Here is a 50,086-nt window from a genome sequence, read left to right as displayed (position 1 = left end):
ACCCGCTCCCAGCGCACCCACCCCACTGCTGAAGGAGACTTGCTCTTGGTGGGTGGCTACGGGCACGCCGGTGGCCGGGCGGCGTCACCGAAACACCATCTGGACGAACTGCTGGGTTGGGCCAAACAGCACTATCCCGGAGCAGAGGTCACCCACACCTGGTCTGCCCAGGACTACCAGGCCACCAACTTGATGCCCTTCTTTGGCAAGTTGCCCAGGGGACATGGCAGGATCCTGTTCGGCACAGGCTATAACAAGTGGGGGATGAGCAACGGAGTCGCGGTCGCGCTGTCCATTACGTCGGACATCCTGGGCGGCCAGTCAGACTGGGCAACCACCATCCATCACAGGGTTACCTCACCACAGGGTGCCCTCCAAGCCATTCGGCTCAACGCGGGCACTGCCAAGCGGATGATTGAGGACAGGGCAAAAGTCAGGAGCAACCCTGAAATCACGGACGAAACCCATCCCGCGGAAGGGACCGGCGTCGTCGGGCTCTATAAAGGTGAACCGGCGGCAGTGTCCACAGTGGACGGCAAAGTCTGTATGGTTTCCGCAAGCTGCGCCCATCTGGGCGGCCTGCTGAGCTGGAACGATGCCGAGAAATCCTGGGACTGCCCGTTGCACGGTTCGCGTTTCACTCCGGAGGGTAACTATCTTGAAGGGCCGGCGACGCATCACTTGAAGACATCGGTGGGTAAGAAGAAGGACTAACTCAACCGATCCACACGCCGCTGGGCCTGATCCGCGGCGCGTCGTTGCTGCGCGGCGGCCCGTACTGCGAGCTTCTTCCCGGATTCGGCAGCATCGGCATCCCGGGTGAGGCCAATCAGCTCTGCCTCCAGCTTTGCCAACCGGTTCCTGGCCTCATCAATGGCGGACTTCAGGGTTGTTCGACGATCGGCCAACTCGTTGACGAGTTCCCATGCCTTGGACGCTGCATCCTCGGCGCTTTGAGCTAGTTTGTTGGCTGCCTCAAAGTCACTGCGGGCTTCTTTCAGTGCTGCCTGTTGCTTTGCGGCCCGGCGCTCAGCCAGGGATGTTGCCTCCTCCTTTGCTTCCTTTTTCTTGGTTCCGGTTGGTTCCTTGGCAGGCGGCGATGCCTTCCTGGGCGGTTTGATCCCACTCTTCCCGGTGGCCTTCTCTTCATTTTCGGGAATGTCGTCCGGCCCGGCCGCGGCTACGGCATCCGTGAGGTCGACGGACTCAAACCCACTGCCACTCAACCCCCGCACCAGTCGGCCGGTCGCCACTGCTGCTGCGGCTCCAGTGTCGGCCATCGCCGCCCTCAGGGTCTGCTCGACATCTGCTGCGGCGGCCGCGCTCAACGGCGCTCCCAACCCGCCTGCCAAGTCCTTGGCAGCGTGTACGGCCGATGTCAGTTGCCCCTGGCGTTGCTGCCCAAGCTCGCGAAAGGCCGCGGCATCGGCTTCCTCCTGGGCAGCCCGCAGGGAATGCCCAAAACGCACGACGCCGTCAATCACCTCAGGCTTGTGGACGGCCAGCATGTTGATGGCCCAGGCGCCGGCTGCCGGCTTAGGGAGGCTGCCGATCTGCTGTGCCAGGTCCTTATCGCCGCGGTCCTTGGCCTGACGTGCCAACGCGGTGCGCGCAGCCGTGAAGTCCCGGGGCATCACGGCGTAGAGCTCTTGGGTGGCATCACGGAGATCCATGGACTCATCCTAGGGTTTCACCGGGCCGGCTACGGGGACCAAGTCCTCATTCTCCGAATCCTTAGGGTAGCCTAAGTCGAGTGGATCAGATCATGAGTTTGCCCTTCGGTGTCGCTCTTGCCGCGCTCTTCGCCATTGTCATGATCCGCGTCAACGCCACCTACTGGATCGGGCGGGGAGCCGTAGCCGGTTTTTCGCACACCCGCTTCGGCAATTCCCTCCAGGGACCCAAAGCAGCCCGTGCCCAAGCCTTGATTCAGCGCTGGGGCCCTTACGCCGTCGTACTTTCTTTTCTAACCATTGGCCTCCAAACGGCCGTCAACCTCGCAGCCGGCGCTGCCCGCATGCCGCTCCGACGCTACCTTCCCGCCGCCGTAGCAGGTTCTGTCATCTGGGCACTGCTGTACGCGACTATCGGTCTTGCTGCTTTGGAGGCCTGGTTGGCATTAGCGGCGGCGTCACCCGTTGGAGCTGCGGTGGGTGTCGCTGCCTTGGCAGCAATCGTTGTCTGGGTTGTCGTGTTCCGTCGGCGTCGGGCGAGGGCCAAATCAGCGGATACAGTGGTCTGAGTTCTACAGCTGGATCGGCGAAAGGCCTGGGTTGACTACTGCATTACCGGAACTGGCGGACGGCGACTTCTACTACGAATCACTGGGCGAGGGCCGCTACCGGTCCACCATTCACGCCCAGGGCGCGTGGAATCCCCACGAACAACACATGGCTCCCGCCTCGGGCATCATCGCCGATGCCTTGGTTCGCCATGAGCCACGGGATGACGTGCGCCTGGCGCGGATCAGCTACGAGATCCTCGGGCTTATTCCAGGGGGTGAATTCCAGGTCACTACTTCCACCCTGAGGCCCGGAAGAACCATTGAACTCCTTCAGGCGGAGCTTTCGGCAGGGGGGCGGGTGGCCATCCGTGCCACCGCCTGGCGAATGGTCACCAGTGACACCAGCGCCGTGGCCGCGGTTGAAGACGAGTCCATGCCGGCCCCCGACGAATGTAAGCCGTGGGATGGCGCCAGCGTGTGGCCCGGGGGTTACATCCGGTCCTTGGAGATGCGCATTGCCGAGGGGCACCGTCCAGGATCAGGCAAGGTGTGGATCCGTACGTCACATCCGCTCACGGATCAACACGACAGTTCTGAGCTGGCCCGTTTGATGGGCTTGGTTGACACCGCCAATGGGATCGCAGCCCGTGTTCCGCCCGGAGAAAACAGCTATATCTTCCCGAACGTGGACTTGCAGATCCATATGTACAGAGCGCCGGCTGGCGAATGGTTGGGCTTGGACAACAAAGTGTCCTTTGGTGCTGATGGCATTGGTCTGACCTCCACCGTGCTCCATGACCTCAACGGACCCTTCGGGCGGGCCGAGCAGATCCTGACCTTGAGGAAAAGCTGATGGGTGATCCGGGCGCGGGTTCCCGCCAGCTGACGGCCTACCGACAGAACGAATCCATGGGTGCGGCGGCAGACCTCGATTTTGCTTTGGAGCTGCTTCAGCGTGCCCGTAACGGCAAACTTGGCCCGTCTCTTCGCTTGTATCGTCCGCAGCCTACTGTTGCTTTCGGCCAGCGCGATGCGAACTTGCCTGGTTTTCAGGCAGCGGAGGAGGCCTGCCGGAAGCTCGGGTTCGAGCCTCTTATACGGAAAGCCGGGGGCCGCGCTGCCGCGTATCACCAAGGGACTTTGGTGATAGACCACATCGAGCCGCACCCGGACGCGATCGTTCGTGCCAAGGCCCGCTTTTCGGAGTTTGGTGAGCTGCTGGCCGGTGCGCTCCGAAGTGTGGGGGTTCATGCTGCTGTCGGTGAAATTCCGGGGGAGTATTGCCCTGGCGAGTTCAGTGTGCACGGCGAGGATCCCGATTTTCCTGCACACCGCATCAAGCTCATCGGTACCGCCCAGCGCGTCGTTTCCGGAGGCTGGCTTTTCAGTTCCGTGATTGTGGTGGAAGACTCTCAACCCATCCGCGAGGTCCTGGCAGCGAGTTATTCGGCGCTGGGCCTCGAATGGGATCCTGCCACGGCCGGGGCAGCTAACGATCTGCTCCCGCATCTGGATGTCCAGACTGTGGAGGACGCCGTTATTGAGGCCTACCGCGGGTACGCGGACGTCGTCGACGGCGACTTCCGCAGCCTGGTGGGGTAAGGCGGCTAGCTCTTACCCCACCAAGCCGGAGGGTGCCTTGCTCAGCAAGGTACCCCGGGTGCGTCAGTGTCCGCGGGCGATCCACTCATCCAAGTGCGGCTTTTCAGCGCCGATGGTGGTGGAATCACCGTGCCCTGTGCGGACCACGGTTTCCTCAGGCAAGGGGAGGAGCTTGGTCCGGATGGAGTCGATGATGGTGGGGAAGTCGCTATAGGAGCGTCCCGTCGCGCCAGGTCCGCCTTGAAAGAGCGTGTCTCCGCTGAAGAGCGTTTCTTCGCTGGCCAAGTGGAATGACACGGATCCGGGTGAGTGTCCGGGAGTGTGGATGGCTTTCAGCGTTGCACCGGCAACGGAGAACTCGTCGCCGTCCACGATCGCCACGTCCGGATCAATCTCCGGGAACACGGCCCGCCACAGCATCCAGTCATCCTGGTGCAGGTGGATGGGTGCTTTGACGAGCTCCCAAAACGCGCCGGCAGAGCTGATGTGGTCATCGTGGCCGTGCGTCAGGAGGATGGCCTTGACCGTTCGGCCACCCACGGCCTCGCGAATTGCTTCGGGGTTGTGGGCGGGGTCGATGACGATGCATTCAGAGTCATCGCCGATGATCCAGACGTTGTTGTCCACATCCCAGGTTCCTCCGTCGAGGGAGAACGTCCCGGAGGTGACAACGTGATCGATCGTGACGTTGCCGGCGCTCACAGCTCGACCACCGATCGGAGGACTGCACCGTCATGCATCTTGTCGAACGCTTCTTCGACCTGGTTGATGGTGATGCGTTCGGTGACGAATGCGTCCAGGTCCAGCTTGCCCTGCTTGTACAGGTCCACCAGCATGGGGAAATCGCGGGAGGGCAGGCAATCGCCGTACCAGGATGATTTGAGTGATCCGCCGCGGCCGAACACATCCAACAGCGGCAGTTCCAGGGTCATCTCCGGCGTGGGGACACCAACCAGGACAACGGTGCCGGCGAGGTCGCGGGCGTAGAACGCCTGCTTATAGGTTTCGGGACGTCCGACGGCGTCAATCACCACGTCTGCGCCGAAGCCGCCTGTCAGAGCCCGGATTTCTTCAATGGGGTCGCTTGCGGATGAATCCACCGTGTGTGTTGCACCGAGTTCCTTGGCACGCTCAAGCTTTTTAGCGTCGATGTCCACCGCGACGATGGTGGTGGCTCCTGCGAGCGCTGCGCCGGCGATTGCTGCCACGCCCACTCCGCCGCAGCCGATCACGGCAACGGAGTCGCCTCGCTTGACGTTGCCTGTGTTGAGCGCTGCGCCCAGACCGGCCATGACGCCGCAGCCGAGCAGTCCCACCGCGGCGGCGTCGGCGTCGGGGTCTACCTTGGTGCATTGCCCGGCGGCGACCAGGGTCTTTTCGATGAATGCGCCGATGCCGAGGGCCGGTGAGAGTTCCGTGCCGTCTTCGAGTGTCATCTTTTGGGTGGCGTTGTGGGTGTTGAAGCAGTACTGGGCCTGGCCGCGGTTACATGCCCGGCAGTTGCCGCAGACTGCACGCCAGTTGAGGACCACGCGGTCGCCCGGGGCTACGTCTGTGACATCGGGGCCGACTGCGCTGACGACGCCGGTGGCTTCATGGCCAAGGAGGAAGGGGAAATCGTCGCTGATGCCGCCGAGTTTGTAGTGGAGGTCGGTGTGGCAGACGCCGCTGGTGAGGATGTCCACCAAGGCCTCGCCGGGGCCGGGTTCGGGAACCAGTATGGTTTCTAATGTTGCGGGTGCGCCTTTGGAGCGGACGACGACACCTTTGACTGCGTGGACCATGGAGATGTTCCCTTCGGGCTAACGGGGAGCGGGTCCTGCTTTCAAGACGAAAAAGGGCCCGCTACGGATTCCCATTCTGTCTATCACAGGTGGCAGACAGAGTGGGATTGTTCCGTGCGGGCCCGGCAGCATGACCGCGGCAGTTTACGCGGCGACCAGGCGCTTCTCAACCTCGGAAGCGGACGGGTTGGTGGCCGCGGTTCCGTCAGGGAAAAGCACTGTGGGGACGGTGCGGTTTCCTCCGTTGAGCTGCTCGACGAGTTCGGCAGTGCCATCTACTTCTTCGATGTTGATCTCGGTGTAGCCGATGCCCTTGGCGTCCAGCTGCTTCTTCAGGCGGTTGCAGTAACCGCACCAGGTGGTCGAGAACATGGTGATGGTGCCGGAGTCGGGAGTGAAGTCCACAGAGCTCTCCTCGGTTGTGGTTCGTTGTGCACTGGATGTTTCGTTGTTATCAACGGTAACCCGCTCCCGAATAATTCCCGTTCAGCCGCGAAGCAGGGTTACGTCACATGCCTGTGCTGGTGCGTTCGGCGGGGAAAGGGCAGACTGTTGCCATGTGTGGACGTTATGTGATGGCCCGTGCGGTGGGGGATCTGCTCGCCGATTTTGACGCCGAACTTGAGAAGGAAATCGCCCTGGAGAAATCGTGGAACGTGGCTCCGACTGATGCTGTTCCCATCGTCTTGGAAAGGCTGATTGACCACGATGTGAAACGGCAGCTCCACGTGGCGAAGTGGGGGCTGGTGCCCTCGTGGGCGAAGGATCCCAAGGGCGGTGCCCGGCTTATCAACGCTCGAAGCGAGACGCTGTTGGAGAAGCCGTCCTTCAAGAAGGCCGCGGTGGCCAGGCGTTGCGCGGTTCCTGCTGACGGTTATTACGAATGGAAGAAGGGCGAGGGCAAGAACAAGCAGCCGTATTACGTGCACCCGGGAGACGGCCAGGGCTTGGTCTTTGCAGGCTTGTACGAGTGGTGGCGTGACCAGTCGGCCTCTGATGATGACCCTGCCCGTTGGTTGCTGTCCATGTCCATCCTGACCGCGGACACCCCTACGGCTGAGTCGGCCAGGTCCCGGCGCAGCGCTTCGGTCTTTGATGAGCTGACCGCCTTGCATGACCGTGTTCCATTGCCGATGAGCACAGAGACGATGGAAGCCTGGCTGGATCCGCGGGAAAAGGACGCCGAAGGGCTGGTGGAGTTGGTCCGCTCCAGGGCACACGATGCCGCAGCTGCGTGGACACTGGACCCGGTGGGTGCCGCGGTGGGAAATGTCCGCAACAATTCACCGGAACTCATTGAACCGGTGGAAGGCCTCTTCTAGAACTTAGAGAGCCTCGGTGACCGGTACGCCGGATTGAAACTCCCGGCCGTCCGCTTCGCTGAAGCCCGTCATGACGTGGCCTTTGCTCAGCCCATGGATGGCCGACATGGGGAAGTTCCCCGTGATGACGTTGCCCGAGTGCTCCACGCCCTTGATGTCGTAATTTTCCTCAGCACTGAGGGAATGGTTGAAGGAGTAGAACGAGATCGCCTCGCCGTTCATGAATTCGATGCCGAGCCTGCGCTGCGAGGAATAATCCTCGCTGGCAGCAACAAGGCCCACGACGTAAGCGCCGGAGCCTGGGATGTTGCCGTCGATTTCGAACCTTGCCACAAGGTTGTCTTCTTCGGCGGAGATGTTGACCTGCTTCAGGAGTGCGTCATTGGTGCTCATTCCACAATCCTGCTCTGTGGACCGGCTGCCGTCCACCCCTTGACTTTCAGCCCTCCAAGAGGCGCAGGATGCTGCGTGCCACTGCGGCTGTGTCAATGTCCTGCCCCTTCCTCGCGGTCAGGAGGTGGAGGGCAAGGCCGTCGCTGTAGTCGGAGATTGCTTCTGCCCGGCTGCGTGCTTCGGCTATTCCCATCGACTCGAGCAGTTGCGCCAAGGCATGTACAAGGCGCTCGTGTCCGGCAGCGACCACTTCGGGTTGGTCGAGGGCGAAAACGAACCTGGCCCGGGTGAGTTCGGCGTTTTCCCGCGCGAGTCCCATGACTGCACCGGCGATGTTCTCTGCCAAGGATGCTGCCGACGTCGGGATCTCCGATGGTCCCTGCTGCAGCAGGAGGCGGTCACGTTCTTCAACGCGGTCGACGGCGGCGCTCGTTAGCGCTGCACGGTTGCGGAAATAGTTGGAGGTAGTTCCGACGGCGACGCCGGCCTGGGCGTCGACGGCCCGGTGGGTGAGTCCCTTGAGTCCCTTGGCGGAGACGACGGCGAGCGCGGCATCGGCAAGTTGAGTTCGTCGGTCTGGCATGGCGAAAGTCTAGCTTCAACCCCTTTCACCACTACAAATGTAGTAGTACAGTGTGCTCATGGAAAGAGTGGACATCATCGGTGGAGGAATAGCCGGACTGGCGCTCGCCGGGCGGCTGGACCCGGGCAGGTTTGACGTCACCGTGTATGAGCAGCGGCCCGAACTCCCTGCAGTTGGGACAACTCTGGCCATGTGGCCGGGGGCTCAAAGGGCCTTGGCCGAGCTGGGGATCCTTGGGGCTGTTCGGAGCCGGGGGTCCATCATCAAGACCGGCGCCCTCCGCAGCCCCTCCGGGGATCCCATGCTCTCCATGGAGGGAGAGGGCCTGGTGGGAGTGTCCCGGCCAGAATTGCTGAGGCTGCTGGATTCCGCAGTTCCGGACACGGTGTCCAGGGTGGCTGGGCGCGTGGATCGTCTGCCGTCCAACGCCTGGCTGACTGTGGGGGCGGATGGAGTCAAGAGCATCGTCCGACGCGACTACTGGGGCGAGCGGAGTGCTGCCAGGCCTACTCCATTCCTTGCTGTCCGCGGAGTCATTCCCGGAACCCCGTCCGCTGAAGACGTTGGCGAGTACTGGGGGAGGGGTGAGATTTTTGGCTTGGCACCTGCTGGTGATGGAACCAACTGGTATGCCTCCTACAGGTCCGCCCTTGGTCCGGACAAGGTTGATGTTGCAGAAGCACTTGAGATGACAAGGACCCGGTATGCGCAGTACTCACCTGCTGTTCGGAGTGTTCTTTCCACTGCTGCTCCGGGTAATTCGCTGGCCCAGCGGATCTGGACGACGCCTCCGCTCAGGCGTTATGCGCAGGGCAACGTGGTGTTGCTGGGGGACGCCGCACACGCCATGACCCCCAACCTTGGCCGTGGTGCCTGCGAAGCGCTGATCGATGCTGTGAACCTGGGCAAGCTGCTGAACGAGCGGCCCTTGAAGGAAGCGCTCGCCGCCTATAGCCGGGAGCGGGTGGTGCGCACTCAATTACTTCGGCTGGCCTCTTCGCTCATGGGTGGCGTTGCCCTCGCCCAGGGTGCGCAGCCGTGGCGCGACGCTCTGGTGAAACAGATCGGCAAGCGTTCCAAGCGGACCGCCTCGCGGAGTGGTATCTAGGAGCCTGCGCCGGTTCTACAGCCTGTGCCGGTTCTAGAGCAGGAGGAGTACGACGACGACCGTGGTGGCCACCAGGCACCCGGCTACGGTTCCAAGTATGCGCCGGGCCGGGGATGAGCTGGCCGTGATCCACGGCAGGCCTGCGCTGCGGTACATCATCCCCGCAAGGGCGGTAGCCGCAAGTGCGACTACTACGAACCAAAGGGTTGCTGTTGCCGGTGTCCATGTCCCGAGTTGCCGGACAAAGACCAGCACTGCGATTACCTCGAACGCCGAAGTGATGAGTCGGAGTCTGTCTGCCTTGCCCGCGGTGCGCTCCGATGCCCGTTTTCGTGGCAGTACCGCCACAAGATGCGGTGTCAGCAGCAGTGCGCAAATGACCGGCAACAGCCACATCATCGGAAATCCCCTCGTGTTGCCTCAGCAAGAAGCGCATGGGCGATCCCCTCCACCGGGCCGTTAGCTGTGTCCCCGGCGATGTACACAGCTGTTCCCGCCGCGCGATCAAGGACAAGTATTGACCGATATCCGCCGGTTGCTCCGTTATGCCAGGTGATGGTGCGGCCATCCCTCTCGTCGATGAACCATGCCAGGCCGATTGAGCCGCCGTCATCATCGTTATAGCGGGGATCAAGTGAAGCTGCCGGATCGACGCGCAATGCAGGGTCGGCTGTGAGGAGCGCCGAGGCGTATCGCGCCATATCTGCGGCGGTGGAGCGGACCCCGCCGGCCGGGGCATGGGCATTCCCTGTCCACGGATCGGCTGACCTGCCAGAGGATGTGAAACCCCGGGGAGCATCGTCCGTGAGGCCGGAAGAACTGACCGGCGCGAAACTATCTGACATGCCAAGGGGTTCGAATATTCCTTGGCTCAGCACCTGCTCGTAGGGGAGGCCCCGGGCGGAAGCGACTGCCTGGCCCAGCACCGCAACACCCATGTTCGAGTATGAGACGCTTCCTGCGCCCGACAACCCGGACCCACGCGCCGCGCTGACCAGTTGTTCAACGCCGCCCGTGTAGGGATCGCTGCCCCTGAGCTGAGAGACATAACCCTGCAGGAAGGCGCCTATTCCGGACTCAATTCGGGGAAGACCCGAGCGGTGTGAGGCCAACTCCTCCAACGTGAACGGTTGAGTTCCGAGTTCAAGGTACATCGACGCCGGATCCGTAATGTCCAGCACATCATCACCCTCCGCCTGAATCAGAAGGAGTGACGTCATGGTCTTGGTGATGGAGCCGATCTCCATGGAAGTGCGTTCGTCTGCGCCGAGGCCAGCGAACTTGGTGACCTCTGGTGTCACCACAGCGACGCTGAGGTGGTGGTAGTCCCCGTCAGAGGCGAGTTCAGCCAGTCGGCCCGCGACGAGAGGGTCCCCGGTGCGGTCAGCAAAGGGGCGGGGAATATGAGGGCCCAAGAGGGTGCCCATGACCATGGTGACCGCGGCAACCACCGCTGAAAGAGCAAGAAGCCGCCGACTCCTCATGCTGTGGCTCCTCATGATGTGCCTCCTGACGCAAGGATGATCACCAGCAAGGGGATGACCTTTTCCCCCGGGACGCCATACCGTCCACGTGACATGGGACGAACCCAACCAGCAGCCTGCAGTTGGCTGAGGTGGTGATAAACCTGTCCTGGCGTCCCCACACCCTCAAGTTCGCTCAGTGAGGCGACACTGTCATTGCCACGAAGGATTTCCTGGAGGAAGCGGATCCTTGCGGGGCTCCCCAGGGCGACGAGGGCGTGTGAAGCACCAGTGGTTTCCCAGTCGCGGGCAAGAATGTCCGTGACGGGGAGACCGTACTGCCAATCAATGGGCGTGGCCCCCTTGTAGCCCTGATGGTCCCCCGCCGGAATACTGCCCGCATAGGTAACGACGGCGGTATCGGCGTAGCGCTGCTTCAAGGCAGAGAGAACCCAGAAGGGGTCGGTGGTTTCGGGGGCAGGCGGTGCGGCACTTGGCTGTGCGGCACTTCGGGCCGAAGCCGCTTCCAACGCCGCCACCCGCTCTTCCAATGCTGCAAGCTCCAGCTGGAGGTCTGTATCAGTCACACCTCAAAACTATGGTTTCTACGGAATTTAAACAACTACGTACTTTATCCAAGGGTAGGTTTCTGCTCAAAACGCGGCGTAAACTGAATTATTCGAACATACTTTCGAATAAGGTTTCTCCGGCGTAAAGAGGTGAAGATATGGGGCTGTTCAGTGAATCAGTAAGTGTGAGCTGCACGGACGCAGGCCAGCCGCAGGAAGTCCAATGGAAAGGCACGCAGTACACAGTCACCAACGAACCTGTGCGCTGGTACGAACGACGCCAATGGTGGCTTGAAGAAAGCCGCGCACCCCTGGGAAGCGGAGCCGGCTTGGTAGACCACGAGATCTGGCGGGTACAACTGCTGCCCTCAACCGCGGAGCCGGAAGCCAGCCACTCCATAACCCTCGATCTCGTCCGACACCTGGGTAGCGGACGGTGGAGACTCCTGCGCATCCACGACGCCGCACCAGCAAGTGCAGTAGAACCCGACGAAGCAGCGTGAACCCTTGAGCTTCACCCATCTGCACGTCTCCACGGCCTTCAGCGCACACTACGGCGTCTCCTGGCCCGATGAACTCGCCCGAGCCGCCGCAGCAGACGGCGCCACGGCGCTCGCCTGCACGGACCGTGACGGCCTGTACGGCACCATCAAACACCTCAAAGCCTGCATGGAAGCAAACATCGATCCCATCGTGGGTGTTGACCTGGCAGTCTTCGACGACGACGGCGACCAGCGCACCCAAGTCGCGGGCCGCGTCGTCGTCCTCGCCCACGGCAACAACAACGGCGCCGGCTACAAGGCACTCTGCCGCCTCGTCTCCGACGCCCACGCAAGAACCTCAGGAAAAGCCGGGGGAGTAGTCCCCGTGGCAGTAACCAGAGGAGAACTGGCATCAAGAACCCTTGATCCCATAACCCTCAAGCCAGTCCTCACCGTTCTGATCGGACCCGACTCTGATGTTGGCCAAGCCATGGGGGGCCGCAAATACCTCAGGCCCAGAACCCTTTTCAAGCAATGGATCGACGCCATGCCACCGGGAACCATCGTGGCCGAAGCAGTTTCCCACCTCAGTGCACCCGGAGAACCACTGAGCACTGCCCACGCAGTACGAATGCTCAAGCTCGCCCTGGAACACAACATCCCCGCCATCCTCAGCAACGCCGTCCGCTACTGCGCCCAGGACGGAGCTGCAACCGCCGACGTCCTCGACTCCGCCCGTACCCTCAAGTCCCTTCCCGAACTCTCCGCCGCACCCCTGCTGCAACCAACAGGGCAGGGCTGGCTGAAAAACGCCCAGCACATGCTCCAACTCGGCAAAGAAATCATGAACGCGGCAGGCCAAGGGAAAGCCGACCTCAACAAACTACTTGCCAACACAGAGGCGCTCGCCGACAAATGCCGCATCGATCCCATCCTGGACATGGGATGGAAGAAACCAGTGGTCCCCGAAGCCTCCATCATCGGCATCGACCGCGACCCCATGGTGGAACTCACCCAACGCTGCGAAGCCGGAATCACCAAACGGTTCCCTGGCCTCAACGGGGAAATGGAGAAACGGGTGCGCTCGCGGTTGGTGCATGAGTTAGGGATCATTGCCAGGCTGGGGTTTGCTTCGTATTTCCTCACGGTGGCTGAGGTGTCCCGGATGATCCTTGATATGGGTGTCAGGGTTGCTGCCAGGGGGTCCGGCGCTTCCAGCCTGGTCAACTACCTGATCGACATCAGCCAGGTTGATCCGATCCGCCACGACCTCATCTTTGAACGGTTCCTTTCGGGACGCCGGTCAACCCTTCCTGACATTGACATCGACGTCGAAAGTGCGGAAAGGCACAACGTCTACCGCCGGATTTTTGATCGATTCGGCGCCGAGCGGGTCACCCTCATGAGCATGCAAAACGGTTACCGGGCGCGAGGCGCAGTCCGTGACGCAGGTATGGCCCTGGGCATGCCGGATGAAGAAGTCGGTGAGATTGCCAAGCAACTGTGGAGATTCTCTGCCCGCAAGTTCCGGGAAGCACTGGTGGAAAAGCCCGAGTTGCGGAATTTTGCCGGGCGGGTGGAGCAGGGTGCCTTGGAGGAGAACCAGCAGCTGGACATGTTGGTGGACCTTACCGAAAGGCTGGATCGCCTGCCCAGGCATATCTCCATGCACCCCTGCGGCGTGATTCTGGGAGATGCCACGCTCCTGGATAGAACTCCCGTCCAGCCCAGCGGATTGGGTCTGCCCATGAGCCAATTCGATAAACATGACATGGATCCCATGGGAATGCTCAAACTCGACGTCCTGGGAGTGCGGATGCAAAGCGCCATGGCCTTTGCCGTGCGTGAGGTCATTCGCTTGCATCCCTCGAAGGCAGAAGTTGTGGAGGCTGGCAGGCATCCAGTTGAGCCGGGTGGCTCCGGGCCGGACTTCATTGCCGCCGACGGAAGGATCGATCTCAACGCCGTACCGTTCGACGACGAACCCACCTATGAGTTGATCCGCAGCACCCACACACTTGGCTGTTTCCAGATCGAATCACCCGGTCAACGGGAGCTCATTGGAAAGATGGCACCCAGGGAATTCAACGACCTCATCATCGACATCTCACTGTTCCGTCCAGGGCCCATGAAATCGGACATGGTCCGTCCTTTCCTGGAACACAGGCATGGGTTCGCGCCGGAGGTCTACCCTCATCCGGACTTGAAGCCTGTGCTGCAGGAGACTCATGGAGTCACGGTCTTCCATGAGCAGATCCTGAAGACCTTTGACGTCATGACCCGCTGTGGGTTGGATAGGGCGGATGAGTTCCGCCGTGCCTTGGGTGATGAAGTGCACGAGCCTGAAGTGGAGAGGCAATTCCGCCGGGACGCGATCAAGAAATACTCTCCAGAGGTTGTGGACAAGGTCTGGGGCACCTTGAAAGCTTTTGGCAGCTTTGGGTTTTGCAAAGCCCACGGAGCCGCTTTTGCCGTGCCCACCTATCAATCGGCCTGGCTGAAAACCCACCATCCGGAAGCCTTTCTTGCCGGGCTCTGGGAGCACGATCCCGGAATGTATCCCAAACGGCTGCTGGTGGCAGAAGCCCGTCGGCTCGGAATCCCCATCCTGCCCCTGGACATCAACCGGAGCCATGCCGAATACCGGGTGGAAAAGATCCAGGACGGGCCCGATCGAGGCAAGCTTGGCATCCGGCTGAGCCTCACGGGGATCTATGGGCTTTCGGGGGCAGAACTCAAGAGAATTGTGGCAGGGCAGCCCTTCGATTCCTTAGCTGACCTCCGGGCCCGGGCGAGGGTCAGTAAACCGAACATCAAAAGGCTTGCTCAACTGGGCGCTTTTGATTCCCTGCACAAAGATTCCGGGGGGAAAGCAAACCGGGCAGACCTCGTGCAACACCTGCAGGCGCTCCAAAGCAGCTCCGGAAGGAAGCCTGCGGATGTCATCGAAGGGCAGTTGGCGTTCGCCCTGGGCGATGTGGAGCTAAGGAATCTGGCTCCGGAACTGCCCGAGCCTTCCATGGTGGAGAACGTCAGGGCCGAGCTTGACCTCATGGCCGTGGATGTCAGCCAGCACCTCATGGACAGCCACCGGCCACTACTGGACAAACTGGGGGTCACCACGGCTGACAAACTCCTGGGCTTACGCAACGGGACCGAAGTCCTGGTGGCTGGAGTTCGGATCGCGACCCAAACCCCGCCCATGCGTGGGGGAAGACGTGTGGTCTTCATCAGCATCGACGACGGCACCGGCTGTGTGGATTCTGTGTTTTTCCATGAGGCCCAGGAAGAATCCGGACCCTTGCTGTTTGGTACCCGGATGCTGCTGATTCGTGGAACCACCAGGAGGACTGGCCCCAAGGGAATCAGCCTCAGTGCCAACAAAGCATGGGACCTCAGCCAGCCGGAAACGCTGCCTTATGCAGAACTCCTCCCGGCCGGAGGTGTCCTTCCTGATGAATTCACTCACCGAGGCCCTCTTCACGGCATCTCCAGAAACCTTGCCATCACCGGTTTGGGCAGCTGAATCCAGCGTCGGCGCGCTGCTTTGGCCGCCTTCGCTGAAGCAGATACGATTGACGGTGGCTGGCTGTGGTCCCCGTATGCCACAAGCTATGAAGCCTTTAACTATGAATAGGAGACACCCGTGTCAGATGCCCAACAGATCACCCTCATCGTCGATGGCGAAGAGACCAAGGTGACGGAAGGGACTACCGGCGCGGAACTCTTCTTCGAGCGCCGCGACGTCGTTGTAGCCCGTGTCAATGGTGTGCTGAAGGACCTTGACCAGGTCTTGCCGGCCGACGCTGAAATCGAAGGCGTCACCATCGAATCTCCTGATGGCCTCAACGTGCTCCGTCACTCCACCGCCCACGTCATGGCTCAGGCCGTGCAGCAGTTGCGCCCCGATGCCAAGCTCGGCATCGGCCCGTACATCACGGACGGTTTCTACTTCGACTTTGATGTTGCTGAGCCGTTCACCCCGGAAGACCTGCGCCAGCTGGAAAAGATGATGCAAAAGATCATCAATCAGAACCAGAAGTTCGTTCGCCGCGTGGTCACCGAAGAAGAAGCCCGCGAAGCCATGGCCAACGAGCCTTACAAGCTGGAACTGCTGGGCAAGAAGAATGATGCAAGCGACGCCGCAGAGGGTGTCAACGTTGAGGTCGGTGCCGGCGACATCACCATCTACGACAACGTGGACAGGAAAAGCGGCGAGAGTGTGTGGTGCGATCTCTGCCGTGGCCCGCACTTGCCCAACACCAAGATCATCTCCAACGCTTTCGCGTTGACCCGCTCTTCAGCCGCGTACTGGCTTGGCAACCAGAACAACCAGCAGCTGCAGCGCATTTACGGTACAGCCTGGCCCACCAAGGAAGCCCTCAAGGCCTACCAGGAACGCATCGCTGAGGCCGAGCGCCGCGACCACCGCAAACTTGGCGTCGAGCTGGACCTGTTCTCGTTCCCGGACGAGCTCGGCTCCGGCTTGCCCGTGTTCCATCCCAAGGGCGGCATCATCCGCAAGGCGATGGAGGACTACTCCCGCCAGCGCCACGTGGACGCCGGTTACGAGTTCGTCTACACGCCCCACATCACCAAGGGACACCTCTACGAGGTTTCCGGACACCTTGACTGGTACAAGGACGGCATGTTCCCGGCGATGCAGGTGGACGTCGAATTCAACGAAGACGGCACGGTTCGCAAGCCGGCACAGGACTACTACCTGAAGCCGATGAACTGCCCTATGCACAACCTCATCTTCCGCTCGCGTGGCCGTTCCTACCGCGAACTGCCGCTGCGCCTTTTCGAATTCGGCGCGGTATACCGCTACGAGAAGTCCGGCGTTGTTCATGGCCTGACCCGCGTACGTGGCATGACACAAGACGACGCCCACATCTACTGCACCCGTGAGCAGATGAAGGACGAACTCACCACCACGTTGAACTTCGTCCTGGGCCTCCTCAAGGACTATGGCCTGGATGACTTCTATCTGGAACTCTCCACAAAGAACGAAGAAAAGTTTGTGGGCGACGACGCCGCATGGGAAGAAGCCACGCGCACACTTTCCGAGGTTGCGGCAGCCTCGGGCCTGGAACTGGTTCCGGATCCGGGTGGAGCAGCTTTCTACGGCCCCAAGATCTCTGTTCAGGCGAAGGACGCACTGGGGCGGACCTGGCAGATGTCCACCATCCAGCTGGACTTCAACCTGCCCGAACGCTTCGAACTGGAGTACCAGGCTGCGGACGGCACCCGCCAGCGGCCCGTTATGATCCACCGCGCACTCTTCGGTTCCGTGGAACGCTTCATGGGTGTTCTCACCGAGCACTACGCAGGCGCCTTCCCGGCATGGCTTTCGCCCGTCCAGGTTGTTGGCATTCCAGTGGCCGAGACATTCAACGACTACATGTTCGACGTCGTGGACCAGCTGAAGGCCGCAGGAATCCGGGCCGAAGTTGATGTCTCTTCAGATCGCTTCCCCAAGAAGATCCGTACGGCCAGCAAGGACAAGATCCCCTTCGTCCTGATTGCTGGAGGTGAGGACGCCGAGGCCGGTGCCGTGTCGTTCCGCTTCCGGGATGGCAGCCAGGATAACGGCGTGCCCGTGGCAGAGGCGGTCCGCAGGATCGTGGATGCCGTCAAGAACCGCGAGAGCTGACGGAACGGACACATAGACGGTGCAGGAGAACACAGGCGCGGCAACCGGCATTCCCGGTGACGCTGACGTAACCGATGACTTCGGACTCGCGGGCGTTCCGGACGCTTTTCAGCGCCTGTGGACTCCGCACCGCATGGCCTACATCAAGGGCGGGCAGGATCAATTCAAGAACAAAGATGACTGCCCGTTCTGTGTAGGGCCAACACGTACTGACGAGGAATCCCTCATCGTCTACCGGGGACGGACCTGCTATGTGGTCCTCAACCTGTTCCCGTACAACCCAGGGCATCTATTGATCTGCCCTTACCGCCATGTGCCCGACTACACGGACATCACCGTGGAGGAGACGGCGGAGTTTGCCGAACTCACGCAAACAGCAATGCGGGTGTTGCGGAAGGTTTCGAACCCCAGCGGCTTCAACCTTGGCATGAACCAAGGCGTGACCGGCGGCGCGGGAATCGCCGCTCATCTCCATCAGCATGTTGTTCCGCGCTGGGGTGGGGACGGAAACTTCTTCCCCATCATCGCCCAGACCAAGGCCATTACGCAGACGCTCGATGAGGTCCGCAAACTGGTGGCCGAAGCCTGGCCGGGGGAGTCGAATGCTCAATAGGCATGCGCGCGGCTTTTTCACTTCACTTTTTACCCCTTTAGCGCGTTGGCTCCTCAGGATCGGTGTGTCTCCGGACGCCGTGACCATCGCAGGGACCGCAGGGGTGATATTGGGCGGACTCGTCCTCTACCCCTTGGGCTTCTTATGGTGGGGCTCGGTGGTGATCGCGTTCTTCGCATTCTCGGATGTGGTGGATGGAATCATGGCGAGGCTGCAGGGCCGCAGCGGTGGCTGGGGCAACTTCCTGGATTCCACCCTGGACAGGCTCGCGGACGGTGCAATTTTCGCGGGCCTCACCATCTGGTTTTTCACCGGAGGTGAAGATCCTGCGATTGCTGCCGCTGCCGTCGTCTGTCTGGTTCTTGGAATGGTTGTTTCCTACGCCCGGGCCAAGGCGGAGTCCTTGGGCTACCAAGCGAGCGTAGGAATAGCTGAACGGGCAGAACGCCTGGCATCCGTGCTGCTCATCACTGGGCTCACGGGATTGGGCCTCCCGCCGGTGGCGTTGTTCGTAACCCTCATCCTGCTTGCGCTGGCGAGTGTCATCACCATCGTCCAGCGGATGTCCACCGTAAGGCGGCAGGCCATGGCCGAAGCTGACGGGACTGCTGCAGCGTAACGCCTAGGAAATATCGCTATCCAAGGGAACTGGCAACCGACCAAAGTCCCTCCGCCGCAGTTGTGCAGCTGACCTACCACAGCCCGCTTTGTTGCCCTCTACAGGGGTAATGAATGTACTGCCGGCATGCAAGGTGGGACTACTATTACTAGTACTTGGTCACCTTGACCTGAAACCCGGTGTGCGCTGATTGCGGTCGTGTGGCTGCGCGCGCCTCCGGCAAGAAGGTCGTTTATCTACCCATAGGGGTTTTTGTGTCTACACCAGATGTAAGCAACGAAGCCGGTTCGTCCGCGAACAGCGTCACGGGCAGCAGCCGCGTCAAGCGGGGCATGGCGGAGATGCTCAAGGGCGGCGTCATCATGGACGTCGTTAACGTCGAGCAGGCCCGCATCGCTGAGGATGCCGGTGCCGTGGCTGTCATGGCGCTCGAGCGTGTCCCTGCCGATATCCGCGCCCAGGGCGGCGTGTCCCGCATGTCGGACCCGGACATGATCGATGCGATCATCGCCGCGGTGTCCATCCCTGTGATGGCGAAGGCCCGCATCGGCCACTTCGTTGAAGCACAGGTCCTGCAGTCCCTCGGTGTTGATTACATCGACGAGTCCGAGGTCCTGACCCCGGCCGACTACATCAACCACATCGACAAGTGGAACTTCACCGTTCCCTTCGTCTGTGGTGCCACCAACCTCGGTGAGGCCCTGCGCCGCATCAACGAGGGCGCGGCCATGATCCGTTCCAAGGGCGAGGCCGGCACCGGGGATGTTTCCAACGCCACCGGCCACATGCGCAAGATCCGTTCCGAGATCGCCAAGCTCGCAGCCCTCCCCGAGGACGAGCTGTACGTAGCGGCCAAGGAACTGCAGGCCCCGTACGAGCTGGTCAAGGAAGTTGCCGCCACCGGCAAGCTCCCCGTTGTCCTGTTCACCGCCGGTGGCATCGCCACTCCGGCTGATGCTGCGATGATGATGCAGCTCGGTGCCGATGGTGTGTTCGTTGGTTCGGGTATCTTCAAGTCCGGCAACCCGGCCGAGCGCGCCGCCGCCGTCGTCAAGGCCACCACCTTCCACGACGATCCTGACGTGATCGCCAAGGTCTCCCGCGGCCTGGGCGAAGCCATGGTGGGCATCAACGTGGACGAGATCCCGCAGCCGCACCGCCTCGCAGAGCGCGGCTGGTAAAGGCAAAAAGAAGTACGACGTCGGGCCGGTCACCTTTCAAGGGTGGCCGGCCCGACGTCGTTCTAGTCCAGTCCCCGCCGCTTGAGGAGGGGCTCAAGCTCTGCGTCGCGGCCTCGGAAGGCGTGGAAGGATTCCAGTGGATCGCGGCTGTTACCCCGTGAGAGCAGCTCAGACCTGAACCGGTCTCCGTTGGAGCGTGTCAGGCCACCGTTTTCCTTGAACCACTCCACGGTGTCGGCATCAAGCACCTCGCTCCAGATATAGGAGTAGTATCCCGCTGCGTAGCCTGCGCCGGCGAAGATGTGCTGGAAGTAGCCCGTCCGGTACCTCGGGGGGATCAGGGGGTGGGCGATGGCCGCGTCCGCCAGGGCTTTGGCTTCGAAGGAGAGAACGTCGTCCGGCACCTCCGACTCGGGAATCACGTGCCATGCGAGGTCAAGGAGCGCAGCCCCCAGATATTCCGTGGTTGCGAATCCTTCTCCCCACAGCAAGGACTCGTTGAGCTTGTTCACGGTGTCCTGCGGGAGGACTTCCCCGGTGGAGTAGTGGCGTGCGTAGTTGGCCAATACCTCTGGCCACATGATCCACATCTCGTTGACCTGGGACGGGTATTCCACAAAGTCCCGCGGCACGGACGTTCCGGAGAACCGCGGGTAGGTGACATTGGAAAACAGGCCGTGCAGGGCATGGCCAAACTCATGGAAGACAGTGCGGACCTCGTCCAGCGACAACAGTGTTGGCTCGCCGGGAGCCGGCTTGGTGATGTTGAGGTTATTGATCACCACGGACCGGGTTCCCAGCAGGCTGGATTGTTCCATGAGGGAATTCATCCAGGCACCACCGCGCTTTGACTCCCGGGTGTAGTAATCGCCCAGGAAAAGGCCGAGACCGCTGCCGTCTTCATTCAGGACTTCCCAGACGCGGACGTCCGGGTGATAGCCTTCAAGGTCTTCGCGCTCGTGGAAAGTCACCCCGTACAGCTGAGTTGCCGCATGGAAAACTCCATGGTTGAGTACATTTTCAAGGCTGAAATAGGGCCGGATTGCCTGCTCATCCACCTGGAATCTATCCTTGCGAACCCGGGCAGAGTAGTACGCCCAATCCCACGGCTCAAGTTCGTGGCCGGCGGCTTCCGTCAAAGCCTCTGCCTCCGATTGGGCATTCCGCACGGCAGCGGGGGCCAGCCGACCCAGCATCGCTTGCACCTCACTGAACCCGGGCGCTGTCTGCTGGTCAACCACCAGCTCAGCGAAATTGGCAAAACCCAAGAGAGCTGCCTTCTTTGCCCTCAACCGGACAGTAGCCTTCACCAGGTCACGGACGTCCAAAGGGCCATCAGTACCACGCGCCAAGGACGCCTCGTAAAGGCGACGGCGGATGGCCCGGTTCTCCAAGAACGCCAGGGCGGGCTGGTTGCTGGGTTGGATTAAGGTCAGTAAGTACTTGCCTTCATGGCCGGCAGACTTTGCTGCTTCCGCGGCCCCGGTGATGGCTTCAGCCGGCAGCCCCGCCAGATCCGAGGCGTCGTCCAGGAGAAGGGCGGCGGACTTCATGGCCTCTTTGACGCGTTGGCCAAATTCCGTGCCCAAACGTGAGAGCTCCGCGTTGACGTCGCGCAGCCTTGTCTGCCCGGCATCATCAAGCTGAATTCCGGATTGCCGGAACTCTTTTAGGTACTCCTGTACCAACCGGGACGACTCCGCATCCAGAACCGTGGAGTCGAGCGCTGCGAACCGCTCGTAGAGCGCGCGGTTCATGTACACGGCGTCCTGATGCGCTGAGAGCTTGGGTGAGATCTCGATTTCCAGCGCTTTGATGGCGTACGAAGCATCAGCGGAAACCAAGGTGAAGAACGCTGCCGCCGCCCTGTTGAGGAGTAGTCCCGAGCGCTCCATGGCCACCGCAGTGTTCTCCAAGGTAGCGGGCTCCGGGTTGTCCGTGATCCTGGCAATTTCACTCAGATGTGTGGTCAAGCCTGCCTCTATGGCCTCGGCGTAGTGCTCCGTTGAAATGCCGGTGAAGGGCGGGAGCCCGTAGGGCAAAGGGCTGGGGCTCAAGAGTGGATTGGTCATGAAGTGACTCTTTCACGTAAGAATCGTGTCCTCAAGGGCGGCACGCCCGGTTCCGGAGGGCTTCCGCCATAGGATGAAAGTCATGGGCAAAATCACATTCTCCGTGGGACGGTTCCGTACTCGCAAGGCGGCACTCGTGCTGAGCGGCATGGCTTTGGCTGTGTCATTGGCTTCCTGCGGTGTGATCGCAGAAAACGATGACGCGAACCGCAGCAGCGCTACGTCTGCGCCTACGGCCGAGACACCCAGCCCAACGCGGACTCCAGCGCCGAACCCCACCCCAGGCGCGGGGCCCGCTTGCCCGGAGCTACGCTGCACCTCCATCACGGTGACAGGCGACATGTTGGTTCATACCCAGCTCTGGCAACAAGCAAGAGCAGACGCTGCGGCGGCGGGTCAGCCTGGCTACACCTTCGTGCCGCTCCTCGAGGGGCAGCGCCGTTACATCCGCAACAGCGACCTCGCCATCTGCCACCAGGAAACGCCGGTTGCTGCTCCGGAAGGGCCGTTCTCCGCCTACCCGTCGTTCAACGTGCCTCCGCAAATCATCACAGCCTCCAAGGACGTCGGTTACAAGGCCTGCACGACGGCCAGCAACCACACCATTGACCGTGGGACCGACGGCTTGCTGAGGACACTGGATGCCTTGGACGCGGCGGGCCTGAAGCACACGGGTTCCTACCGGACGGAGGCGGCGTCCAAGGAGATACTCATGCTCCAGACGGACGCTGCCAAGGTGGCCGTCATCATTGGAACGTATGGCCACAATGGTCAGATTCCGGAATACCCTTGGCTGGTCGACGAACTTGACCCAGCGGCCATGATCGCGAAGGCAAAACAGGCTAAAGCGCTTGGGGCTGACATCATCCTGGGTGTCATGCACGCCGGTGACGAATACGCCAGCGAAGCCAACGCCCAGCAGCAGGAAGTTGCGCACGCGTTGGTGGACAGTGGGCAGTTCACCATGATCTATGGCCACCACACACACTCGGTGTTGCCCATCGAGAACTATAAGGGCACATGGATTGTGTATGGGCTCGGCAACGGTGTCACTGAATTGTCGCCGTGGTATGTCCTGAATAACGAGGGACTGCTGGTGAGGGCGCAGTTCAGCCAAAACACGTCCGGTGTGTGGACTGCATCGGACCTCGCCTGGGCTCCGTCAGTGATCGTTCGGGATCCCTACCGGTGGTGCTCTGTGGCCAGCGACGCACCACAGGGAGTCTGCGCCACCCCGGCGGCCGATGCTGAGACCCATCAGCGAACCAAGGCAGTGGTTGAGTCCATGGGCGCCGCAGCTGCAGGTGCTCATGAACTCTTGATTACCAAGGAAAAGTAGCGCCTAGCGCGGCCGGCGTGCGGCGTGTTCGCGCGCAAGGCTGGCATAACCGTCGTCGGGCGTTCCCGGCACGAAACTGCCGAACTTGCGTTCGGCAGCCGTGCGGATCAGGAAATCCGCAATGGCAGGGTTCTTCGGCAGCAAGGAACCGTGCAGGTAGCTCGCTACAACGTTGTTGTAGCGGGCGCCCTCGTGCCCGTCTTTACTGTTGTTGCCCGCGCCTTTGGTCACCGTGCCCAGTGGCTCGACGCCGGGACCCAACGTGGTCTGACCACTGTGGTTCTCGTAGCCAAGGATGTCGCCAAACTCGGCAGACTTCATGGTCACGTTGCCGATGAGTCGCTCGTCAGTTCCGTGGGTTTCGACGTCAAGGATGCCGATGCCGGGAATGACGGGGCCTGTGCTGGTCTTGAAGAACTTCCCGAAAAGCTGGTAGAGCCCACAAATCACCAGCATGGGGGCGCCGCCGTCCGCCAGCTGCTTTAACGTGGCAGCGCGCGCTTGGAGGTCGTTCTGTATGACCAGCTGGCCGCTGTCCTGCCCGCCTCCACCCACAATGATGTCCACGTCGTCCGGGAATTCGTCACCCACGTTGTACTCGAGCAACTCCGGGGTGTAGCCATGCCACTTGATCCGTTGCTTGAGGACCAGGGCGTTGCCCCAGTCGCCGTAGATGTTCATTTCGCGCGGGTAGAGCTGGAGAACGCGGAGTGTTCCCTTGCTGGGCTGTGCGTCCGGCAGGGTTTGGGTGTCCGGCGTGGGCTGTGCTTCCGAGGTCATGAGACCACCTCAACTATGGTGATTTTGGCCAGCTCGCGGCGAATGGCAAGCATGGATGTGTAGGTGCAGAAGACCCGCTTGGGCTTGCCTCGCGAGCCGTCAATGAAAGCACGCAGTGCTGCGGTGATGTCCGGTTCGACCACTCCGAAGTGCACGTCGTCGTATTGAAGTCGGAGCGCCATGTCGTAGGCGCGCACGCCGGTAAGAACCTCCACGCCGCCTTCGCGCAGGGAATCGAACTCGACGTCCCACAGCCAGGACATGTCCCTGCCGTCGGCGTAGTTGTCGTTGATGGCGATCATGGTGGCGTACCCGCCGGCGGGGAAGGACTTCAGCCCGAGTCGGAAGCCGCTGGGGTTCTTCACGAGCACCAGTTCCAGGGGCTGTCCGTCCACAGTGAGGCTTTCACCGCGGCCGAAGGCGGGTGCAACTTCTCCCAAAGCCTTCACGAGTTTGGGCGTGTCAACGGGCCCGGTTCCCAGTACGGACCGCGCCAGGGACAAAGCCGCCGCCGCGTTGAAGATGTTGTAGACGCCGCGCAATTTCATCGATGTGGTGACGGTTTCGCCGTCGAACTCAAAGTCAGCGTCCTGGGCACCTACCCGGCGGAGCACGACGTCGGCAGGTGCCAGGTCCACATCGTCACCGGTCTCAGCGGCAACAGAGGTGCCGGACGGGGATGGGCCGATGCCCGTAGTGCGCATTTCGTCATCGTTGGGGAACGTGCTGCGCAAAGATTCGTCGAGGCCGAAGTACCTGACTTCGGGGTGGTGAACGGCGTCGAGGGTGTTGAGCGCGTTGGCGATCCGGGCGACGCGGGGGTCTTCCCGGTTGAGGACAACGGTATCGGTCGTCTTGGACGCGATGTGCTCCAGCAGCCGCGCGGTCTTGTCGATTTCACCGAACCGGTCCAATTGGTCGCGCAGGACATTCAACAGGAGGCTGAAGCGGGGCTCCACTTTGTTGACGAAGTGCACGGCGTGGGCTTCGTCCAGTTCCAGAATGGCAATGTCTGCGTCGAGCCGTCCGCGCCAGTCCACATCGCCCAGGAGCGAAGCGGCGACACCTCGGGTGAAGTTGCTGCCGCTGCGGTTGGTGAAGACTTTCAGGCCTTGGCTTTCAAGGAGTTCCACCACCATCTTGGTGGTGGTGGTCTTGCCGTTGGTGCCGCTGACCACGGCTACACCGAGGGGGAGCGAGGCCAGCGTTCGCTGCATGAAGCCGGGATCGATTTTCTCGACCACCAAGCCAGGAAAAGCTGAGCCTCCGCCCCGGAGCCGGGACAGTGTGCGGACCAGCTTGCCGAGGGGAACGCTGAAGGAAAGCATGCTCTGTAATATATCCCAGTCAGGGCATGGAACCCTGACTGGTGGACGCTCCCGGTAACTGCGGGCAGCGTTACCGGGGCCCGTGCCTACTATGATGGTCGAATGACCAACCCCCTTTCCGACGCTTCGTCACGCGTGGGTTCAGGACTCCGGATCGGTGTGCTGGCTCTCCAAGGCGACTTCCGCGAGCATATCCACGCTGTAGAGGCCGCCGGCGCCACCGGCGTGGGTATCCGCCGCCCGTCAGAGCTTGACGACCTTGACGGCCTGATCATCCCCGGCGGCGAATCCACCACTATTGACAAGCTGTCCCGCATCTTTGAAGTCCGTGACCCCCTTCAAAAGCGGATCGCGGAAGGCCTTCCGGTCTACGGCTCCTGTGCCGGCATGATCCTGTTGGCCAATGAAATTGCAGACCCGGCGATGGACCTGGACGGAAATCCCCAGCAGACTTTTGGTGGGCTGGATATCACGGTCCGCAGAAATGCTTTTGGACGGCAACGGGAGTCCTTTGAAACCGACCTCGATTTCAAAGGCCTTGATTTCAGCGCAGGGGAGTCCGGTGTGGATCCCGTTCACGCGGTATTTATCCGCGGGCCCTGGGTGGAGCGTGTGGGGCCGGGTGTGGAAGTCCTTGCCCAGGTTGACCCCGGCCATGCCAGCCACACGGCCACTTTGCACGGAGTGGCTAGAATTGTTGCAGTGCGTTCCGGCCAGTTGCTGGCTACCTCCTTCCATCCGGAAGTGACGGGAGAGAAACGCGTGCATGAACTCTTTATTCGAATGATCAGAGGAGAAGCGTAAAGCATGTCAGGCCACTCCAAATGGGCGACCACCAAGCACAAGAAAGCCATCATTGACGGCAGGCGTGCAAAGTCGTTCGCGAAACTGATCAAGAACATCGAAGTTGCTGCCCGCATGGGTGGCCCTGACCTCGCCGGCAACCCGGGCCTTGAACTTGCTGTTACGAAGGCCAAGAAAACTTCGGTTCCCAATGACAACATCGACCGCGCCATCAAGCGTGGGGCCGGGCTCACCGGTGAAGTGGTGGACTACACCGAAATTATGTATGAGGCCCGTGGTCCGCAGGGTTCGGCGTTGTTGATTGAGTGTCTGACGGACAACAAGAACCGCGCAGCTTCCGAGGTGCGCCTGGCAATTTCACGCAACGGCGGCACCATTGCCGATCCCGGTTCCGTGAGCTACCTCTTCGCCCGCAAGGGTGTTGTTGTCTTGCCCAAGAACGGCCTCAGCGAAGACGACATCCTGATGGCGGTCCTGGAGGCCGGAGCCGAGGAAGTCAAGGACAGCGGTGAGAACTGGGAAATCCACTCCGAGCCCTCTGACCTTCAGGCCATTCGCGACGCCCTGAAGGAAGCGGACATCGAGTACGACACCGACGAAGCCGAATTTGTTCCGTCCATGCAGGTGGACCTGGATGTTGATGGCGCCAAGAAATTCATGAAGCTCGTGGACGCCCTGGAAGATCTGGACGATGTCCAGAACGTCTACAGCAATGCGGACCTCAGCGAAGAAGTTCAGGCTGCTCTCGACGCCGAATAATCGGCTAAGGCGCATCGCGTCGTTTTTTCACCCAGCAGGTTTACAGCCACCAGGAAAGGCCCGGACTTGACTCTTCGCGTATTGGGAGTCGATCCGGGCCTCACCCGTTGCGGCATAGGTGTTGTGGACATAGAGCGGAACCGCAGGGCCACCATGGTGGCTGTTGGGGTGGTAGGCACCTCTGCCGAGCTGACGCTGGATAAGAGGCTTCTGGTCATAGCTCAAGCAATTGATGAATGGCTGGACCTGCACAAGCCGGACGTCGTCGCCGTCGAACGTGTTTTCTCGCAAATGAATGTCAGCACGGTGATGGGTGTTGCCCAGGCGTCCGGGGTGGTGATCGTGGCGGCCGCGCGTCGTGGGATCCCCGTCGCGATGCACACGCCTTCGGAAGTCAAGGCGGCAGTCACCGGCAGCGGCACTGCCAACAAGGATGCCGTGACAAAGTTGGTGACCAAGATTTTGCGCCTGGATGCTCCGCCGAAGCCGGCTGACGCTGCGGACGCCCTTGCACTGGCCCTCACCCACGCGTGGCGCGCAGGCAGTGGAATGGGCTCAGCCAGCGGTGCGAACGGCAAGGGCGGTCTCACTCCCGCCCAGAAAGCCTGGGCTGACGCCGAAGCAAAAGCGCGCCGCAAACGGTGATTGTGAGCTCCCCTTGCTAGGGTATTCGTAGATATGTTCGGATAGTCCGCTTCGGCCGCGATATTGACAGCAGTATTACAGCACCGGAGCAGGCAGTATTTCAGGAGCCGGGTCTTGATCAGTTTTCTCCGTGGAACCGTAGCCCACGTTGGTTTGTCCACCGCTGTAATCGACCTCAACGGTGCGGGAATGAGTGTCTTCGCCACACCGCAGACCTTGAGCCACCTCAAAACGGGGACTGAAGCCAAGCTCTTCACTTCCATGATTGTTCGCGAGGATTCCCTCACGCTGTTCGGTTTCGCTGACGACGACGAACGTGAAGTCTTCGACGTCCTGCTCAGCGTCAGCGGGGTAGGGCCGCGTTTGGCCCTGGCCGTCCTGGCCGTCCATGAACCGGAGGCCATCCGGGTGGCGGCGCACACCGGCGACAGCAAAACGTTCACCAAGGTCCCGGGTATCGGCCCCAAGGTGGCAGGCCGGATTGTCCTTGAGCTGGCTGGAAAATTGGTTCCCCACGGAACCGGTACCGGTGCTGCTCCGGCAGCAGCCCCCAACGCCGAATGGAAGCCCCAGGTAGTCGCGGCCATGACCAGCCTGGGATGGTCCGAGAAGGACGCCAACGGCAGCATCGACAAAGCCATGGCTGATTCTCCGGAACTCGTTGACGCAGGAAACGTGGCCCAAATTCTCCGGGCTACGCTGCGTTGGTTGGGCCAGGATGGGGCACGCGCAGGCAACCGTGTAGGCAGCCGTGGCTGAGCAATCTCTCGTCAGCGGGGGAGAGGAACCGGAAGAGCGGGTCATTGAGGCCGCGCTCCGTCCCAAGAACCTGCACGATTTCGTGGGACAGCATCGGGTCCGCAAGCAACTCGCCTTGGTACTCGAGGCCTCCAAAATGCGTGGTCGCAGCGCAGATCACGTGCTGATGTCAGGGCCTCCAGGACTAGGCAAGACAACCCTCGCCATGATCATCGCAGCGGAGATGAACGCTCCGCTGCGTATCAGCAGCGGTCCGGCCATCCAGCACGCGGGAGATCTCGCCGCCATCCTTTCCTCCCTCTCAGAGGGCGAGGTCCTTTTCCTCGACGAAATACACCGCATGTCCAGGCCAGCGGAAGAAATGCTGTACATGGCCATGGAGGACTTCCGCGTGGACATCGTGGTGGGTAAGGGTGCAGGTGCAACCGCCATTCCTTTGGAACTGCCGCCTTTCACGCTGGTGGGCGCCACTACCCGGGCGGGTCTTCTCCCGGGGCCGTTGAGGGACAGGTTCGGCTTCACGGGGCACCTGGAGTTCTATTCAGTCGCAGAACTCGAACTTGTCCTTCGGCGTTCCGCGGGACTTCTGGACCTGAAGGTGAACTCCGCGGGCTTCACGGAGATAGCCGGCCGGTCAAGAGGAACGCCGCGTATTGCCAACAGGCTCCTGCGCCGTGTCCGTGACTGGGCGCTGGTGCATGGCATAGAGCAGATCGATGCCCGCGCCGCCTCAGCGGCTCTTGATATGTACGAAGTTGACGAGCGCGGCTTGGACAGGCTCGATCGGTCCGTCCTTGAAGCCCTGATTACCAAATTCAATGGTGGGCCTGTGGGCTTGTCCACTTTGGCTATCGCCGTGGGCGAGGAACCCGAAACGGTGGAGACCGTTGCTGAGCCCTTCCTGGTCCGCGAGGGACTTTTGGGACGCACGCCGCGTGGCCGGATCGCGATGGCATCCGCGTGGACCCACCTTGGCTATGCCGTCCCGGCTGGAGTCTTCGGTCAGGAGACCTTGGCCCTGTTTGGTGAGGATGAAAACCACGCCGAAAGCGTGGATACCGTCGGCTAACACCCTCTGTTCAGCTTTTCCCACTAGACTGGTATGACGCTCGGCACGTTCGAGTCCTTGGTCCATGCCCGCTTTGCGGATCTGCCCGGGACGTTGCCGTGAACCAAAACGTAAGTACAGAACGGAACTTCCCTGTGGATCCAATGACCATATTGCTGTTCGTCATGCTTGGACTCTTTGTCTTCATGATGTTCCGCCGCAACAAGAAGACCCAGCAGCAGCAGGCTGAAATGCAGTCCAAGTTCGCGCCGGGCGTCGACGTCATGACCAGCTTCGGTCTCTTTGGCCGCATCGTGTCCATCGACGAAGCCGAGAACAAAGTGGTGATCGAACTCTCCCCGGGTAACCAGGCCACGGTTCACCGTCAGGCTGTTACCAAGGTAGTGGAGACGACCCCCGAGGAAGCGCCGGTTGTTCCTGACGACGCTTCGTCCTTGACTGCCGCGCAGACCGAAGCTCCTGCCGCCGTCGAGACACCGGAAGAAACCATCGCGCGCCTCAATAAAGAGGACAAGAAGGACAACTAGCACCGTCAGTCGCGGCGACACCGCGCAAGGCAACTTCTACGGCAGCGGAGAGCCGCCGGCAGACGCTTACCAGCGCCCGCCGGCGGCTGTCCGGCGATAACAGGAAGATCGATAATGGCACGGACCGGCCCCAAAAACTCAGCCCGCAGGGTGCTGACCTGGCTTGGAGCAATTTTCGTTGTATTAACCGCTGTCCTGGCTGGTGGAGTAGTGACTGGCAATGCCAGTTGGGCTCCCAAGCTTGCTCTGGACCTTGAGGGCGGAACCCAGATGATCCTGGCACCCCGGGTGGAGGGTTCCAGCGAGATCAATGAGGAGCAACTCAACCAGGCAGTTGCCATCATCCGGCAGCGTGTGGATGGCTCCGGTGTTGCCGAAGCCGAAATCAGCACTCAGTCGGGCCGGAACGTTGTGGTCAGTCTTCCGGGAACACCCTCCAAGGAGACCCGCGACCTCATTCAGGCCTCTGCCGACATGAACTTCCGCCCGGTCATCACCTATGGCGACCCGGCAGCTGTTCCGGCCGAACAGCGCACCCCCGAGGACCAGCTTCCCAAGCCCACCGCGGAGCCCGCCAATGCCAGCGACATCAACTGGGTCACTGCGGACATCGTCAAGGAATTTGAAGCCCTCGACTGTGTAAATCCGTCCCCGGAAAAGCGTGATCGTTCGGATCCGGCCAAGCCGCTGGTAACCTGCGAGGCGGCCACGGATAAGACTCCGGCCATCAAGTACATCCTCGGGCCCGTTGAGGTCAAAGGCCAGGACATCAGTGATTCCACCTTTACCCAGGTCCAGGGTGCCCAAGGCTCCGTGACTAATAGCTGGGGCGTGAACATTGTCTTCAACTCGGATGCAACAGCGAAGTTCAAGGCAGTAACCGAACGCCTCAATCAGTTCTATGCTGCGGCGCAGGCCCAGGGCACCGATGATCCCAAGTCCCAGTTCGCGATTGTCCTGGACGACAAAGTGCTGTCCGCACCTCGCGCCCTGGCTGTGATCACCGACGGAAAGCCTCAGATTACGGGTAACTTCACCCAAGCGTCTGCGAAGGCCCTCTCTGATCAGCTCCGCTACGGCGCGCTGCCCATCAGCTTTGAGATCCAGTCACAAGAGCAGATTTCCGCCACGCTCGGTGGCGACCAACTTCGCCTTGGGCTGCTGGCAGGCATGATCGGCCTGTTCCTCGTTGTGGTCTACTCCCTGTTCCAATACCGTGCCCTGGGCCTGGTGACCATCGCATCCCTCGTGGTTGCGGGTGTGCTGACCTATTTGGCCATCGCCATCCTCGGGTGGACGGAAAACTACCGTCTTTCCTTGGCCGGTGTGGCAGGTCTCATCGTGGCCATTGGCCAGACTGCGGACTCGTTCATTGTCTACTTCGAACGCATCAGGGATGAACTGCGCGAGGGACGTGGATTGGTGTCCGCTGTGGAGAACGGCTGGAAGCGGGCCAAGCGCACAGTGCTGGCCTCCAAGGCCGTCAACCTCCTGGCGGCATTGGTCCTCTACTTCGTAGCTGTTGGTAACGTTCGCGGTTTCGCCTTCACCCTTGGCCTGACCGCCCTGGCCGACCTCCTGGTGGTGTTCATGTTTACGCACCCCATGCTCCAGGTGCTGGCGCGCACCAAGTTCTTCGGCGAAGGACACCGTTTCTCAGGGCTTTCCCCTGACCGCCTCGGAGCAGTTCCGCTTTACCGCGGGGCCGGCCGGCTTCGCACACCTGCCGAAAAGCCGGCAGTGGTCCGCGCACGCAACACCGGTGCGGCTGCTGAAGCCGAACGTCGCATGACCATCGCCGAGAGGCGCCTTGCCGGGAAGGGCCAACTTACTGGTCCTTCGAACGGCACCAAGGAGGAGAAGTAATGACCACGAGCTTCGCAACCTTCGGCCATGAGCTCTACACGGGCAAGCGTTCGTACAACTTCGTAAAATCGAAGAAGATCTGGTTCATCATTGCTGCTGTCGCCGTGGCGCTCTCCATTCTGGTTCCTGTCGCCAAGGGCGGGTTCAACCTGGGAATCGAGTTCCGTGGCGGTTCGGAATTCACTGTTTCAAACGTGAGCACCACTGATGCAGCCCTCGGCGAAAAGGCCGTCCATGACGTGGTGCCTGGAGCCATTCCGCGTGTTGCCAACGTGGCAGGCAACACCATGCGCATTCAAACGGACCAGTTGACCGATGACGAGACGAACCGGATCAAGGATGGACTCACCAGCGCCTACGGGGTGACGGAGAATGAGGTGACGTCCAACTTCGTGGGACCAACCTGGGGCCAGGACGTCACGCGTCAAGCCCTTATTGGCCTGGTGGTCTTTGTTGGGTTGGCAGCTGTCCTGATGGCGCTGTACTTCCGAACCTGGAAAATGTCGTTGTCAGCACTTGTCGGCATGCTCGTCACCATGTTCACCACGGCGGGTGTCTACGCCCTGAGCGATTTTGAAGTGACGCCGTCGGCAATCATCGGCTTCCTGACCGTCCTCAGCTACTCGTTGTATGACACGGTGGTGGTCTTCGACAAGATCCGTGAAAACACCGCGGACATCTCCACATCCACTCGCCGCACGTTCGGCGAAGAGGTCAACCTTGCTGTCAACCAAACCCTGGTCCGGTCCATCAACACCATGATGGTAGCCATCCTCCCGGTTGCTGCAATCCTCTTCATTGGTGCCGGGCTCCTGGGCGCCGGCACCCTGCGCGATCTTTCCCTGGCACTCTTCGTGGGCATCCTCATCGGCACGGCTGCCACGATTTTCATCGCGGCACCGCTGTACGCCTGGTTGCGCCAGAGTGAGCCTGACCTGGTGAAGCAAGCCAAGAAGGTTGCTCACCGCAGGAATGAAGTCACTGTCGAGGGCTGAACTTCCCCTGAACAGCTCTTTTGATTGACTTGAGCCGGCCTCCGCACCAGTGCGGAGGCCGGCTCTTGACTTGCCCGTGTCATCGTCATGTGCTGCCCGGTTGCAGAAGCATTCACCTGCGGGAATAGACTGGGAGAATTAAATCGGTTGTGAGGGGTACTTCTGTGGAAGAACGTGCGACGTCGGCACCACCGGCGGGCGGGGATGACAGCCCCAAGGCTGTTGCAGTTCCGGCAACGAGTGTGCCCGGACGGACTGCAGCTGCGGTTCCGGTCGATGCTCCCGGCGTGCGTCCCACCTTCCCAGGGCGGAGGGAACGCACGCGTTCCCGGCTTGCCCGCCTGACGGGCCGGGGCATTGCTCCTTACTCGCCCATTTTGGAACCACTGCTGCGCACGGTCCGGGCAAATAATCCCAAAGAGGATTTCGATCTGATCCAACGCGCCTTCGCGGTGGCAGAGCAGAGCCACCAGGGACAAAAGCGCAAGAGCGGTGATCCCTACATCACCCATCCGGTGGCAGTGGCCACCATCCTGGCCGAACTTGGCATGACAGGGACAACCCTGGCCGCTGCCTTGCTGCACGACACCGTGGAGGACACTCCCTACACCCTGGCTGACCTGACGAGGGATTTCGGCCCTGAAGTTGCCATGTTGGTGGACGGTGTCACCAAGTTGGACAAAGTCAGTTTCGGTGAGGCTGCCCAGTCGGAAACCGTTCGTAAGATGGTCGTGGCGATGGCCAAGGACATCCGTGTCCTGATGATCAAGCTGGCGGACAGGCTCCACAATGCGCGGACCTGGCGGTTCGTTTCCGCGGAGTCCTCATCACGCAAGGCCCGTGAAACCCTGGAAATCTTCGCACCCCTGGCGCATCGCCTGGGGATGAACACCATCAAGTGGGAACTTGAAGACCTCTCCTTCGCAGCGCTGTACCCCAAGGTGTACGAGGAAATCGTGCGAATGGTGGGGGACCGTACGCCAGAGCGCGAAAAAAGCCTCAGCGTCATCCGCAACCAGATCGCGGATGATCTTCGGACGGCCAGGATCAAGGCGACCATCACTGGCCGGCCCAAGCACTACTACTCGATTTATCAGAAGATGATCGTCCGCGACAAGGACTTCGACGACATCAACGACCTCATGGGCGTGCGGGTCCTAGTGGATTCGGTACGTGATTGTTATGCCGCGCTGGGGACTCTGCATTCACGGTGGAACCCGCTTCCTGGCCGGTTCAAGGATTACATCGCCATGCCCAAGTTCAACATGTACCAGTCCCTGCATACCACCGTGATTGGCCCAGGCGGCAAGCCCGTGGAGATTCAGATCCGCACCCACGAGATGCACCGTCGTGCAGAATACGGTGTGGCAGCCCACTGGAAGTACAAAGACCAGCCCAACCGGACCGCACAAGGTCCCGGCAGCCCGCGTGACGGCGACATGGGTTGGCTGCGGTCGCTGGTTGACTGGCAACAGGAGACCTCGGATCCCGGAGAATTCCTGGATTCACTTCGCTACGAAATCAACGCCCGGGAAGTCTTTGTCTTCACCCCCAAGGGCGAGGTCATGGCCCTTCCGGCCGGGTCAACGCCTGTGGACTTCGCATATGCCGTGCACACGGAGGTGGGCCACCGAACCATTGGTGCCCGCGTCAACGGGAAGTTGGTTCCGCTCAACAGTGAACTCAACCACGGCGACTGGGTTGAGATCTTCACCTCCAAGGCAGAAGGTGCGGGGCCCAGCCAGGACTGGCAGCACTTCGTCAAATCTGCCCGTGCACGCAATAAGATTCGCCAGTGGTTCACCAAGGAACGCCGCGAAGAAGCCATTGAGCGTGGCAAGGACATGCTCACCAGGGCCATGCGCAAGCAGAACCTGCCCCTGCAGCGCCTGATGACGCACGACGCCCTGTCTGCCGTAGCAGAGGACTTCCACTACGTTGACATCTCCGGGCTGTATGCCGGTGTTGGTGACGGGCACACGTCAGCTCAATCCGTCATGGAGAAGCTCGTTGAGCACCTGGGCGGTCATGAGACGCCCGACGAAGACCTGGATGAAGTCAGTATCCCCACCCAGGTTGCGAAGTCGAAGTTCTCTGACTCCGGTGTCATTGTGCGGGGCGTGGGCGATGTCTGGGTCAAGCTGGCCCGGTGTTGCACCCCGGTGCCGCCGGATCCCATTCTTGGCTTTGTGACCCGCGGTTCAGGAGTTTCCGTTCACCGGACGGACTGCACCAACGTCTCGGGTCTTCGCGACCAGCCGGACAGAATTGTTGAAGTTGAGTGGGCCCCTACTCAGTCCAGCGTGTTCCTGGTGGAGATCCAGGTGGAAGCCTTGGACCGGAAGTCTCTTCTCTCCGACGTGACCCGTATCTTGTCTGAGAACCACGTCAATATCCTCGCAGCCTCTGTTCATACTTCCAGTGACAGGGTGGCGATCTCGAAATTTGCCTTCGAGATGGGTGATCCCAAGTATCTGCACCACGTTTTGAACGCGGTCCGACGGATCGACGGTGTTTTCGACGTCTACCGGACGACTGGAAACCGCCGGCGCAGCTAGCGAGGGTCTGCAGGGGCAAGCTGGGCCAAGGTTGCCAAGGCACGTCTCTTGTGGGGAACCCGTGGGGTGGCCTCGACGGCGAGAATGAGGAGCCGGAGCTTGATGCCAAGTTCTTCCCGTGCCAGCAGGCGCTTCAACGCAGGCAACGCGCGATCTGTTTCGACGTGGAGGGCGATGTCCGCGGCGGTACGAAGTGGACTGCTGACAAGCATTCCGCCCAGGCTCACCACGTCCATTTGACCTAGCCGGACTTCGTGCAGGCTGCATGCCGTGCTTCCCCGCAGGCTGGAGATGCGGTGTTTCGCATCAACCAGAAGTGACAAGTGCTCGGGTGGTTTGGCGCAACCGTAGATCCACGCTGCCGTGAGCCGCCCGGCCACCACCTTTGTCCGTATCCGTTCAGGGACTGTCAGGGCCGCTGCACGGGCTCTGAGGCGGTGGGTGACTGCCACACCAGGGGAGGCATAACTCTTCCCGTACAGGGGCAGCAGGATGCCATCAAATGCCATTCCCTGCAGTTCGTTCCACGAAAAGATGCGGCTGGGGGAGTAGAGCTCGGAGATGACCGGCTCCTGCAAGAGCGGGGCGGTGACAGCGGGGACCATTCGTCGATCATTCCGTGTGACCGCCCTACGAGTACAGGCTCCGTCCGGTTTATGTGGATAACCCGGACGGAGCCTGCAGGAAGTGCTTTCTTAGAAACCCCTAGGCGAGGTCGCTGGCGGAGCGCTGGATCTGGTCAAGCCATGCTTGACGCGCTTCCAGTGCTTCGCGGGCAGCCTTGATGCGGCGCTGGTCGCCAGCCTTTTCAGCCTTCTCCAGATCCTCCTTCAGGCCTGCGATGGCAGATTCAAGCTGTGACAAGGCGCTGTTGGTGCGGGCCTTGGTTTCCGGGTTGCTCCGTCGCCACTTCTCTTCCTCGGCTTCGCGGACCGCATCCTCAACCTTGCGCAGCCCGGCCTCGATCCTGCCCATATCGGCGCGGGGAACCTTGCCGGCATCTTCCCAACGATCTCTGATGGACTGGAGAGCCTTCTTGGCAGCGTTGAGATCGTTGATGGGGAGAAGTGCCTGCGCCTCAGCCACGAGCTGTTCCTTCACACCAAGGTTGGCCGTGTATTCCTGGTCGATCTGCTCGTTGGCGGCCTGGCGGTTGCTGAAGAAGACGTCCTGGGCGGCGCGGAAGCGGCCCCACAGTGCGTCATCATCCTTGCGGCTTGCACGCGGAGTGGTCTTCCACTGGTCCATCAACCTGCGGTACTCGCCTGCGGCGAATCCCCAATCGGTGGAGGTGGAGAGCGCTTCGGCCTCTGCAATCAGGGCTTCCTTGGCGGACTTTGCCGCAGAGTTGTTACTGTCCAGCTGGGAGAAGTAGGCGCGGCGGTGACGATCGAAGACCGTCCGAGCCGAGCGGAAACGCTTCCAGAGCGCGTCTTCGTTGCTGCGGCCGAGCCTGACCCCGCTCTTCTGCGCTGCCTTCCACGTTTCAAACAGCTCGTTCATCCGTGCGCTGGAGGTTTTCCACTGGATTTGAGCGGGGTCCTGGCCGGCAATGGTCTCAGCTTCGGCAACGATCGCTTCGCGAGCCGCGAGTTCGCTGGCGCGCACCGCTTCGTGGGCTGCCTTCTCCGACTTTTCCAGTTCAATAACCTGGGCTGACAGCGCGTCCAAGCGGGCCTCGGCAGCGCGGATGTCGCCCACCATGTTGCGCTCCGCGAGCTGCTCACGCAGGTGCGTGACAGTCTTCTGCATGTCCGTGGCAGGTGCCTTGGACTCCACCCGGTGTTCCAGGAGAACTACCTGTGCAATGACGTCGTCGAACTTGCGGGCAAAGTAGCCAAGGGCATCATCGGTGCTGACGCCCGGGTACTGACCTACAGCGATCTCTTCACCGTCCAGCGTGAGGAAGACGTGGCCATCACCTTCGGCGCGCCCCCACTTGGCTGCCTCGGCAAGTGACGCCGCAGATACCGCAGGGGCGGCAGGAACGACGGCGGCGGGAGCCTTTGGGCGGGCCGCGAAGGCGGCTGGGGAAGGCGCCGCGGACGGCGTCGGGCGGGGAACAGCCGGTGCCGCTGGCGTTGCTGCCGCAGGGTCCTCCGTAGTGTCCCCGGCAGTCACAGCCGCCTCGGCGGTCGGTGCTGCGGGCGCTGCCTCGGCGGTCGGTGCTGCGGGCGCTGCCTCGTCGGCCGGAACTGCTTCGCTGACTGGAGCATTCTCCACGGGAGCTGGCGCCTCGGAATCGTTGGCGCCGCTTGCCTCGACTGCTTCTTCGTTGGCCACTACTGCTGTTTCGTCGGATTTCTGACTGTCTGTCACCGCTAAAAGTCTTTCGCTTGGAGGGAACTGCTCAGGTAATGCACTCCGGGCCTGGCCTGGAGCTGGTTACTTCAGAGAAAACGAGTCTATCGTGACAGGTGCCACAGGGGCGCCGTCGCTGGCGTTTTCACCGGGTTTAAGGCCTGCTGCCGCAATCTTGGCTACGACGTCCAGGCCGCTGGTCACCTTACCTACTACGGTGTACCCACCGGCCGTGTCAGCAGGGATGGTGGTGTCCTTGTAAACAATGAAAAATTGGTGGCCGTTGCCAAAAGCGTTGTTTCCAGTGCGGGCTACGGCAATGGTCCCGGCAGGGTAGTTGTTGTCCGCTGGAGTATTCTCCAGCGGCCCCCATCGGTAGTTTGCGTCGTCTGCCCCGTCTTCGGACTTGGCGCCGCACTGGAGGAGGCCGAACGTTTCGGAAGTGGTCAACCGGTGGCAGAACGCGCCGTTGTAGTAACTGGCGTCGGTGAGGGACTTGAACACCGCGGCAGCCTGCGGTGCCGCGGTTCCGTTCAGTTCGATGCCGAGAACGCCGCTGTTCAACGCGAGCTCGCCGGTGAAGGTCTTTCCGGCAGCCGTTTCCGGACCGGGTATGTCGGCGCTGTTCGATGCAGCCGGGGAAGCGGACGGTGAACTGAGCCCGGCTTCGGCGGCGGCAAACTCCGCCTCGGTGGGGTTTGAGCTGAAGGCTGTCAGTTGCAGCACTACGGCCAATACCACCGCCACGCCGGCTGCACTCACGGCGATGGTGTTGTCGCGTTTGCGTCGCTTGCCCTGTTCCTGCCGCAGGGCACGCTTGGCTTCCATCTGCCTGATGCGCCGTTTCGCTTCGCGGTCATCCCGCGACCTTGTTGCCAAGAGTCCTCCTGATTGTGTCCACTTTGGGTGGCTGCCGACAGGAACCGGGCATGCTGCATTAGATGTGCACGCGCGGAAAGCATAAACTGGCTGCCGCACATAGTTTATGCATGACCGGCTGGACGCCCGCCCTGTAAACGCCGGAAGGGCGTTTAAAAGCTGCGGTGCGATGCCAGCGTCAGCTTTCTTCGAGGAGACTTTTCCACCATGGCACGTAACGCCTCCCTGTCCGGATTCCCCGAGTGGCTTCCCCAGGAGCGGTTGGTGGAGCTCCATGTGCTGGATACGCTCCGGAAGACGTTCGAACTGCACGGCTTTTCTTCTATTGAGACCCGTGCCGTTGAAACCGTGGGACAGCTGCTCCGCAAAGGTGAGATCGACAAAGAGGTCTATGGACTGAGTCGACTCCAGGACGATGACGGTGAAGCTGCCACATCGGACAAGTCGGACCCCAACGCCTTGGCCCTTCACTTCGACCTGACTGTTCCCTTCGCCCGCTACGTGGTGGAGAACGCCGGCTACCTGGCATTTCCCTTCCGCCGGTACCAGATCCAGAAAGTCTGGCGGGGCGAGCGGCCGCAGGAAGGCCGTGCGCGTGAGTTCACCCAGGCGGACATTGATGTTGTGGGCGACGGCGAACTGCCGTTCCGGTACGACGTCGAAATCGCGTTGGTCATCGCCGAGGCCCTGAGCGCTTTGCCGATCCCGGATTTCCGGCTTCGTATTAATAACCGCAAGCTTGCCGAAGGCTTCTATCGCGGCATCGGGCTCACTGACACGGCCGGGGTGCTGCGCAGCATCGACAAACTGGAAAAGATCGGCGCCGCCAAGGTGGCTGAGCTGCTGAAGAGTGAGCTCGGAGCCACGGACGAACAGGCCGGACTTGCCCTTAAGCTGGCATCGATCCGTACCGAGGATGCTTCCTTTGTGGACCAGGTCCGAGCACTTGGAGTGACAGATGACCTCCTGGAAGAGGGCCTGAGCGAACTCGAGCAGGTCATCCAAGCCGCAGTTCTGCGTGCTCCCGGCAAGGTCGTCGCGGACCTCAGCATCGCCCGTGGCCTGGACTACTACACAGGTACCGTCGTTGAGACCGTCCTGGTGGGCCACGAGCAGCTTGGTTCCATCTGTTCCGGGGGCCGCTACGACGCGTTGGCGAGCAAGGGCAACCGCAAGTTCCCCGGCGTCGGCCTTTCCATTGGCGTGACGCGGCTCGTGTCTCGCATCCTCAGCCAGGAATTGGCTACGGCCTCCCGATCGGTTCCCACCGCGGTGTTGGTGGCCTTGAACACGGACGACAGCTGGTCCGCTGCGCAGGACATTGCCGCCCAGTTGCGCGGCCGGGGCATTGCCACGGAAGTTGCAGCCAAAGCAGAGAAGTTCGGCAAGCAGATTAAGTTCGCGGATCGCCGAGGCATTCCGTTCGTGTGGTTCACCGACGACGACGGCAAGCACCAGGTCAAGGACATCCGTTCAGGCGAGCAGGTTGATGCCGACCCCGCCATCTGGATGCCTGCCGAAGCGGATCTGCACGTGCGGGTCACCACCGCCTGATACATCCATAGCTTGTCCTGCCTGGTGGCAGGAGCCGCGGCCGGGGCGGGTAAACTCGGACGGGACCGCTTTGCAGCGGTCCCTCTAAATTTCATGCTGAAAGGAATGCTGTGCTGCGCACACATGACCTCGGATCCCTTCGCTCCGAGCACATTGGACAAACCGTTACCCTGGCCGGCTGGGTGGGCCGCCGCCGTGATCACGGTGGCGTTGCATTCGTTGACCTGCGTGACGCTTCCGGTGTCGCCCAGGTGGTTGTCCGTGAGGAAGAGGTCTTCCACGGCCTTCGGAACGAGTACGTGCTGCAGGTGACGGGTACCGTCAACAAGCGTCCTGAAGGCAACGAGAACCCGGCTCTGGCCACGGGTGAAATCGAGGTTATCGCGGACAACGTTGTTATCCTCAACACCTCCGAGCCTCTCCCGTTCCAGATCGACGAGCACGTGGAGGTCGGCGAGGAAGCCCGGCTTAAGCACCGCTACCTGGACCTGCGCCGCCCCGGCCCCGCCCGCAACATGCGCCTGCGTTCGGAGGCAAACCGTGTGGCACGCGAGCTGTTGCACCAGCGCGGATACGTCGAAATCGAGACACCGACGCTGACGCGTTCGACGCCGGAAGGCGCCCGCGACTTCGTGGTTCCGGCGCGTCTTGCCCCGGGTTCCTGGTACGCCCTGCCGCAGTCGCCGCAGCTCTTCAAGCAGCTCCTCCAGGTGGGCGGCTTCGAGAAGTATTACCAGATTGCGCGTTGCTACCGTGACGAGGACTTCCGTGCCGACCGTCAGCCGGAGTTCACGCAGCTGGATATCGAAGCCAGCTTCGTTGACCAGGACGATGTCATTGAACTGGGCGAGGCGATCGTCAAGGCCCTGTGGCAGTTGATCGACGTGGAAATCCCCACCCCGATCCGCAGGATGACTTACCTGGACGCCATGGCCAAGTATGGCTCTGACAAGCCTGACCTGCGTTTCGGCGTGGAGCTGACTGAACTTACCGAGTTCTTCAAGGACACCAATTTCGGCGTTTTCAAGGCGCCCTACGTCGGAGCCGTGGTCATGCCCGGTGGCGCTTCCCAGCCGCGCCGAACCCTGGACGGCTGGCAGGAATTCGCCAAGCAGCGTGGACACAAGGGCCTGGCCTACGTCCTCTTCAAGGAAGATGGCGAGCTCGCCGGCCCCGTTGCCAAGAACCTCACGGATGACGAGCGCGCCGGTCTGGCTGACGCCGTTGGCGCCAAGCCGGGCGACTGCATCTTCTTTGCTGCCGGCGAGAAGTCAGCGGCGCGTGCCCTGCTGGGTGCTGCCCGCGTTGAAATTGGTCACCGCACCGGCTTGATCGATCCCAAGGACTGGGCTTTCGTTTGGATCGTGGACGCTCCCATGTTCGAGCCTGCTGCCGCTGCTGTTGCCTCCGGCGACGTCGCAGTGGGCGGGGGGCAGTGGACGGCCGTACACCACGCCTTCACCTCGCCCAAGCCAGAGTTCCTTGACACGTTCGACCAGGACCCGGGATCTGCGTTGTCCTACGCTTACGACATCGTCTGCAACGGCAACGAGATCGGCGGCGGTTCCATTCGTATCCACGACCGTGAGGTCCAGGAGCGCGTGTTCCAGCTGATGGGCTTGGACAAGGAAGAGGCCGAGACCAAGTTCGGCTTCCTCCTTGAGGGGTTCAAGTACGGCGCTCCTCCGCACGGCGGCATGGCCATGGGGTGGGACCGTGTGGTGGCTCTCCTCGCCGGGGTTGAATCCATCCGCGACGTCATCGCCTTCCCCAAGACCGGCAACGGTTACGACCCCCTGACTGCTGCGCCGGCTCCCATTACCGCCCAGCAGCGCAAGGAAGCAGGCGTGGACTTCAAGCCGGAGTCCAAGCCTGCTGCGAAGCCGGAAACCAAGTCCGAGTAATTTTGTGACCAAAAGGCTCCTCACTGCGGTGAGGAGCCTTTTGTGTTCCAGCCACTGAAGGGTCAACGCATGATGGAGCAAGCGTTTCTGGAATCGCTCATGGATAAGGCCTGGCCTGCACTTGAGCGTGAAGAACTTGAGCGTGAAGAAACGGGGGACTGGGTCCTGCGTGCTTCGGGCGGAGTGACCCAGAGGGCTAATTCCGTGTGGCCAAGGAACGCTTCCGGTGGGCTGGAGGAGGGACCTGGCATCGCACCATCCGTTCGTGCAGCGGCGGAGTGGTATCGGCTTCGCAGGCTTCCCTTGATCTTCCAAATCTTTGACGACTCCCGCAGCGCTGCCCTCAATGCTTACCTGGATGAGCAGCGCTACACGAGGCAGTCGGCAACAAAGATCATGGTCCGCGGCGCGGAGGGGCTGCCTGTCAGCACGTCGGGCCGGAACGTTGAAATGGCCACAGAGCCGTCTGAGGAATGGCTAAGCGTGTGGTGGACCGTCGACGGTCGCGGAGGCGAAGCTGAACTGTCGGTCGCTCACAAGATTCTCAGCGCCTGCCCTGCGCTTTACGCATTGGTGAGGGACGACGACGGCGTCCCCGCCGCCGTCGGACGTCTCGCTTTGGTGGATGGCTGGGGCGGTATTTACAGCATGGCGACGTCGGCAGAGCACCGCCGCCGCGGATACGGGGCCGAGGTTCTGGCTGCGCTGTTGAACGCCGGGACCCACCACGATCTCGAGGGATTCTGGCTGCTGGTCACGGAGGCAAATCACGGAGCACAGCGGCTTTACTCGCAAGCTGGTTTCAGCAGCCACGGCAGCTACCTCTACCGTCAGGCGCCACTGAGGCGTGCGCCCAGCGGCTGCTAGATCTCAGCTGTTAGATCCCAGGCTGCCGGTTCCTGGGCTGCCGCGGCCGCTCATCCGTCGGGTGTCAGACGGGCGGATCAGTCACCGTGATGCGTACGGCGCAGGCATCGGCAGCGCACTTTGCCAGCACTGCAGTCTTTGGAGCTTGAACGTCCAGGAAGGCCAGGCGCGCACGCCCGGCAATGGCCCTGAGTAGCGGCTGGGAAAGAACCTGTTCCACCAGCACGCGGTCGCCGCCCGGGACGAGGTACTCAATGTGGTGTTCGCTGAAGACGCGCGCAGCGTGTTCCGCTGTGGCCTTGGCCTCCAGGAAGCGGCTACCACTCTTTGACGCGAGGATTGTGGACCCGCTGGCAGCAGCTATGGAGTATCCGCCCTTGCGAACCAGCAGCAGGCCAAGCCCCCGTTCCTGGTTTGCCAGTGAAGCCAAACGGTCCACTTCTGTTGCTCCCCGGCCCGGACGTCCGTCTGCAGGCCAGGGTGCCCTCAGCAGGGCAGTCGCACCGTCGGCCGCCCTCAGAAGTACCCCGTCGTCGTCGAGGTCTTCTGCGATTGGACCGTGGCTTGCCGCGAACCGGTCCACCCAACCCCGCAACCTGGCGGCGGGTACCAAAGCAGTCCGGCTGCCGTGACCCGGATGAGGGGCAGATGCTCGGCGATCCACGTCGATGTCTCCTTTGCTGGAACTATGAGTAGCCTATCCATGTGGAAGATCTCTTTGGTGCCGGTGCAGTTGATGACGACGAGTCCGAGGATCTGTCCGTGTCGGGGGGTCCCTCCGATGCCCGCTGGATGGCTTCGCAGCGGAGTCCGCTCGCTGTAAGAATGCGCCCCCGGTCTCTTGACGAGGTGGTGGGGCAGCAGCATCTGCTGGGGCAGGGCTCGCCCTTGCGTCAGCTGGCAGCAGGTGCTGAGGCTGCCGGCCCCGCGGGTCCCAGTTCGGTGATCCTTTGGGGCCCTCCCGGGACCGGGAAGACCACGCTCGCCCACGTGATCGCACGAGGGCCCGGGCGTAAGTTCGTTGAACTGTCAGCCATCACAGCCGGCGTCAAGGATGTACGCCGCGTCATGGATGAGGCGTTGACAGCCCGCGACCTTTACAAGAAGACCACCGTTCTTTTCCTCGATGAGATCCATCGTTTCAACAAGGCCCAACAAGATGCCCTGCTCCCTGGGGTGGAGAACCGTTGGGTGGTGCTGGTGGCTGCCACCACGGAAAACCCGTCCTTCTCCGTGGTGTCGCCACTGTTGTCACGCTCGCTGCTGCTCACGCTGAAGCCGCTTACCGATGACGACATTTCCGGTCTGCTTGAACGGGCAGTTGCCGATACCCGCGGCCTGGCTGGCCGCGTGGAGCTAAGCCCTGAGGCGTTGGACCATCTGGTCCGGCTGTCCGGAGGCGACGCCCGCAGGGCATTGACAGCGTTGGAAGCCGCCGCCGGCGTCGCGTTTGGTGACTCCGCCGTCGTCGATGTTTCCGACGCTGAGGCGACAGGAACTGAAGAGGACAGCGACACCGACGACGGCGAAACCGGGCTCGCGAAGGACAGCGTTCCTGACGCTCCCGTCCTGGTGGAACTCCGTCACACTGAACGTGCCCTGGATGCCGCGGCCGTTCGCTACGACCGTGCCGGCGACCAGCATTACGATGTGGCCAGCGCGTTCATCAAGTCCATTCGGGGCTCGGACGTTGATGCCGCCCTGCACTATTTGGCACGCATGCTTGAAGCCGGTGAGGACCCACGGTTCGTCGCGAGGCGGATTGTGATCTCTGCCGCCGAGGATATTGGAATGGCAGATCCCACCGCGTTGCAGACCGCAGTGGCCGCGGCACAGGCAGTGCAGTTGATCGGCATGCCGGAGGGCCGGATCGTGTTGGCCGAGGCCGTGGTCCATCTGGCCACCGCGCCAAAGTCCAACGCCGCTTATATGGGTCTGAACAAGGCGGTGGCTGATGTTCGTGCCGGCTTCGGTGGCGGCATCCCCATGCACCTGCGTGATGCTCACTACCCTGGCGCAAAGCAGCTCGGCCATGGGAAGAGCTACAAGTACGCACATGACGAACCACACGGCGTGGCAACCCAGCAGTATCCGCCGGATGACTTGGTGGGCAAGGACTACTACGAGCCCACCACTAACGGAGCTGAACGCGATATTGCTGCCAGGTTGGAGCGGCTCCGTAAGATCGTGCGCGGAGAGTAGCGCCGGAATGACGCCCGCTACGGGTGGAGACCCTGCCCGTGATAGGATCGTTGCTTGTCTGGCATGGCCTGACGCACAATCCCTCTGAAGATTCCTTCAATAGTGCTGTGCGCCCGGGCTAGTAGCAAGAGGCAGCGGTTGGCCGATGCTCTCCCTGATGGAGGCCAGTAACACTGACACACCGCAGTAATTGGAAGGACACAAGTGGCTAACAACACTCGTGCTCGCCGTACCGCACGCCTTTCGCGTGCACTCGGCATTGCTCTGACCCCCAAGGCCGCCAAGTACATGGAGCGCCGCCCGTACGGCCCCGGCGAGCATGGCCGTGCCCGCAAGAAGCAGGACTCCGACTACGCCGTACGTCTGCGCGAAAAGCAGCGTCTGCGCGCCCAGTACGGCATCCGTGAAGCTCAGATGACCCGTGCCTTCGAAGAAGCACGCCGCACCAAGGGCCTGACCGGTGAGAACCTGGTTGAGCTCCTCGAAATGCGTCTGGATGCCCTCGTGCTCCGTGCAGGCTTCGCCCGCACCATCGCACAGGCCCGCCAGCTGGTTGTTCACCGCCACATCATGGTTGACGGCATCCGCGTGGACCGCCCGTCGTTCCGCGTTGGCGAAGGTCAGCTCATCCACGTTCACAGCCGCTCCGAGGTAATGCCCCCGTTCCAGGTGGCAGCCGCTGGTGCACACGTGCTCAACAACGTGCCGGCATACCTGGACGTCAAGATCGACGCCCTTCAGGCCCGCCTGGTTCGTCGCCCGAAGCGCTCCGAGGTCCCCGTGATCTGCGAAGAGCAGCTCGTCGTCGAATTCTACGCACGCTAAATTTCAGCAGCGTATACAAAGAAGCCCGTGGCACACGCCGCGGGCTTCTTTGTATGTAAGGTACCGGTCCACTATAGGTAAGGTACTGGGGGAGGCCTTGCCCAAAGCCGTGAACCGGCTGGTGTGAGGCAGCGAAACGATCCAAGGAGAAGAGTTCTATGTCTGGTGGCGACATCGCCGGCCTCATCGCAGCAGGAGTGTTCGCGCTTCTCGTCCTGCTTTTGGCCGTGCCCATTTTGAAGCTGGGCGGCGTTTTTGACGAAGTGCGGACGTCCATCCGTTCACTCAGCGACGGCGCCACGCCCCTGATGGATGAAGTGACAGCAACCGTCACCACCACCAACGAACAGCTGAAGAAGGTTGACGGAATCGCCTCCAACGTGTCCGACGCCTCGGCCAACATCTCCGCGTTGTCCTCTCTTGTTGCGGCCACGGTGGGCTCGCCGTTGATCAAGGTTGCAGCCTTCAGCTATGGCGTGCGTTCTGCGTTCGCTGGACGCCGCGCGCCTTCCTCCGGCCGCCGCAGCCGCTGACCTCAGCAGCCTCTGAACCAGTTGGCCGCGAACTACAGGGAGACCAAAACCTCATGAAGAGAATTGTGTGGATGGGCATCGGCGTCGCCATCGGCGTCATTGCGTTCCGTAAGATCACCGAAGCCCAAGCCAACCTTGGGCCCGAGGGCTTGAATCGAGCTGTTGGCCGGATGGCCGATGGCATGTTCGACTTTGCCGACGCCGTGCGTACAGGGATGCACCAACGCGAGGAAGATTTGCGGGCAGTGTTGGGGATTGACGACGCCGTAGCCACCCGGCGCTAGCGGGAGCAGTTCGCCCCCGCGCCCTCAACAGGGCAGAATGGAAAGCTGCGGAACGGCACCAGCCGGTTCCGCGCACATCGTGTGCAGTGAATTGAGAAGGGTAAGTAATCAGCTAATGAAGTCGCAGGAGATCACCAAGCGCTGGGTGGACTTTTTTGTCAACAAGGGTCACACCGCCGTTCCCTCCGCGTCGCTCGTTTCCAGCGACCCGTCACTTCTCTTCACTGTGGCCGGAATGGTGCCCTTCATTCCGTACCTGACCGCGCGCGAAGAGCCGCCCTACAGCCGTGCCACGAGCGTCCAGAAGTGCATCCGCACCGGAGACATCGAAGAAGTAGGCAAGACGGCCCGCCACGGGACGTTCTTCCAGATGTGCGGCAACTTTTCCTTCGGAGACTACTTCAAGGAAGACGCCATCAAGTTTGCTTTCGAGCTGCTCACCACGAGCGTTGACGACGGCGGTTACGGACTTCCGGCCGAGCGCCTCTGGGTGACGGTCTACGAAGAGGACGACGAAGCCAAGGAGCTGTGGCTCAAGAACACCGGCATTCCCGCTGAGCGAATCCAGCGCATGGGCAAGGCGGACAACTACTGGTCCACAGGCCAGCCCGGCCCTGCAGGTCCCTGCTCCGAGATCTACTATGACCGCGGCCCTGCCTACGGCATTGAAGGCGGCCCTCTGGCCGACGAAACCCGCTACATCGAAATCTGGAACCTCGTGTTCATGCAGTACCAGATCGAGAACGTCCGCTCCAAGGTGGACTTTGACATCGTGGGTGAACTGCCGCAGAAGAACATTGACACCGGCCTGGGCATGGAGCGTCTTGCCATGATCCTCCAGGGTGTTGAAAACATGTACGAGACCGATCAGGTCCGCCCTGTGATCGACAAAGCAGCTGAATTGTCCGGCCGCGAGTACACCTCGGCTGAGTCCCCGGAAGATCCGCACCACACGGACGATGTCCGCATGCGTGTTGTAGGCGACCACATTCGCTCTGCCTTGATGCTCATTGCCGATGGTGTGGCACCGTCCAACGAAGGCCGTGGCTATGTGCTGCGTCGCCTGATCCGACGCGCTGTCCGCGCCATGCGCTTGCTCGGCGTCGAAAAAGCCTGCCTCCCCGACCTTCTTCCCGCTTCCCGCGACGCCATGAAGGGCGTCTACCCGGTGGTGGAGACCGACTTTGCCCGCATCAGCCGTATTGCCTACGCCGAAGAAAAAGCGTTCCTGCGCACTATTGCTTCCGGTACAGCCCGTCTGGAAGATGCTGTAGCCGAGTCAAAGGCTGCCGGCGTTCCACTTTCCGGCGCAGACGCCTTCGCCCTGCATGACACTTACGGCTTCCCGATTGATCTGACCCTGGAAATGGCAGAAGAAGCCGGCCTCAAGGTGGACGAAACGGGTTTCCGCGCCCTCATGCTGGAGCAGCGCCAGCGTGCTCAGGCCGATGCCAAGGGCAAAAAGGGTGGCCACGCCGACCTCAGCGCCTACCAGGAGCTTCTGGGCAAGGGCGAAACAGTCTTCACCGGGTACAGCGAACTTGAGGGCGAAGCAAAGGTCCGCGGCATCGTCAGCGGCGGCCGGTCGGTGGCGCATGCGTCCACCGGCGACGAAATCGAGTTGGTCCTCAACGAAACCCCGTTCTATGCAGAAGCCGGCGGTCAGTCCGCTGACACAGGCCTCATCACCGGCGACGGTTTCGTAGTTGAGGTTGTGGACGTTCAGCGTCCCATCAAGGGCCTCAGTGTTCACAAGGCGATTGTCCGCGAAGGTGAGATCGCTTCCGAGGCCTTGGTGCGCGCCGCCGTCGACCGCGAACGTCGTCATGCCGCCGAGCAGGCCCACACCGGCACGCACATTGTGCATGCTGCGTTGCACCAGATCCTCGGCCCGGAAGCCACTCAGCGCGGTTCGTACAACAAGGCCGGATACCTTCGCTTTGACTTCGCCTGGGGCGAGGGCCTCAGCACTGCTACCCGCTCCGAAATCGAAGAGGTTTCCAACATCGCCATCCGGAACAACTTCCGGGTGGACACCAAGGTGATGGGGCTCGCCGAGGCCAAGGAGCTGGGTGCCATGGCGCTCTTCGGCGAAAACTACGGCAGCGAAGTGCGTGTGGTGGAGATCGACGGCGCGTGGTCCCGCGAGTTGTGCGGTGGCACCCACGTGGCCAGCACGTCCCTGATCGGCAGCCTCTCCCTGTTGGGCGAACAGTCTGTTGGCTCGGGAAACCGCCGTGTTGAGGCTTTCGTAGGCTTGGATGCCTTCCGTCACCTCGCAGCCGAGCGGGCCTTGGTCTCAGAGCTCACGGATCTTTTGAAAGTTCCGTCCGGACAACTTGCTGACCGGATCTCCAGCACCCTGAACAAGCTCAAGGCCACAGAGAAGGAGCTTGATCGCCTCCGCAAAGAGCAGCTCGCAGCAGCGGCCGCCAACCTGGTGGGTACCGCCAAGGACGCCGCGGGCGTTAGGGTCGTAGCCCACGACGCCGGCCAGGTGGGTGGCGCTGATGATCTGCGCAACCTTGCCCTCGATCTCCGTAACCGCCTCGGCTCGGAAGCCTCCACTGTGGCTGTTGCGGGTGTCAGCAATCACCGTCCCGTCATACTGATCGCCACCAACGAGGCAGCCCGCGAAGCAGGCGTCAAAGCCGGAGTGCTGGTGCGTTTGGCAGCAGGGATCCTCGGTGGCGGCGGTGGCGGCAAGGACGACGTCGCCCAAGGCGGCGGCACCGACGCTGGGAAGGTCTCTGAGGCCCTCACAGCGGTGGTGGATGCGATTGCCAAGCGCTGACGGTGGATTCCAGTACTGACAGTGGCGTCTACCCCCACGGCATCAAGCTGGGGGTAGACGTCGGTACCGTCCGGGTGGGTCTGGCCATCTGCGATCCGGACGGAATCCTGGCGACACCGTTCAAGACAGTAGGGCGGGACACCAAGAAAAACTCCGATGTGCGCGCAGTGGTCAAGCACGCTGTTGACTTGGCGGCGGTGCAGATTTTCGTCGGTCTTCCCCGCACCATGAAGGGCGAAGAGCGGGCGTCTGCGCAAATGGCCATGGACTATGCGGACCTCCTGTCCAGCGAGCTTCTGCGTGTCGGTTTAGACGTTCCCGTGAACCTTGTGGATGAGCGACTTTCAACTGTTACGGCACACCGCAACCTGCACGAAGCTGGCATGAGCAGCAAGAACCACCGTAAAGTGGTTGATCAGGTTGCCGCTGCCGGAATACTGCAGCACGCAATCGACATGCAAAAAGCCAGAGGAACGGACGTTGGCCGCCGAGTGCAGGCACCGGTGCAGTCCGAAAAGCCCAGCAGTGCCCCAACGCTGCGGGCTGCCTCCGGCAGTGAAACCGATTCTTCTAAGAGGGGACTGCAACTGTGAGCCCGGTCAACAACGACCCCTCCAGCGGTACCGCCGGCGGCGGTATGCCGCTTACCCGCAAAGAGCTGCGGGCGCGTGAACGATTCCTCGCCACGCAGAACCACAATGTGGTGCCCGTTCCCGAAGCGACCCCGGGGGAGGCGGCTCCCTCGGCGGAAGGCGAGCTGGAATTGCCCCGACCAGTCCCTGCGGTTCAACCTGCCCCCGTTGTGCCGCCCACGCCCGTGGCACCCCCCGCACCAGTGGCGCC

The 50,086-nt window shown here is 61.6% G+C and carries 46 protein-coding genes and 3 pseudogenes; 33 read left to right on the top strand and 16 right to left on the bottom strand.

Features of this window, described 5'->3' with window-relative positions; translation table 11 throughout:
- Positions 1–714 (top strand): Rieske 2Fe-2S domain-containing protein (locus CQ020_RS21890; protein WP_146117223.1); only part of this gene is annotated, 714 nt, incomplete at its 5' end.
- On the opposite strand, the gene CQ020_RS21885 is transcribed toward CQ020_RS21890, so the two are convergent.
- Positions 711–1,673, bottom strand: coding sequence for a hypothetical protein (locus tag CQ020_RS21885; RefSeq protein ID WP_105693976.1), 963 nt, complete (start codon positions 1,671–1,673; stop codon positions 711–713). The genes CQ020_RS21890 and CQ020_RS21885 overlap by 4 nt on opposite strands.
- Before the next feature lie 80 nt (positions 1,674–1,753).
- Between CQ020_RS21885 and CQ020_RS21880 the strand changes: the two genes are divergently transcribed.
- From CQ020_RS21880 to CQ020_RS21870, 3 genes are read left to right on the top strand one after another with little or no spacing between them, the layout of a single operon-like run.
- Positions 1,754–2,242, top strand: coding sequence for a DedA family protein (locus CQ020_RS21880; protein ID WP_105693975.1), 489 nt, complete (start codon positions 1,754–1,756; stop codon positions 2,240–2,242).
- 31 nt (positions 2,243–2,273) lie between these two features.
- On the top strand, positions 2,274–3,077 hold the full coding sequence (locus CQ020_RS21875; RefSeq protein ID WP_105693974.1) for a thioesterase family protein: 804 nt from the start codon (positions 2,274–2,276) through the stop codon (positions 3,075–3,077).
- Positions 3,077–3,826, top strand: coding sequence for a lipoate--protein ligase (locus CQ020_RS21870; RefSeq protein ID WP_105693973.1), 750 nt, complete (start codon positions 3,077–3,079; stop codon positions 3,824–3,826). Before CQ020_RS21875 ends, CQ020_RS21870 begins: the two co-directional genes overlap by 1 nt.
- A 63-nt stretch (positions 3,827–3,889) precedes the next feature.
- On the opposite strand, the gene CQ020_RS21865 is transcribed toward CQ020_RS21870, so the two are convergent.
- From CQ020_RS21865 to CQ020_RS21855, 3 genes are all read right to left on the bottom strand, one after another.
- Positions 3,890–4,528 (bottom strand): MBL fold metallo-hydrolase, encoded by a 639-nt coding sequence (locus CQ020_RS21865; RefSeq protein WP_105693972.1) that lies wholly within the window; start codon positions 4,526–4,528, stop codon positions 3,890–3,892.
- The gene (locus tag CQ020_RS21860; protein WP_105693971.1) at positions 4,525–5,610 is read right to left on the bottom strand and encodes an S-(hydroxymethyl)mycothiol dehydrogenase; all 1,086 of its coding nucleotides are present in this window, start codon (positions 5,608–5,610) and stop codon (positions 4,525–4,527) included. Before CQ020_RS21860 ends, CQ020_RS21865 begins: the two co-directional genes overlap by 4 nt.
- A 144-nt stretch (positions 5,611–5,754) precedes the next feature.
- A complete protein-coding gene (locus CQ020_RS21855; RefSeq protein ID WP_024816868.1) occupies positions 5,755–6,015 on the bottom strand; it encodes a mycoredoxin in 261 nt (86 codons plus the stop codon).
- 170 nt (positions 6,016–6,185) lie between these two features.
- On the opposite strand from CQ020_RS21855, the gene CQ020_RS21850 reads away from it, so the two are divergent.
- On the top strand, positions 6,186–6,932 hold the full coding sequence (locus CQ020_RS21850; protein ID WP_258142156.1) for an SOS response-associated peptidase: 747 nt from the start codon (positions 6,186–6,188) through the stop codon (positions 6,930–6,932).
- 3 nt (positions 6,933–6,935) lie between these two features.
- On the opposite strand, the gene CQ020_RS21845 is transcribed toward CQ020_RS21850, so the two are convergent.
- Entirely contained in the window at positions 6,936–7,325 is a 390-nt protein-coding gene (locus tag CQ020_RS21845; RefSeq protein WP_024816866.1) for a hypothetical protein, read from the bottom strand.
- Positions 7,326–7,371: 46 nt separating this feature from the next.
- Positions 7,372–7,908: a TetR/AcrR family transcriptional regulator gene (locus CQ020_RS21840; RefSeq protein WP_105693970.1), complete on the bottom strand. Its 537-nt coding sequence runs from the start codon at positions 7,906–7,908 to the stop codon at positions 7,372–7,374.
- Positions 7,909–7,960: 52 nt separating this feature from the next.
- Between CQ020_RS21840 and CQ020_RS21835 the strand changes: the two genes are divergently transcribed.
- Positions 7,961–9,016 carry an FAD-dependent monooxygenase gene (locus tag CQ020_RS21835; RefSeq protein WP_105693969.1) on the top strand — a complete coding sequence of 352 codons (1,056 nt, stop codon included), beginning with the start codon at positions 7,961–7,963 and terminating at the stop codon, positions 9,014–9,016.
- A gap of 33 nt (positions 9,017–9,049) precedes the next feature.
- Here the strand turns inward: CQ020_RS21835 and CQ020_RS21830 are convergent, their stop codons facing one another.
- The 3 genes from CQ020_RS21830 to CQ020_RS21820 are packed head-to-tail and all read right to left on the bottom strand — an operon-like array spanning position 9,050 to position 11,066.
- The gene (locus tag CQ020_RS21830) at positions 9,050–9,415 is read right to left on the bottom strand and encodes a hypothetical protein (protein ID WP_105693968.1); all 366 of its coding nucleotides are present in this window, start codon (positions 9,413–9,415) and stop codon (positions 9,050–9,052) included.
- On the bottom strand, positions 9,412–10,500 hold the full coding sequence (locus CQ020_RS21825; protein ID WP_181151992.1) for a serine hydrolase: 1,089 nt from the start codon (positions 10,498–10,500) through the stop codon (positions 9,412–9,414). The genes CQ020_RS21830 and CQ020_RS21825 overlap by 4 nt, the downstream gene beginning before the upstream one ends.
- Positions 10,501–10,511: 11 nt before the next feature.
- Entirely contained in the window at positions 10,512–11,066 is a 555-nt protein-coding gene (locus tag CQ020_RS21820) for a winged helix-turn-helix domain-containing protein (protein ID WP_105693966.1), read from the bottom strand.
- Positions 11,067–11,206: 140 nt separating this feature from the next.
- Here CQ020_RS21820 and CQ020_RS21815 point away from each other — a divergent pair, with 140 nt between their 5' ends.
- From CQ020_RS21815 to pdxS, 6 genes are all read left to right on the top strand, one after another.
- On the top strand, positions 11,207–11,551 hold the full coding sequence (locus CQ020_RS21815) for a DUF6504 family protein (RefSeq protein WP_105693965.1): 345 nt from the start codon (positions 11,207–11,209) through the stop codon (positions 11,549–11,551).
- 4 nt (positions 11,552–11,555) lie between these two features.
- Entirely contained in the window at positions 11,556–15,056 is a 3,501-nt protein-coding gene (locus CQ020_RS21810) for a DNA polymerase III subunit alpha (RefSeq protein ID WP_105693964.1), read from the top strand.
- A 120-nt stretch (positions 15,057–15,176) separates the two neighbouring features.
- Complete coding sequence (gene thrS, locus CQ020_RS21805) at positions 15,177–17,186, top strand: threonine--tRNA ligase (protein WP_105693963.1); 2,010 nt, start codon at positions 15,177–15,179, stop codon at positions 17,184–17,186.
- Between the two features lie 19 nt (positions 17,187–17,205).
- A complete protein-coding gene (locus CQ020_RS21800; RefSeq protein ID WP_024816860.1) occupies positions 17,206–17,799 on the top strand; it encodes an HIT domain-containing protein in 594 nt (197 codons plus the stop codon).
- Complete coding sequence (gene pgsA, locus CQ020_RS21795; RefSeq protein ID WP_105693962.1) at positions 17,789–18,418, top strand: phosphatidylinositol phosphate synthase; 630 nt, start codon at positions 17,789–17,791, stop codon at positions 18,416–18,418. The genes CQ020_RS21800 and pgsA overlap by 11 nt, the downstream gene beginning before the upstream one ends.
- Positions 18,419–18,672: 254 nt before the next feature.
- Positions 18,673–19,599: a pyridoxal 5'-phosphate synthase lyase subunit PdxS gene (gene pdxS, locus CQ020_RS21790; protein ID WP_105693961.1), complete on the top strand. Its 927-nt coding sequence runs from the start codon at positions 18,673–18,675 to the stop codon at positions 19,597–19,599.
- 62 nt (positions 19,600–19,661) lie between these two features.
- Here pdxS and CQ020_RS21785 read toward each other — a convergent pair whose 3' ends face one another.
- Positions 19,662–21,671, bottom strand: a complete 2,010-nt coding sequence (locus CQ020_RS21785) for a M3 family metallopeptidase (protein WP_105693960.1) — start codon at positions 21,669–21,671, stop codon at positions 19,662–19,664.
- Between the two features lie 73 nt (positions 21,672–21,744).
- On the opposite strand from CQ020_RS21785, the gene CQ020_RS21780 reads away from it, so the two are divergent.
- Positions 21,745–23,010, top strand: a complete 1,266-nt coding sequence (locus CQ020_RS21780) for a CapA family protein (RefSeq protein WP_105693959.1) — start codon at positions 21,745–21,747, stop codon at positions 23,008–23,010.
- 3 nt (positions 23,011–23,013) lie between these two features.
- Here CQ020_RS21780 and CQ020_RS21775 read toward each other — a convergent pair whose 3' ends face one another.
- Both CQ020_RS21775 and CQ020_RS21770 read right to left on the bottom strand, forming a co-directional pair.
- Positions 23,014–23,790, bottom strand: a complete 777-nt coding sequence (locus CQ020_RS21775; protein WP_105693958.1) for a type 1 glutamine amidotransferase — start codon at positions 23,788–23,790, stop codon at positions 23,014–23,016.
- Complete coding sequence (locus CQ020_RS21770) at positions 23,787–25,118, bottom strand: Mur ligase family protein (protein WP_105693957.1); 1,332 nt, start codon at positions 25,116–25,118, stop codon at positions 23,787–23,789. The genes CQ020_RS21775 and CQ020_RS21770 overlap by 4 nt, the downstream gene beginning before the upstream one ends.
- 102 nt (positions 25,119–25,220) lie before the next feature.
- On the opposite strand from CQ020_RS21770, the gene pdxT reads away from it, so the two are divergent.
- The 10 genes and pseudogenes from pdxT to CQ020_RS21725 all read left to right on the top strand — a co-directional run bounded on the left by pdxT (position 25,221) and on the right by CQ020_RS21725 (position 35,100).
- Positions 25,221–25,922: a pyridoxal 5'-phosphate synthase glutaminase subunit PdxT gene (gene pdxT / locus CQ020_RS21765; protein ID WP_105693956.1), complete on the top strand. Its 702-nt coding sequence runs from the start codon at positions 25,221–25,223 to the stop codon at positions 25,920–25,922.
- A gap of 3 nt (positions 25,923–25,925) precedes the next feature.
- Positions 25,926–26,681, top strand: coding sequence for a YebC/PmpR family DNA-binding transcriptional regulator (locus tag CQ020_RS21760; RefSeq protein WP_024816854.1), 756 nt, complete (start codon positions 25,926–25,928; stop codon positions 26,679–26,681).
- 66 nt (positions 26,682–26,747) lie between these two features.
- Positions 26,748–27,326, top strand: a complete 579-nt coding sequence (gene ruvC, locus CQ020_RS21755; protein WP_105693955.1) for a crossover junction endodeoxyribonuclease RuvC — start codon at positions 26,748–26,750, stop codon at positions 27,324–27,326.
- 114 nt (positions 27,327–27,440) lie between these two features.
- On the top strand, positions 27,441–28,085 hold the full coding sequence (gene ruvA, locus CQ020_RS21750; protein WP_024816852.1) for a Holliday junction branch migration protein RuvA: 645 nt from the start codon (positions 27,441–27,443) through the stop codon (positions 28,083–28,085).
- Positions 28,078–29,154, top strand: coding sequence for a Holliday junction branch migration DNA helicase RuvB (ruvB, locus tag CQ020_RS21745; protein WP_105693954.1), 1,077 nt, complete (start codon positions 28,078–28,080; stop codon positions 29,152–29,154). The genes ruvA and ruvB overlap by 8 nt, the downstream gene beginning before the upstream one ends.
- A 143-nt stretch (positions 29,155–29,297) precedes the next feature.
- On the top strand, positions 29,298–29,681 hold the full coding sequence (gene yajC, locus CQ020_RS21740) for a preprotein translocase subunit YajC (protein ID WP_024816850.1): 384 nt from the start codon (positions 29,298–29,300) through the stop codon (positions 29,679–29,681).
- Positions 29,682–29,795: 114 nt separating this feature from the next.
- On the top strand, positions 29,796–31,547 hold the full coding sequence (secD, locus tag CQ020_RS21735) for a protein translocase subunit SecD (RefSeq protein ID WP_105693953.1): 1,752 nt from the start codon (positions 29,796–29,798) through the stop codon (positions 31,545–31,547).
- Positions 31,547–32,458: pseudogene (gene secF / locus CQ020_RS21730) on the top strand (protein translocase subunit SecF); the annotation flags it as partial. The gene secD and the pseudogene secF, both read left to right, overlap by 1 nt.
- Positions 32,436–32,489 (top strand): annotated as a pseudogene (locus CQ020_RS24840) (hypothetical protein); the annotation flags it as partial. The pseudogenes secF and CQ020_RS24840, both read left to right, overlap by 23 nt.
- A gap of 217 nt (positions 32,490–32,706) precedes the next feature.
- Entirely contained in the window at positions 32,707–35,100 is a 2,394-nt protein-coding gene (locus CQ020_RS21725) for a bifunctional (p)ppGpp synthetase/guanosine-3',5'-bis(diphosphate) 3'-pyrophosphohydrolase (protein ID WP_105693951.1), read from the top strand.
- On the opposite strand, the gene CQ020_RS21720 is transcribed toward CQ020_RS21725, so the two are convergent.
- The 3 genes from CQ020_RS21720 to CQ020_RS21710 form a co-directional block, all read right to left on the bottom strand.
- Positions 35,097–35,705 carry a hypothetical protein gene (locus CQ020_RS21720; RefSeq protein ID WP_105693950.1) on the bottom strand — a complete coding sequence of 203 codons (609 nt, stop codon included), beginning with the start codon at positions 35,703–35,705 and terminating at the stop codon, positions 35,097–35,099. The two genes, CQ020_RS21725 and CQ020_RS21720, sit on opposite strands and share 4 nt — an antisense overlap.
- Before the next feature lie 100 nt (positions 35,706–35,805).
- Positions 35,806–37,419: a DUF349 domain-containing protein gene (locus tag CQ020_RS21715; RefSeq protein WP_105568088.1), complete on the bottom strand. Its 1,614-nt coding sequence runs from the start codon at positions 37,417–37,419 to the stop codon at positions 35,806–35,808.
- A 66-nt stretch (positions 37,420–37,485) separates the two neighbouring features.
- Positions 37,486–38,280 carry a peptidylprolyl isomerase gene (locus CQ020_RS21710; RefSeq protein ID WP_181151991.1) on the bottom strand — a complete coding sequence of 265 codons (795 nt, stop codon included), beginning with the start codon at positions 38,278–38,280 and terminating at the stop codon, positions 37,486–37,488.
- Between the two features lie 207 nt (positions 38,281–38,487).
- On the opposite strand from CQ020_RS21710, the gene hisS reads away from it, so the two are divergent.
- The 3 genes from hisS to CQ020_RS21695 all read left to right on the top strand — a co-directional run bounded on the left by hisS (position 38,488) and on the right by CQ020_RS21695 (position 42,605).
- Positions 38,488–39,834 (top strand): histidine--tRNA ligase, encoded by a 1,347-nt coding sequence (gene hisS, locus CQ020_RS21705; protein ID WP_105693949.1) that lies wholly within the window; start codon positions 38,488–38,490, stop codon positions 39,832–39,834.
- 110 nt (positions 39,835–39,944) lie between these two features.
- Entirely contained in the window at positions 39,945–41,738 is a 1,794-nt protein-coding gene (gene aspS, locus CQ020_RS21700; protein ID WP_105693948.1) for an aspartate--tRNA ligase, read from the top strand.
- Positions 41,739–41,807: 69 nt separating this feature from the next.
- Complete coding sequence (locus CQ020_RS21695) at positions 41,808–42,605, top strand: GNAT family N-acetyltransferase (RefSeq protein WP_105693977.1); 798 nt, start codon at positions 41,808–41,810, stop codon at positions 42,603–42,605.
- Positions 42,606–42,669: 64 nt separating this feature from the next.
- On the opposite strand, the gene CQ020_RS21690 is transcribed toward CQ020_RS21695, so the two are convergent.
- Positions 42,670–43,269 carry a Vms1/Ankzf1 family peptidyl-tRNA hydrolase gene (locus CQ020_RS21690; protein WP_105693947.1) on the bottom strand — a complete coding sequence of 200 codons (600 nt, stop codon included), beginning with the start codon at positions 43,267–43,269 and terminating at the stop codon, positions 42,670–42,672.
- 41 nt (positions 43,270–43,310) lie between these two features.
- Between CQ020_RS21690 and CQ020_RS21685 the strand changes: the two genes are divergently transcribed.
- The 7 genes and pseudogenes from CQ020_RS21685 to CQ020_RS24370 all read left to right on the top strand — a co-directional run.
- The gene (locus CQ020_RS21685; RefSeq protein ID WP_105693946.1) at positions 43,311–44,807 is read left to right on the top strand and encodes a replication-associated recombination protein A; all 1,497 of its coding nucleotides are present in this window, start codon (positions 43,311–43,313) and stop codon (positions 44,805–44,807) included.
- A gap of 204 nt (positions 44,808–45,011) precedes the next feature.
- Positions 45,012–45,632, top strand: a complete 621-nt coding sequence (rpsD, locus tag CQ020_RS21680) for a 30S ribosomal protein S4 (RefSeq protein WP_011774968.1) — start codon at positions 45,012–45,014, stop codon at positions 45,630–45,632.
- Positions 45,633–45,790: 158 nt separating this feature from the next.
- Positions 45,791–46,165: a DUF948 domain-containing protein gene (locus CQ020_RS21675; RefSeq protein ID WP_062069464.1), complete on the top strand. Its 375-nt coding sequence runs from the start codon at positions 45,791–45,793 to the stop codon at positions 46,163–46,165.
- Between the two features lie 53 nt (positions 46,166–46,218).
- The gene (locus CQ020_RS21670; RefSeq protein ID WP_181151990.1) at positions 46,219–46,449 is read left to right on the top strand and encodes a hypothetical protein; all 231 of its coding nucleotides are present in this window, start codon (positions 46,219–46,221) and stop codon (positions 46,447–46,449) included.
- Between the two features lie 115 nt (positions 46,450–46,564).
- Positions 46,565–49,243, top strand: a complete 2,679-nt coding sequence (gene alaS, locus CQ020_RS21665; RefSeq protein WP_105693944.1) for an alanine--tRNA ligase — start codon at positions 46,565–46,567, stop codon at positions 49,241–49,243.
- Positions 49,244–49,245: 2 nt separating this feature from the next.
- Positions 49,246–49,836 (top strand): Holliday junction resolvase RuvX, encoded by a 591-nt coding sequence (gene ruvX / locus CQ020_RS21660; protein ID WP_105693943.1) that lies wholly within the window; start codon positions 49,246–49,248, stop codon positions 49,834–49,836.
- A pseudogene (locus tag CQ020_RS24370) lies at positions 49,833–50,086 on the top strand (aminodeoxychorismate lyase); the annotation flags it as partial. The gene ruvX and the pseudogene CQ020_RS24370, both read left to right, overlap by 4 nt.

This window comes from Arthrobacter sp. MYb23 (genome assembly GCF_002979775.1).
Classification (GTDB): Bacteria; Actinomycetota; Actinomycetes; order Actinomycetales; family Micrococcaceae; genus Arthrobacter.
Note: the sequence above shows the minus strand (reverse complement) of the source record. Positions and strands in the feature narration are given on the sequence as shown.

What these genes read in the sequence shown, in the direction of transcription:
- CQ020_RS21695 (WP_105693977.1), top strand. Translation starts at nt 41,808, where the DNA reads ATGATGGAGCAAGCGTTTCTGGAATCGCTCATGGATAAGGCCTGGCCT.
- hisS (WP_105693949.1), top strand. Translation starts at nt 38,488, where the DNA reads ATGGCACGTAACGCCTCCCTGTCCGGATTCCCCGAGTGGCTTCCCCAG.
- CQ020_RS21825 (WP_181151992.1), bottom strand. Translation starts at nt 10,500, where the DNA reads ATGAGGAGTCGGCGGCTTCTTGCTCTTTCAGCGGTGGTTGCCGCGGTC.
- CQ020_RS21870 (WP_105693973.1), top strand. Translation starts at nt 3,077, where the DNA reads ATGGGTGATCCGGGCGCGGGTTCCCGCCAGCTGACGGCCTACCGACAG.
- CQ020_RS21860 (WP_105693971.1), bottom strand. Translation starts at nt 5,610, where the DNA reads ATGGTCCACGCAGTCAAAGGTGTCGTCGTCCGCTCCAAAGGCGCACCC.
- yajC (WP_024816850.1), top strand. Translation starts at nt 29,298, where the DNA reads ATGACCATATTGCTGTTCGTCATGCTTGGACTCTTTGTCTTCATGATG.
- CQ020_RS21775 (WP_105693958.1), bottom strand. Translation starts at nt 23,790, where the DNA reads ATGACCTCGGAAGCACAGCCCACGCCGGACACCCAAACCCTGCCGGAC.
- CQ020_RS21815 (WP_105693965.1), top strand. Translation starts at nt 11,207, where the DNA reads ATGGGGCTGTTCAGTGAATCAGTAAGTGTGAGCTGCACGGACGCAGGC.
- CQ020_RS21785 (WP_105693960.1), bottom strand. Translation starts at nt 21,671, where the DNA reads ATGACCAATCCACTCTTGAGCCCCAGCCCTTTGCCCTACGGGCTCCCG.
- CQ020_RS21830 (WP_105693968.1), bottom strand. Translation starts at nt 9,415, where the DNA reads ATGATGTGGCTGTTGCCGGTCATTTGCGCACTGCTGCTGACACCGCAT.
- CQ020_RS21885 (WP_105693976.1), bottom strand. Translation starts at nt 1,673, where the DNA reads ATGGATCTCCGTGATGCCACCCAAGAGCTCTACGCCGTGATGCCCCGG.
- CQ020_RS21675 (WP_062069464.1), top strand. Translation starts at nt 45,791, where the DNA reads ATGTCTGGTGGCGACATCGCCGGCCTCATCGCAGCAGGAGTGTTCGCG.
- CQ020_RS21845 (WP_024816866.1), bottom strand. Translation starts at nt 7,325, where the DNA reads ATGAGCACCAATGACGCACTCCTGAAGCAGGTCAACATCTCCGCCGAA.
- CQ020_RS21850 (WP_258142156.1), top strand. Translation starts at nt 6,186, where the DNA reads ATGGCCCGTGCGGTGGGGGATCTGCTCGCCGATTTTGACGCCGAACTT.
- CQ020_RS21760 (WP_024816854.1), top strand. Translation starts at nt 25,926, where the DNA reads ATGTCAGGCCACTCCAAATGGGCGACCACCAAGCACAAGAAAGCCATC.
- CQ020_RS21770 (WP_105693957.1), bottom strand. Translation starts at nt 25,118, where the DNA reads ATGCTTTCCTTCAGCGTTCCCCTCGGCAAGCTGGTCCGCACACTGTCC.
- CQ020_RS21720 (WP_105693950.1), bottom strand. Translation starts at nt 35,705, where the DNA reads ATGGTCCCCGCTGTCACCGCCCCGCTCTTGCAGGAGCCGGTCATCTCC.
- CQ020_RS21670 (WP_181151990.1), top strand. Translation starts at nt 46,219, where the DNA reads ATGAAGAGAATTGTGTGGATGGGCATCGGCGTCGCCATCGGCGTCATT.
- pdxT (WP_105693956.1), top strand. Translation starts at nt 25,221, where the DNA reads ATGACCAACCCCCTTTCCGACGCTTCGTCACGCGTGGGTTCAGGACTC.
- pgsA (WP_105693962.1), top strand. Translation starts at nt 17,789, where the DNA reads ATGCTCAATAGGCATGCGCGCGGCTTTTTCACTTCACTTTTTACCCCT.
- CQ020_RS21840 (WP_105693970.1), bottom strand. Translation starts at nt 7,908, where the DNA reads ATGCCAGACCGACGAACTCAACTTGCCGATGCCGCGCTCGCCGTCGTC.
- CQ020_RS21780 (WP_105693959.1), top strand. Translation starts at nt 21,745, where the DNA reads ATGAAAGTCATGGGCAAAATCACATTCTCCGTGGGACGGTTCCGTACT.
- alaS (WP_105693944.1), top strand. Translation starts at nt 46,565, where the DNA reads ATGAAGTCGCAGGAGATCACCAAGCGCTGGGTGGACTTTTTTGTCAAC.
- secD (WP_105693953.1), top strand. Translation starts at nt 29,796, where the DNA reads ATGGCACGGACCGGCCCCAAAAACTCAGCCCGCAGGGTGCTGACCTGG.